Origin of the sequence: Virgibacillus sp. LDC1 (assembly GCF_025792345.1) — a bacterium.
Classification (GTDB): Bacteria; Bacillota; Bacilli; order Paenibacillales; family Paenibacillaceae; genus Paenibacillus_AQ; species Paenibacillus_AQ lautus.
Genome location: NZ_JAOXLZ010000002.1, coordinates 634,384 through 679,000, shown reverse-complemented (window position 1 = coordinate 679,000; position 44,617 = coordinate 634,384). Strand labels below are relative to the sequence as shown.

The window sequence follows — 44,617 nt, the reverse complement described above, 5'->3', positions numbered from 1 at the left end:
TACGCAGATTGCCGACGGCACTATTGGTAGCAAGCACCTCGGACCGGACGCCTTCGATAACTTCACGTTAGCCGAGGGATCGGTTACAGGCAGCAAGATTGCCGAAGCTTCTATCACCGGCGCGCATGTAGCTGAGGGTTCACTTACTGGTACGCAGATTGCCGACGGCACTATTGGTAGCAAGCACCTCGGACCGGACGCCTTCGATAACTTCACGTTAGCCGAGGGATCGGTTACAGGCAGCAAGATTGCCGAAGCTTCTATCACCGGTGCGCATGTAGCTGAGGGTTCACTTACTGGTGCGCAGATTGCCGACGAAGCCATCGGCAGTAGACACCTCGGACCGGACGCCTTCGATAACTTCACGTTAGCCGAGGGGTCGGTTACAGGCAGCAAGATTGCTGAGGCTTCCATCACCGGTGCGCATGTAGCTGAGGGTTCACTTACTGGTGCGCAGATTGCCGACGAAGCCATCGGCAGTAGACACCTCGGACCGGACGCCTTCGATAACTTCACGTTAGCCGAGGGATCGGTTACAGGCAGCAAGATTGCCGAAGCTTCTATCACCGGTGCACATGTAGCTGAGGGTTCACTTACTGGTGCGCAGATTGCCGACGGCACTATTGGCAGCAAACATCTTGGACCGGATGCCTTCAATAACTTCACGTTAGCCGAAGGATCGGTTACAGGCAGCAAGATTGCTGAGGCTTCCATCACCGGCGCGCATGTAGCTGAGGGTTCACTTACTGGTGCGCAGATTGCCGACGGCGCAATCGGCAGCAAGCATCTCGGGCCGGATGCCTTCAATAACTTCACGTTAGCCGACGGATCAGTTACAGGCAGCAAGATTGCTGAGGCCACCGTTACAGGATCGCACGTTGCTGAGGGGTCACTTACTGGTGCGCAGATTGCCGACGGCGCAATCGGCAGCCGGCATCTCGGACCGGATGCCTTCGATAACTTCACGTTAGCCGAGGGATCGGTTACAGGCAGCAAGATTGCTGAGGCTTCCATCACCGGCGCTCACGTTGCTGAAGGCTCCCTCACTGGTAACCAGATTGCCGACGAAGCCATCGGCAGTAGACACCTCGGACCGGATGCCTTCAATAACTTCACGTTAGCCGACGGCTCCATAGACAGCAGCAAGATTGCTGAGGCTTCCATCACTGGCGCTCACGTTGCGGATGGTTCGCTTACAGGCGCGCAAATTGCCGACGGAGCCATCGGCAGCAAGCATCTCGGACCGGATGCCTTCAATAACTTCACGTTAGCCGACGGATCAGTTACAGCCAGCAAGATTGCTGAGGCTTCCATCACTGGCGCTCACGTTGCGGATGGTTCGCTTACAGGCGCGCAGATTGCCGACGGCGCAATCGGCAGCAAGCATCTCGGACCGGACGCCTTCAATAACTTTACGTTAGCCGAAGGCTCCATAGACAGCAGCAAGATTGCTGAGGCTTCCATCACCGGCGCTCACGTTGCGGATGGTTCGCTTACAGGCGCACAGATTGCCGACGGAGCCATCAGTAGCAAGCATCTCGGACCGGATGCCTTCAATAACTTCACGTTAGCCGCCGGATCAGTTACAGCCAGCAAGATTGCTGAGGCTTCCATCACCGGCGCTCACGTTGCGGATGGTTCGCTTACAGGCGCACAGATTGCCGACGGAGCCATCAGCAGCAAGCACCTCGGACCGGATGCCTTCGATAACTTCACGTTAGCCGAAGGCTCCATAGACAGCAGCAAGATTGCTAAGGCTTCCATCACCGGCGCTCACGTTGCTGAAGGCTCCCTCACTGGTAACCAGATTGCCGACGAAGCCATCGGCAGTAGACACCTCGGACCGGATGCCTTCAATAACTTCACGTTAGCCGACGGCTCCATAGACAGCAGCAAGATTGCTGAGGCTTCCATCACTGGCGCTCACGTTGCGGATGGTTCGCTTACAGGCGCGCAAATTGCCGACGGAGCCATCAGCAGCAAGCATCTCGGACCGGATGCCTTCAATAACTTCACGTTAGCCGACGGATCAGTTACAGCCAGCAAGATTGCTGAGGCTTCCATCACCGGCGCTCACGTTGCAAACGGCTCCCTAACGGGCGCACAGATTGCCGACGGAGCCATCGGCAGCAAGCACCTCGGACCGGATGCCTTCGATAACTTCACGTTAGCCGAAGGCTCCATCGATGGCAGCAAGCTTGCCGATGGCACAGTCACCAGCGCCCACCTGGCCGAAGGAGCGGTTACCGGACAACAATTGGCACAGGGCGCGGTAACGGCGGAACATTTGGGCTTTACTCCTATACGGAGCGCAGCCGGCCAGCCGAAGCTGCAGCAATTCGGAATGACTCCATTTGTATTTGGTGCTGAGGTGCTGACTGAGGTTACCGTCCAATTTGAGGAGCCTTTTGGCGGAATAAACTATATCATTGTAGGGATGAGCAACAATCCGGGCTTCCAGATCTCCCTGAAATCCCAGCGCGAGGATGCCGCCGTCCTTGAAGTAAGCCGCCAGCCTAACTGCAATCTCGCCTATGGTTTCATGTCCTGGATTGCAATCGGTCCTTCACGGTAACACCGGTAACAACATAGCAATCCAAAAAGAGGCTCTCCCCTGCGTGACACGGGAGGGCCTCTTTCACGTCAATATCTTCTTTCCTAATCATGATACAGTCCACATTTGATGGGTCTCCATGACTCCGCTGATGGTTGCCCCGGCATTGCAGCCTTCCATATGATAGCCAATACATTCATCGCAGCGGCTGACTGATATTGATATGGTTAAGCCCATCCTGGTGTACTTATCCTAACTGGCGTTTAAATGTTTTACTGGCGAAGAAGTAAGCGATGACCATGATGCCGACGCACCAGGCAAGCGCGATCCAGATTGCGTTGCCGACAGACCCTTCATACAAGAGGGCTCGAACCGCATTCACGATTGAAGTCACAGGCTGGTTCTCAGCGAACGCACGAACAATTTTTGGCATGGTTTCGGTGGGAACAAAGGCTGAACTGATAAACGGCAGGAAAATCAGCGGATACGAGTAGGCTGTCGCCCCTTCCATAGACTTTGCTGTCAATCCGGGAATGACCGCCAGCCAGGTCAGCGCCAGCGTAAACAGCCCGAGTATCCCAGCGACCGCGAGCCAATCCAGGATATTAGCGCTGGAACGGAAGCCCATCAAGAGCGCGACAAGAATAACGACCACGACAGTAAGCGCATTGGAAAAAAGCGAGGTCAACACGTGAGCCCACAATACCGACGAGCGCTTGATGGGCATCGTAATGAAACGCGCCATCAGCCCACTCTTTACATCCGTAAACAGCCGCAAGGAAGTGTAAGCGACGCCGGATGCGATAGCCATTAGCAAGATTCCCGGCAATAAATAATTGACGTAGTTGTTCGTGCCTGTCTCTATGGCGCCGCCAAATACGTAGACAAACAGCAGCATCATCATAATCGGTGTAATCGCCACCGTGATAATCGTATCCGGACTGCGCATGATGTTGCGCATTAAACGCCCCAGTAATACCCCTGTTTTGCTTTTCATTTACATCTCCTCCTTTTTGCCGATGATCGCGAGGAAAATTTCCTCCAATGTCGGCTGCTTCTCGATATACTCCACTTTCGCTGGCGGGAACATCTCTTTGAGTTCGGTAAGGGTACCGGTCGTGATGATTTTTCCGCCGTGCAGGATGGCGATACGGTCCGCCAGTTGTTCTGCTTCCTCCAGGTACTGGGTCGTCAGCAAGATGGTCGTGCCGCCGCCGGCGAGCTCCTTGACGGTATTCCAGACTTCAATCCGCGCTTCAGGGTCAAGCCCCGTCGTCGGTTCGTCGAGAAAAATGACTGCCGGTGTCCCGATCAGACTCATGGCAATGTCAAGCCGGCGCTTCATCCCGCCCGAATATTTGTCTGCCCGGCGGCCCCCCGCATCGGTCAGGCTGAATCTTGCAAGCAGATTATCGGCGACTTGTGCTGGATTGGAAACTCCCCGCATCTTGGCAATCATCATCAGGTTTTCCCGCCCGGTGAGCATACCGTCTAAAGCTGCGAACTGCCCTGTCAGGCTGATGCTCTGGCGAACATGATCCGGTTGACGCTGGACGTCAAAGCCGCAAATACCTGCTTCGCCGCCATCGGGCTTCATCAGCGTCGAGAGGATGTTGACTGTCGTCGTCTTGCCCGCTCCATTTGAGCCCAGCAGCGCGAAAATTTCGCCACGCCGCACCTCAAAATCCACCCCCTTTAAAACTTCCTTGTCTTTAAAGGATTTTTTTAACCCTTTTACAGAAATCGCTTCATTCCTCATATTTTTTCCTCCTTATAATAAGTGCCTTGGAAGCTAGAGTGCCTACACTTCACTATTTAGTCTGACTGATAATCTGTATAACTTACTACCGGGCTAAAAATGAACTGAATAGCGAAGGCGGCAATTCACATTTGTAACCAGCTAATCAGTCGGTATGATCTATAGAATTTATTTTTTCCCCAATCGGTTCATGATACTCTGATTCAAATCTTCCCGATACTTGGCTACATAGGTTTTAGCGTTTGCCACAAGTTCGTCGGCAAAGGACGCCACGTCGTCCCCGGTGATTTCCAGCACTTGTCTGCCTTCCGCCGCACCGGCTTCGAACAAATCAATTAATTCATACTGCATGTGCAGCATATCCATTCCGTTGCCCGCTGAGAAATTCCACATGTAGTTTTGAATTTTCTTAAATACAAACTGGTAGTCCTCTGGCAGGGCTTCGACCCGTGCCATCATCATCTTGTACTCTTTTTTATCACCAATCATTTTTTTGAACATTTCCAACATATTATGTTTCCTCCTTTTATTTAAAGCTGAACAAGACACCCCAAAATATCGGACGGAATATCTTATGAAGCTAGTTTGACTTCAAGACGTTAATTTTCGACGATAAAAAATCCCACTTTTCCCAAAACAATTCAAGTTCCTGGCGGCCAGCCTCATTAAGTGAGTAAAACTTGCGCGGCGGTCCCATATCTGACGGTTTCTTTTCAATGTTCACCAGTTTTTTCTTTTCTAGCCGCACGAGTATGGTGTAGACCGTTCCTTCCACGACTTCGGTAAACCCCAGCTCGTTCAGGCGGCGGGTAATCTCGTAGCCATAGGTTTCACGGCGGCTGATGATTTCCAGCACGCAGCCTTCCAGCGAACCCTTCAGCATTTCAGTTAAATTTTCCATATTCAGTACCTCCTCTATTTCGTCCCTCCCCTAATTAGTATAACTCATATTCAGTATAACTTAGTACTAAGGGAAATTTTCACTTAACAGCATTTAAAAAAATGCTATTAAGTATTACTTACTACGTGTACATTGTATCACCGAGTAGCAGGGAGTGTCAATCATTTCTCCTGAAAATATTTTCGCAACCTCACTTTTCCGTGGTCGTGGTAATAAGTGTGACCTACTACGGGTATATCGTAATACATAGTAGATGGATTGTCAACTGGATTTTTAAGTCGACATGAACCGTCTTGCGATGCTTGCAGTTACTTGCGTCCGGATCAATTATGCATGTAAAAAAGACGAGCGTTAAGCTCGCCTTTTGTTCATTCATTATTTTATTCGATGCCGATCCGTACTTGTTGTTCGGGCCCCTCCCCTAACGCCGGCAATCTCGTTCGTATCCGTAATGCGTAACATCCTGAGATAAACAACACTATGGCTGCGATGAAATACGTGGCCCGGACGCCGAATTCATCGGTAATGTACCCGAACAGCAGTGTGGACAGTCCAAATACCAGCGAAACCAGCGCGCTCTGAGCCGCGTACACTTTCGGCAATAGATGAATCGATACGCTACGCTGCAAGGTGGTCTGTAGAGAAACCGACTTGAGCTGTTCAAAAATACCGAAACCCGCGGAGAAAACAAGGGCCAGCCAAGGTACCGAGGTCAATCCAAAACCAAACGTCATAAGACTGATGCCGAAGGAAGAGCAGATGACGAATTTACGGATGTTGCGGTCGATCAGCCCCGCGCCCCTCATTCCAAACAGTCCGCCCAGCATAAGTCCCAGGAAAAAGCTTGCGTTGATATACCCCCACCAAGCCTCTTCCTTATTCAGCGCATCAGCTACGTAGACGTAGATGATCGCTGCAATCCAGATCACGCCCGCAATGGTCTCCAGTACATACATGATATGTATCGCCCGGAGTGAGGGCTGTCTCCAAATGAGTGTCCACCCTTCTTGAATGGAGTTCCAATTTGAAATGTCCGCTTTCCCTTTCTGTTCCCGGGCAGCTTCATGCCGATCCTCAATCATCTTCATGAAGACAGCAGCTGCCAGGGCCAGGGAAAAGGTTAGCCATATCACGTTGCTGCCACCCATAGCTACAACCAGCAGTCCCCCAACGGCCCATCCTCCCAGCTGGATTAACTGATCGACGAGAGCTACGAAGCTGTTGGCTTTCGTTAACTCCGCGGCATCCACCAGCCGAGGCAGCATGGCATGGCTTGCGGGCGCGGCCCAACCATCGAGCAAAGAGATGAGGAATACGAATCCGAGAATCGCATAGACCGTCACCTCCTGCTCTCCCAGCACATAGTAGGTCACTAACAACAGGAACAACACGGCTGTTTTCCCGATTTGCGACGAAGCAAGCAGCGATTTGAGGCTGTATTTATCCATCAACACGGGCGCAAAGCTCCCGCTTATAAACCGTGCCATCGTCGTGACAAATGGTATCATGGCCATCAACATGGCGGAGCCCGTCATCCCATGGATTATTGCCATCAAGCCGACAATGTAAAACAAATCGCCGCTATTGGCGAGCGCCTGACCTATCCAGAGATACCGAAAAGAATTCCTCTTCATCTTTCTACCCCAATTCTGTATTTAGTTGTATTGGTTAGGGTAGAAAAACCTACATGTTCTGGCCTCCGTACATTTTATATGGTTAATATAGTAACACCGTTAAGGACTTCTGTTAAGATTATGGATTATTTTCAAGTGATTCAGATGGTATATCTCACCAATTTGTTACTTTTTTATCCCTGGCTAAAACTATTTGGCCCGCTCCACGGTCTAATGATCAGTCAAGCGCACTCAAGTACTTGAGCATGATCCAACCCATTAAACCAGGAATAGATCAAAACGAATTCGTGCCATGACATAAAATACTAGCGCTAGTAGTTAGGGGTGAGTGAACTGAGAGCGAAAGACTCGAAGCAAACACAGTTCAGCGAAAATATGGAGAAATGCAAAAACAAGTTATACCGGGTAGCCTATTGCTATGTCAAGAATGAGCAGGAGGCACTGGATATCGTTTCCGAGGCAACCTATAAGGGATATCTTGCTTACGAGCGGATGAACACGCCGCAGTATTTTGAGTCCTGGATGACCCGGATTGTCATTAACGCGGCTATCGACCATCTCGGTCGCAAGAAGCGGGTAACTTATATGGAAGACCAAACGCAAGACTATGCGGCCGCAGAGCATGCCGTACCGCTGGAAGAGAAAATGGATTTATATGATGCTTTGGACAGACTGATGCCAGAAGAGAAAACCTACATTATTTTGAAGTTTTTTGAGGACCTGCGCTTTAGAGAAATGGCGGATATGCTGGCATTGTCCGAAAACACGGTCAAGACCAGGTTCTATCGTATTATCGGAAAATTAAAATCATATTTAATCGAGGGAGAGGTCGATCGTCTATGACAGGAAAAGAACGCTATGAACACATTGAGATCCCTGCCCAGCTAACCGGCGTTATGGACGCAGCAATGAAAAAGGCGGCTGCCCGTAAACGATCCATGCGCTTGATGAGATACTCCTCCATTGTTGTGGCGGCCGTTGCCCTGTTATTCGTGGTCAATATCCCGACGGTGGCAAACGCCTTATCCAAAGTCCCCGTGGTGGGCAGCATCGTTCAGGTTCTGCAGTTCGGGGGCGGAGGCGAACGGACCGACGGCGTTACCGTAGGCACGGAAGCTTCCGAGGACGTATTTAAGATTCAATTTGATCAGGAAGGCCATTCCGTTTCCAGCGTTCCGGCCTACACCGTGGATCATCGGGATGCGCCAAACCGTCTGATCTTCACGTTTAACGGCGTACGAAACTTTGATTATGAAACCCTCAAGAAAGACATGCTGGCTCTCCCGCTGGTAAAGGATGTCTATGAAAATGTGATTCTGGACGACTCGGCCATGCGTTTTGTCGTTGAACTGAAGGACGGCGTGAAGCATACCGTATCCGAATATAGAGATCCCGGCTATATTGAGCTGAAGCTCACCTCGACCGGTGAGTCGGCAACCCCGCGCGAGGTCTTCTATATCCGCAGTGAAGCCATGCCGCAAGGGGAATCCCTTGCCATTCTGGAAGAGATTTATATGGAAGACGACGTGACTTTCATTAAGACGGCCAGCGGCGACTTCATCGCGGTCATCGGCGGGTTCGATACCCGCGAGGCTGCCGAGCAGAAGCTCAGCGAAATTTCGTCGCGCGAGACCTACGGCGATGATCTTCGCATCGACAGCTGGATGAGCAATGAGCGCCCGGACTAACCCGTAACACAAAGAAAGCACCGCTCCGACAAGTGTTGGAGCGGTGCTTTTTTATGAAGATCCATGACGTTGTTTTGGTGCGATTGTACCGCAAGCTTTCGGAAGCGACTCTCCCGGCAGCGAAGAATGTTATGCGTTTTGATGAGGATAGATCATGACTTTTACACTGGTGTCCCTTTGCGTGCGGGCAAGCTCTATGGCTTCCTCGATCTGATCCAAGGAAAACTGGTGGGTGATGATATCGCGTATGCGGCTGCCCTTGTTTTGCAGCATCTGAATAGCCGCCGGGTACGTGTTCGCGTAGCGGAACACGCCGTATATATCCAGCTCGGCGTCAACCAAAGCGCCTTCCTCAAAGGACATTTCATCCGGCAGCCGGAACAGGAAGTCGCTTCGCACCGCGACGTATTCGGCCCAAGCTCCGTCAACCGGCGGGGTCGCCATAAATACAACATCCGGACACAGGTTGTAACGTCCGCTTTTACAATAAGAGCAGCGCCCGCACGTAACACCCGGTTCCACGGCCACGCGGTCACGGGCGGAGACATTTCTTACCTTCTCCCCCGTCCTTACGACAACGCCGGCAAGCTCATGCACCAGAATCAACGGTTCCTTCACCTCATACCTGCCAATACGTCCATGCTCATAGTAGTGCACATCCGAACCGCACCTCTCATCTCAAGAAATCGCTTACCAACTTAGTTTACACGATAAACTATCGCTTCATAAGGGTGTAGAGCGAATTCGCCGAAACTTCGGTCCGAGCGTTCGTAATTCGAGAGTATAACTTCAGGATGATGCTCACGCCATTCTGCCGGGAATTGAAAATCCGGCGTTCCGCCATAGAAGTTGAGTACGACCAAGTACGTCTCATTCTCTAATGACCTGGAATAAGCGAAAATTTCCGGATGCTCCTGAAGCACGGCTTCATATTTTCCGTAGATCAGAGCCTCACTGGATTTGCGCAGTCGGATCAAGGCTTTATAGTAATTCAGAATGGAATCGGGATCGGTTAGCTGCTGCTCTACGTTGATTTCATGGTAATTCGGATTGCAGCGGATCCACGGCACAACCGTTGAGAAGCCGCCATAGAGCGTGTCATCCCACTGCATCGGCGTTCTTGCATTGTCCCTAGCCCGGTACGCGATTCTGCGCATCGTCTCCGACACGTCTTTCCCATCCAGAAGCCGCTCGCGGTAATAATTGTAGATCTCCACATCCCGATAATCACTCAGCTCCGCGAACTCGACATTCGTCATTCCGATTTCCTGCCCCTGGTAAATAAACGGCGTCCCCTGCATCAGCATAAAAAAAGTAGCCAGCATCTTGGACGATTCCTTATGATAGTGGACCGGATCGCCAAAACGGGATACGGAGCGCGGCTGATCGTGATTCTCCATGTAAAGGGCATTCCAGCCCACGCCTTCAAGACCCGTCTGCCATTTATGCATAATCTGCTTCAATTCGGCCAAGTCCCAGATCGCATAATCCCAGCGTCCCTCGAGTCCGAAATCAAGATTGACGTGCTCAAATTGAAAAATCATGTTCAAGGCCCCGTTCTCTTCCCCGATCCATCGGTCTGCTTCGCTGATCGGAATGCCGCTCGCTTCGCCAACCGTCATAATGTCATAATGAGCGAACGCTTCACGTTTGAATTGTTGAAGAAAATCATGGATTCCCGCTATATTCCGATGTCCTGGATTCGAGTCAACATATCGAAGGTGATTCGGATTCGGCATATCCGGCAAACCCGGCAGCTTCTTTATATGGGTAATCGCATCCACGCGAAAACCGTCGATTCCTTTATCCAGCCACCAACGGATCATCCTGACCAGATCATCTCTGACCGCCGGATTCTCCATATTTAAGTCAGGCTGCTTCTTGGAATAGAGGTGGAGATAATATTGATCCGTTAACTCGTCATATTCCCAAGCGGAGCCGGTGAAGACGGATTCCCAATTGTTCGGCTCAGCCCCATCCCTCGCATCCCGCCAGATGTAGTAATCCCGCTTCGGATTGGTTCGGGAGGAACGGGATTCCATAAACCACGGATGTTCATCCGAGGTATGATTGAGCACCAGGTCCATAATAAGCCGCATGCCGCGGTTATGGATTTCGGCCAGCAGCTGATCGAAGTCGGCCATGGAACCGAACTCCGTCATAATATCCTGATAATCGCTGATATCGTAACCGTTATCGTTATTGGATGATCGATAGACGGGACATACCCATATAACATCAATCCCAAGATCCTTCAAATAATCCAGACGGGATATAACCCCTTGCAGATCCCCGATGCCGTCTTCATTCGAATCCATAAAACTGCGCGGATAGATCTCGTAAGCAACGGCTTCTTTCCACCATACTTTCTGCATTGTCGTATCCCCCGTTTACAATAAGAATGCTGCTTATTAAGAATGCAGACCGAGTCATTACACGTACTTCATTAACCAACTTCGTCTGTCGCAGCATACAGTATTGCCGTTAAAGCGATCTTATAAGCCTAACAACCATAGAATGGCCGTACCGCGGGGATGCGGCACGGCCATTGCAAGTCTACCATGAAACTACGAAAACGAATTCGTCCCAGCTCCCATGCAGCATACTGCATGGGTTTGGTCGCGCTCCGGTAAGGATCGGCCGCTCACTCCCGTAATTCCCCCATTACCCCCGTACATACTTCCCGGTCAAGGAGTGTTCTGCCATGATCAGTTCAGCAGGTGTTCCTTCGAACATGACCCGGCCTCCCCTGCTGCCGCCCTCGGGTCCGAGGTCAATGATCCAATCCGCCTGACGAATCACGTCCAGATTGTGCTCGATGACAATCACCGAGCTGCCGTTATCGACGAGCCGATTCATCATGTTCAGTAAATGCCCGACATCTGACATATGCAGCCCGGTCGTCGGCTCGTCCATGGCATAAATCTTCCCCTGCTTGTGCAGCTCGCTGGCCAGCTTGATGCGCTGGCTTTCGCCTCCGGACAGGGTGCTTAGCGGCTGTCCGAGCGTTAGATAGTGCAAGCCCACATCGTGCAGGGCTTCCAGCCGCCGCCTGATTTCTTTTTTCTCGAAAAAATCAAGCGCCTGCAGCACGGTCATATCCAGCACATCGGTAATCATTTTTCCATGGAGCTTATACTGCAGCACATCATCCTTAAAGCGCCTGCCGTCGCAGGTGTCGCACAGAGACTTAACGCCTTCCATAAACGCCAGGTCCGTATAGATGAACCCGAGACCGTGGCAGTCGGGACAAGCCCCTTTGGAATTGAAGCTGAACAGGGATGGACTCTGATCATTAGCTTTGGCAAACATGCTCCGGATGTCATCCATAATCCCCGTGTAGGTAGCAGGATTGGAACGGATCGAGGTGCTGACGGCGGACTGGTCGATGACAACAGCCTCGGGATGCTGGGACAGGAAGGCATGGTGAATGAGCGAGCTCTTCCCTGACCCCGCTACGCCCGTGACCACAGTCAATACGCCTTCCGGGATATCCACCGTCACATTGTTCAGGTTATGATGATTGGCATTGGCAATGCGCATTAGCCCTGTGGGTACGCGGAACTGTTCTTTCATCGGCATGCAGCGCTTCATATACTGCCCGGTTAACGTAGATGTTTGGCTGCACAGCTGCTCAACCGTGCCCTCGAAGACAATTTTTCCTCCCCGGGTACCGGCATTCGGCCCCACATCCACCACATGGTCGGCAATTTCAATCACGTCCCGGTCATGCTCTACGACCAGCACCGTGTTGCCCTTGTCCCGAAGCTTCCTGAGCATGTCGTTCAGGCGGTGAACATCCCGTGGATGCAAACCAACGCTAGGCTCATCAAAAACATACATCATGTCCGTCAGACTGCTGCCCAAATGCCTCACCATCTTCACCCGCTGCGATTCACCCCCGGAGAGCGTGGTCGTCTCCCGATTCAGCGTTAAGTAATCCAGCCCCATATCCATCAAGTGCTGCAGCCGCTCCGCCAAGCTGGCCACCATACTGGCAGCCACCGGCTGCTTGATATTCAGGATGACCTCTCTTAACTCCCCAATCTCCATAGCCGCGCACTCGGCGATATTATATCCGTTGATCCTGCAGCTTAATGCCGCTTGACTGAGCCGTGTTCCCTCGCATAACGGGCATGTGCCATGCGTAATAAAATTTTTGACGTGATTTAAAGTGCGTTCGGACAATTCACTGCTGTCTCTCTGAATATACAGCCGGTTGAACTTCAGCGCGAGGCCCTCGAAGTCGGACTGTACCGGCCCCCCCTTGGACGGGAACGTCACTTTTCCCTCCTTGCCGTAAAGAAAGAGATCCCATTCGGCTTCCGAATAGTCGGCCAGCTTCTTGTCATTATCAAAGAACCCGGACATGGTGTAATTTTTCATATACCAGCTATCTACGGAGAAAATAGGAAATCGGACCGCTCCCTCATTCAATGATTTGCTCGTATCCAGCAGTTTATTTAGATCCAGCTCGACCTTCCTGCCGATTCCCTGACATTCCGGACACATGCCTTGAGGATCGTTAAAAGAAAAGACGTTGGAGTATCCCACAAATGGCTGTCCCACCCTGGAAAACAACAGACGGAGTATGGCGTACAGATCGGTGATCGTGCCTAGCGTGGACCGCGAATGGCCCCCCAGACGCTTCTGGTCGATGACGATAGCCGTCGACAAGTTCTCGATCGAATCGACGTCCGGTTGGCTATGCCGTGGAAGTCGGTTACGAACAAATGCGGTAAACGTCTCATTCAGTAATCGCTGGGCTTCGGAACTGATGGTATCGAACACGATGGACGATTTACCCGAGCCGGATACGCCGGTAAAGACCGTGATTTTTCGTTTTGGAATTTGCAGCGAAACATTCTTCAGATTATTCTCCCTGGCTCCACGGATGTTGATATATTCTTGAACCATGGCCTTTCCTCCCTTATGCCCTGTAGTGTTCTTATTATAAAAGGGCAATCATGACATGTACTGTCATAATGGATGAAGGCATCTGTCTTTTAGGATATTCCCGTAAGTGGGAAATATCAGGAAGGTTGTTAGCCCTATTAATGCTATACTTAGTTTATAATGAGTCAGGGGAAAGAAAATGTTACATCCTCCCATTTTTGATTTCAGTTTGCCAATAAGCATCCTGTCCCTTACAATTACGGAACATCATCGTTTCTTAGAATTCATGATTACAGGAGAGTAATGACGATATGAGCAAAAAAATAGTCGCCATCGATATGGATGATACCATCTGCCATCTCATACCCAAGGCCATTCACTATCACAATCTGCAGTACAAAGATCCTCAGCTGACGCTGGATCAGATTACCGATTATAACCTGCATCAAATCTGGCATCCTGAATGCTCGGAAGAGTTTTTCTTCGGAAAGCCGGGCTTATATGAAGAACTTGAACTATTTGATGAATATACGATTGACGAAGTCCACAGAATGACGCATGATTATGACGTCATTGTTGTTACCGCAGCCCGTCCCTCCTCGGTGCCCGAGAAGTGGAGATGGCTGCAGCGGCATATGCCTTTTATTCCGTTCGAGAATTTTTTCGTGGCCAAGCGCAAGGATTTAGTGGAATTTGATCTTCTGATTGACGATGGTCCCCATAATGCGATTGCCGCCAGAAAAGCCGGAAAACAAACCATTCTGATTCCGCGTCCGTGGAACGCGCATATTCAGCATGAATTTATTCTGAAGGATTCCTGGAAGGGAATGAACGAGTTAGTAGACCGCATTTTATCCGATTCTAACCATCAAGGGGATATGAAATAAATGAATACAGACCGCAATAGCCGGTACCTATCGCAAGATATCCATTTTTTCGCGGCCGCATTATCGGAAACGGTGGTTTCCGTATGGGAAGAGGATCCCGCAAGCGTATACGTGGAGATCGAGCGAGGTTACATTGAATGCTACACACCGGATGTCGTCCGCATCCGCAACGAAGAGACAGGTTACCTGACACACTACAGCCGTGACACCGCTATGTTTCAACGGATGTAATCCGATAAAGGCCGCTTCCCTTGCTGGGAGGCGGCTCTTTTATTGCTCAAATTACCTTTTAGCTGACAGGACAAGAAACAGGGTTGCGAGCGGACCTAGCAACAGAGATAACAGAAACCAGTTTAATCCCGTTCTGTTTTTTCCTTGAGCCAATCCGGCATTAATTAACGCCAGCGTTCCCCATCCCACGTAGAATTCATTATTCATTCCTATCTCCTCCGATACCGTACTCTTTATCTGCTTATTACGTTTTGACAAGCTGAATCGTTGCAGGATATACAAAAAAGAGCAAGGAATGCTCCCTGCCCCGGGCAATTATAACGCTTATAGCAGTGGCCTCAAAGGGCTCCGGCTTTAGCTGCAGAGGCCCAAGTCTCTTCTGAGTGGACCATCGATCCTTAAACTTGCTCCAATTCTCTTAACAGCTGAAATATCTGTCCCCGATGATGGGACTCATGCTCAATCAGATGATAGATGACCCATTCCGGCGTCACATCGTACGGTTCCAGTTGTCTGACTCTCCTCCAGTCCGAGAGGTCCATGCCTTTGAAATGGGCAAGCAATTCATGACGTACCCTCTGCATGCGGTGAAGATGTTCATCCAGTGACTGATCCGGCACTTCAGAAAGATGGTTATCCTCGGTACGGTGATCCCAGGGAAAACAAGCCTTTATTTTCGGGTCCCAATCGGATTCAAGCACCTCGACGTACAGCCAGTCCGCTTCAATGAGAGCAATATGGTACAACAGCGAGCCGATGGACTGTCGGCCGTCTGCCCTATGATTCAAATGTTCATGGCGGACCCCTTCCAGCCGTTTCAATATCGTTCGGCGTACGTCCTCAAGCCCCCATATCCAGCGGCCGATCTCCGGCTCAAACCCAGGCAGTGCCTCAACCGTCAACGTTTTCCTCTGCAAATCTTCACGCTCCCTTAAATTATCTCATGAATCTAAGAGTAACAGGCTCAAGCGTAAGTGTGCCAGGTAAAGTTCGGTTTAAACAAAAATGATCCTGGGCCCTTCAGTCATTCTTACTTCTTTCTAGTCGCAATCGCCTCTGCCGTTTGTTTAACGGCCTGATGCCCGAATACCGCGAACGCCCCTGCGAGTATGCCTTGAATGATATTTTCCACACTCCACCCGATCAAGCCGGTTGTGAGCAGAATCGATACGACCATAACCAGATATACAATGCTCCAATTCGGAACCTTGGGCGTTTGCTTCAGCACATATCCGATTACCCAACAGGCAGCAACGACCATGAAGAGCCGCGGGTCAATCAATTGAAAAATGACGCTCCATTCCATGGTAAACCCACCTTTCCATTCATCTTCTACATCCTATTCCTCGAGCCTATCGATCGGCTTGTATTTATATCCTTATTCTCGCAAGCAAAATAATAGAATCTGCGAAATGGAATTTGCGATAGGTTTGACGATGAGCAGACGCAGCACAAATCTGCGTATTCCCGGGTGGAGGAAATACGCAGTGAGTATCCAATATGAATGGCGGTGGCTCTTAAGGCTGCTGCTTCCCCGCTTCTATTATCCCTTTGAACCAATCGGTCAACCGCCGATCCTTCTCTTCTTGACTGCAGTCTGAGGGAAAGGTTAGGTAATGCTGATGCTCGGGAATGCGGGGTATCCCCTTCTTCATGTTCGCATCCGCCCTGACATCGTTATCGTATTCTAAAAAACGGAGATCCCTTCCATCCAATGTCTGATAGGCATAACAGCTGTACTCGATATCGTCGATCACGGTCCAGTGATGTCCCTGCTTCGTGGGATTGCACAACACATGCGTGCCCTTCAGCTTGTTTAGCGAGTAAAGAAAGCCTTGCAGTTGGGCTTCCGTGACGTGGAAATCATCCAAGTAATACCGCTGCGAGACTCTGGCAACATTCGTGTCGATGATCTGGTAGTTTAGAATAAACGCAGCCCCTTGGTGCAGCACCGGATCGAAGTAATCCTTCTGAATCCAGCCCTTATGGCGGGACAGGCGATCTGACACCAGGTGATCGATATTGCTATGGTCCAGGTTATAACCGTAGGTTACCAAGAACTTGCGATTCTTCACATAGAACTCCCCCTGGTACATCAGAATGATTGACCCATTATTTTCCATGTATATTATACAAAAAAAAGACAGCCTCCACACCAACGGAAGCTGCCTTGCTCGAAACCTGTTCTAACATCCCCAATTCCAAACCAAACTTGATGTTATACCTTGCTAACCTCAGCTCCGTCCTCTACGACGGCCTGAGCCTCGACAGCAGACTGCTCGCCCTGCCATAACAGCTGCATCTCTTCGCTCGTGGCGAGCAGCTCAGACAAGCTGCCCTCCGCTTCGATCCGGCCATCCTTCATGACGATGATATGATCGGCCTTCGAAAGGGCTGCCCTGCGATGCGATACCGCGATGCAAGTGACGTCCCGCTCCTTGAACAACCCATCCCATACCAGCTGCTCCGTCTCCACGTCCAGCGCGCTGGACAGATCATCAAAAATGAATAAATCCGCGCCCGTGATCAGCATGCGTGCCGTAGCCGCCCGCTGGATTTGTCCGCCCGACAGCATGACGCCCCTCGGACCGACAAACGTCTCCAGTCCCTGATCCAGATGCTCGATATCCTTCTCCATGACGGCCAGACGAACAGCCCGGTCCAGTGCTTCCTCGGTCCGCTCTTTCTTCCCTTGCACGATGTTCTCTCTCAATGGATCACTAAACAGTCGCGGAACCTGCGGGGTATATGCCGCCCTTGGAGGCATAAGGAAGGTTGCCGGATCCACCTCTTCCCCGTTCCAGCGGATCGTCCCTCCCTGTTTCGGCAGCAGTCCCAGCAACGTCCGGACAAGCGTTGATTTCCCCGCCCCGATTCGTCCGGTCACCACCAGAAACTTGCCGCGTTCCAAGCGGAAGTTAATATCCGATATGCCATTATCCGAATTCGGATAATGGTACGATAAATGCTTGACCTCCAGCTCCTTCAGCTTCTCCCCCGGTTCTCTGTGCATGACGGGCAGTTCCGGCGGCTCTTCGTTCAGATACGTTTCCCGTGCCTCAATAATCCGGTCTTCCTCGCCAGGGCGAAACAGCGAGCGCATCCGGTCAAAGGAAACCTTCAGCCGCTTGTGCTGGAATACCATATAACCGAATAAGGAAATGCTGAAGCCGATATTGGCCAGATAAGACGTAAACAAAGCGAAATCGCCGACGGTAAAATGCCCGGCCTGCATTTCAGCAGCGCACATCAACAGAATCAGTCCCGTACAGATGCTGAGCACATGCTGATTCAAGGATCGCATCCATTGTTTGAACAGATTATCCTTCAGCGCCGCCTGCCGACGGTCTTCGTTCAGCTTCATGAAGCGCTCATGAACATGATCCTCGGCCTGCCCGAGCTTCAAGGCTTGAACCGCACCGAAGGTTTCCGCGATAAAGCTGGTAATGCGCCCCGTAGCTTCCCGGTTCTTTAGCCCGTAACGACGCGCGCGGTTGCCGGACAAATTGTTCAGAAACGTGACCACCACGAGCGGCAGCACGGCCACCAGCATGATCTTCCAGTTAATGCTCGCCATAATGGCAACGGACACAAGCGCAAAGACGAGGCGTCCCCAGAAATCCACCCAGGATTCCACGTATTCCACAACTTCATCCACGTCATCGCGGAAGCGGCTCATCGCCTCCCCTGGAGAAGCCGGCAAATTCCGCCCCGGCCAGCGCATGATCCCGGCCAGCATGTTCGTGCGCAGAATCGCCTGAATGTGGTAAATATACGTTACCCATTGATAGAAGGCCGCAAAGAATGTCCCTACCCGCGCAACCCTTACAACGGCAATAAAAATCAAGGGTACAGCCAGCCACACATAATCCGTGGAGCTTGCTGTGGCCCGGTCAAAAAACCACTGCATCCCAAGCCCGATCAATAGCGGCAAGGAATGAAATATGCACCACAACAGACCGTTGATTAAAAATAATGAAGGCCTGAATCGAAAGAGGCGCCCTATAAAACCCGTGATGGTCATGCCAGTTCCTCCTCTCTGCCCGTGCTCAGCAGCCTGGCATAATGAGATGCCGGATCTTGTGCAAGTGCTTCCCGTGCGCCGAATTCCAACATTCGCCCGTCACCCAGCACCATAATTTTATCCACCTGCTCCAGCGTAGCCAGCCGGTGCGCGATGATGATGCCTGTACAGCGGCTCATCAGCTGATCCACGGCTAACTGCAGCATCGCTTCCGTTGCGGCGTCTAGGCGTGAAGACGGTTCATCCAGAATTACCAGGCTCGGCTGCGTCAAAAATACCCGGGTTAAAGCGAATAGCTGCGCTTCCCCCGCGGATAGCGATGCTCCGCCTGTGGTCAAATGCGTATCCAGACCTTCCGGCTGCGCATCGATCCATTGCCGAAGCCCCAAGCGCTCCGTCGTTTCCAGAATGAACGCATCCGACACGCCATGATCGAACAGCGTCAGGTTGTCACGCAGCGAGCCATCAAACAGCTGCACATCCTGCGTGACCATCCCCACCCGGCGGTAAAGCGCAGGCAGCTTCAGCTTCGTAATATCCGTCCCCCCAACGCGAATCACACCGCTGTCGATGTTATACAATCGAAGCAGAATACGGCTGAGACTCGACTTTCCGCTGCCGGTACGTCCGATAATGCCCAGGCGTTCGCCTGGTTTGACTTCAAAGTTGATGTCTTTTAGCACCGGTTTATCCTCGTTATAACTGAAGTTGACGCCCTCAAATTCCAAACCGAGCGCTCCCTCCGGAAGCTCTTCTTGTTCTCCGTCTACAATCTCGCTCTTATTGGACAGCAGCTCTCTGGAACGCAGCATGCCGGATTTTGCCTTTTGGAACTCCTGCACCTGGTCACCAAGCATTTCGATCGGGTCATTCAGCATCTGCGTATATTGATAGATTAGGAAGAGAGTCCCCAGCGTAATTTCACCGATCAAATAATAGCGAACTCCTAGTAACAGGACAGCCGTAACCGCAAGGGCAAACAGAATCACCGTGGTATTCCAAGGGACGACGCGAAGCATCCAGGCTTTTCTTCCTTTCAGGAACACGCTGCGCATCATGCGATGAAACCGATTCATCACATACGGCACATTGCCGTTCGCCTGTACATCCTCAATGCCGGCGATGCGTTCCTCAATTAATCCGAACAGCGAAGCGCTGGCTTCACGTTCATTCTTCGAAGAATTGACGCCCATATTCCGGATGAACACCATGAACAAAATGGACAGCAGTGTAAACACCGTCATGACGATCGCAATCGGCAGATTCACCGTGAACATAAATCCTAGTATGCCGGCAAGCAGCACAAAACTTCCGATGACCTGCACGATGAACATCGCGAAAAAATTCGAAATATTCGTCACGTCGCCGTCAACCCGTTCAATCATCTCGCCTGGCGTTTTCACATTATGAAATCGCATATCCAGCCGCAAGCAATGCTTCAAAAGATCGCCGCGAAGCCGGTTGGTCGCGCGCCATGAAATATCGTTCCCCATATAGCTGACAGCTACGGTAATCAGCTGGTTAAAGACAGCCACGACCAGAAACAAACCCGCCAGCTGAATCAGCGTGGCTATAACGCCGCCTTCGGCTGCCGTGTCAATAAACCGTTTGACAATCTGCGGATTCAGAAGCTGCAAGCCTGTCGACGTCAGCAGCATCACGAGTAGCAGTATCAGCCGCCCTTTAACCGGTTTCAAATACCGCAGCAGCCATGACATTGAAACCTTTTCTTGTTTGGGCACAGTGCCCACCCCCATATGCAAGCAAGTATATACGGACCTCCATTCCCCATTTAGCAAGGCGTGGCGGCAGTAAATCATTACCAGTCTACATGAAATCCACAGTCATTCCTAGGTAAAGAATAATTATAATATGCAAGTAAAAAAAGCAAACGAACGCCTAACTTCTGCATCTATGCAGAGCTGGCGTTCGTTTATTGTGCTAGAATATAGCGTTGGTCATTCTCTCGTTGTTATCGTAATGTGATTTGTGCCTTGTCCTGATCTTCAAGCTTGATTACCAAGCTTTCTTTAGAATCAGCTACGCTATCGGGTACTTCTATGACAACAAATCCGGATTTCTTAGCCAAAGGCTTGATGCTGCCTGTTCCCAGATCCCCATCGATCATGGTTACCGTATAGTTATACTCATATTCCTCTTTGAATATGGCTTTCATACTTACGCCACCAATTATGGATGTGAAATCCTTTGCCTCTTTACCATTATTGGTGACCGTGTAATTTAGAATAAGGAACTTGTTGCCTTCATCAGCACTTGACGAAAACATATCTGCGCTTACTTTTTGATCAAACTCAAACGAATCTAGCACAACTTCCCAATCACCTAAGGTGAATTTTTCTCCAGGTTTGTTAGAAACCTCTTTTGGTTCCTCTTTTGGTTCCTCTTTTGGTTCCTCTTTTGGTTCCTCTTTTGGCTCCTCTTTGGCTGGCTCTGTTGTTGCTTCTTTGCTCGGCTCATCCTTAACAGTCTCCCCAGCTGCATTTGCACTTTCGTTCTGCTTGGCCGAGTCGCTGCTACTAGGATTATTTCCGCATGCCGAAATAACTAAAAATGCACAAATCATCAAAATAAAACCAAACTTTGTTCTCATTTACTGACCTCCGTGTAGGTAATATATACCACATTACCATACCATATATGATTTTTCTATTATTTTCTTAACATTTCGACATTTTGTCTTATGCAAGATTTAAAGCATTTTTTAGGGAATTTCCATCTTTTCTTCCTATATAAATCTAGCAAGTCAATACCTGCTTCAAAAAAAAGCGAATCCGATAATTCAGCATACTCGTATATGTATAATAGAGTGACGTGCAACTTTTTGGAGGTGGGCATAATGAATACTGGGATCAGTGGATTAGACGGACTGGATGAAGAGAAGCTATCAGAAATTCGCGAAAATGCCGCAAGGCTCTCGGACATGAAACAAGAAGTGCCCGTGGAAGAACTGTTCTCGGAATCATTTATTCAAAGACATACCAAGTTTTCTTCGATCGGTCACTTGCTGAAAGCTGCAGGTTATGAGGGAAGCACAGATGAAGAGTTTGACGAATTCATACAAGGACACACGATTAACCCATTTATCGTTGAACATACCCCATTTCGCAGCTGGCAGGATTTTCAGGAGCTAGCCGTATCCGCTTATATCACGAAATGGCTGGGACTCTAAATATTCAATCCAACATCCGCCTTTGCACAGGCGAGGGAAGATAACCAAAGAAGCCCCTCTAACCGAATGTTAGAGGGGCTTCTGATATATTTTTTAAGGGGTGCTTTTATCATAAACTCCGAATATTAATGGGAGCTTAAATTATGATTAAAGGGACATAAATTGTTCGATGGGGCACAAAATATACTCCCCCCCACCAAATGGTGGTTTGCATGTGCATGGAGGAGTACTGTTCCTTCCTATTTCAAAATTATCAGGTGTATTTTATTCGGTTGTAACTGTTGCCGTCTTGGTCTTGTTATCCCAGACCACCTTGGCACCTAATGCCTCACCGATGGCCCGAAGCGGCACATAGGTCACGCCATTCTCAAGCTTGCCATCCGCGATCTGCTTCCCGTTTACGATGACATTTACTTTATCCTCCACCGTAACAGCCCCCTCTTTCTTCTGAAGCCCCAAATACTTAGCAATGCCATTCACATGTCCGAGCACAATAGAATCCATAACATCCTGCCGTTTAAGCTTGGCTGCATCAGCCGCCACATCGATAAACAAGTTTTCGGTTAAGACAGCAGGCATCTTAGATTCACGGACCATATGCAAGTTAGCGGCCTTCTCCCCCCGATCGATGACTCCAAAGGGTTTAATGGCACTCATGACCTCCGTATGAATAACATTCTGCAATTTTACCGAACCAGAGTTTGCCGAGGTATATCGATATGACTCAAAGCCCCCGGCACCGCCACCCGCGTTACAATGGATGCTAACTAGGATATCGGCACCAGCGGCGTTTGCCTTACGAGTCCGCTCGGCTAATTCAAGGAACACATCTGAAGACCGGGAGAGTAGTACTTGGACATCGCCATATTCAGCTTCCAATCGTTTCTTCACAGCAAGAGATACGGCTAACACGATTTCCTTCTCCTGTAGGCCGTTTCCGGTTGCTCCGGAATCCTTCCCGCCATGCCCTGCGTCAATCCAAACCTTTTTCACGATCATTCACCGCCTTTGTAGGTTGTTGAATAGCCCGGTGATCCATTGCAGCGAAGGCAACTGCAGCAATTCCTTCCACTAATGCTTCCACGCTTATATTAGGCAAGCAACTGTAAGTCCTACTGCAAGGACGAGTATAATATATAAGATACTCCACTCTGGTGCATTCGGTGTTTGCTTGAGCCTATATTGAAGGGCCTAGATACAGTTTCAAGTCACCTTTTGAGCATAGGCACAAGCCTCTTGTTTTACATTTAATGGAACCCCGAAATTGAAATTTGCGTATTGTCGTGTAAGGGATTGATTCTACGGTTTACCATGTTCGTCGGTGCCATTCATACCTGGCTTGGTCTATTCATATTCAGATATTCCGAAGAAATGGCAATCCGAATGAATCGGGATGAATACCATTTTATTTTCATTGAGCCTTTGGTGAGGGGCGGATTATATGTCTGGTTTTGTACTTATCGTGTTTGCTGTCGTGTTTCTTATACGTGGTTTATTGCGAATACGCAAACCCACATGGGGTTCCTTATATAGAATCTGGAGAATAAAGTACGAGTCTGAACCAGGTTCGGACTACGTTCAATATATCAAATCCAGTGGACTTCCTCTGCTGATTCTGGGATCCATTTTATTCGTGGCTGGAATTCTAGTTATAGTTCTTTGAGCATCTTTTATATGGCGGTTTTGTCCAGGTCCTCGCCGTTTCCCGAGATCGATATACTGCCGATGGGTCCGCACTGGAAGCGACAGATGGCTGACTGCCAATGAAAATTCAATCAGCACAGACCATGATTCACACTTTACACAAAGTGGTTTCTCTCCTAACATCCTGGTAACACACATTCAGTACAATGTCCCTATCGCAACCCATTACATCGATGAAGGGATATGACAAAATGAAGAAGAAATTCAAGAAAATACTCGCGCTGCTGTTGCCGGTCACGATGATTGCGGCACTGCTGTCCGGTTTCGAAGCGTCCGCAAGTCCGGCCGCTTCCCCAGATATCGACAATAGCTTCAAGATGGCCATACTGCCGGATACGCAAAAGTATGCGCGCTACAAAAACGAGCTTTGGCTGTCGCAAACGAATTGGATTGCAAAGAACGCGCAAAAACAAAATATTGTTTTCACCGCACATTTAGGAGATTTGGTCGATCGTGCTGATGAAGATTACGAATGGCGCAACGCCGACGAAGCGATGAAAGTACTTGATAAAGCCAAGCTTTCGTACGGTTTTTTGGCAGGAAACCATGACGTGCTCAACTCGCAGCAATACGACAACGAGCGGGATTTGGCCAAGGAACCGTTTTTGAACTATTTTTCGACAGACCGGATGAAGAACATTCCGGGTTTTACCGGCCATTCTGAGAACGGATTTAATTCCTACTATATTTTTGATGGGGCCGGGAAAAAGTACATGGCACTCTTCCTGGATTGGAGAGCGTCCGAAGAGACGTTGAAGTGGGCTCAAAAAGCAATCGACAAACATCCAACGTACCCGGTCATGGTGTTCACCCACCAACTGCTGAACATTTCCAACGACAAAAAATCAGCCGTCATGACAGATCACGGGCAATTTCTATGGGACAAGCTGATCGCGAAGAACGATCAAATCTTCCTCACCGTAAACGGTCATCATCATGGTTATGCTCACACGATCAAGAAAAATAACAAAGGTCACGACGTCGTTATGATGGTCGTTGATTATCAGAGCGCCTTCCATGGCGGCAACGGAATGTTACGAACATTTGAATTCGATATGGAGAAAAACCGCATTCATACATCCTCCTTCTCCCCATGGGTTATGGGAATGCCGGAGAAACAAAGAACCCCGTTCGATGAGGAGAGATTAGTAGACGATTTTAACGATTTTACAGTCGCGATGGATTTTGAAGAACGGTTCTCCGGATTTCAGCCCATCATTTCTGTCAATAAAGAAGTACCGAAAGTAGAAGGTACAGTCGCTTACTGGCAAATGGACAACCGTTCGGCCGCTGAAGGGCAAGCTGTGGCAGGCAAGGGAGCAGCGGTCAAAGATCTTTCCGGAAAAGGCAACGATTTGTACCGTATCGACGAAGGCGACGCCAAGCCAGGCGATTTGGTCTGGTACAAAGGAAATGCGCAAAATCCGCAAAGCAATTCGGGCATTCGCTTCTTCAACAACAAATCGGAAGAGAAAGGCTCGTATTTGCAAACGTCCGATCAAGCACCTATCAATGCATTGACATTCCCGAACGGATATACGATTGAAGCGGTCGTGAAGATCGGGCCTGATTTTGAAGCCGACAAGCATTCCTGGATGGGCATTCTGGGCCGGTACGGCACCGGACAGGACGTTGGCAAGAAAGAAGGCGACGCCGAGGCTCCGCTAGCAACGTTGGCTGTCTCAAGCTTGCGTGAAATTCAATGGGCGTCCTTCCCGCTCAATTATGGAAGCGAGCAAACGAGTTGGTCCTGGGAAATGGACGACAGCTGGCACCATATCGCGCTGGTCAACGACGGGCAATCAACGAAGATGTATATCGACGGCGTGGAAGTATTGCGCAATCCCGACACGAAGCCGCGGGGCATTGCCACGATCGGCAAACCGTGGATTATCGGCGCGAGCCAGTATGCCAATAAGCTGGACGGCGTATTTAACGGATGGATCAGCGAAATTCGTATCGTCGACCATGCACTGGAGAAAAAAGATTTCTTACCCTAGCTAGACGCATGCGCAAGCGTCGGGATGATTCCCGGCGCTTGCAGTGCTCCTGCTCGCTTTTATTCTGAGTTTTTCTGCCAGAGATTTTTGAGTTGCTACTGCTAAGGTTGATCAATATATAAAAGCTACGGGAAATTCATTCTTGGAGGCGAATTTAAAACTATCTTTAGCAATGATCACAAAAACAGCGCGGCCCCGAAAAAACGGGAAGCCGCGCTGTACTTATGTTTATAAAGATGCTGGTGAAGGGAATTGAACCCCCGACCTACGCATTACGAGTGCGTTGCTCTACCCCTGAGCTACACCAGCAAATGTGGTTCGATGTTATTCCTCACGAAACAACAAAAATTATTATAATACTTCAGCAACAAAATGCAAGTCCTATTCTTACGGAAATATCCTCCGAAAATGGCGGCATTACCCGCCTAACTTCTCCTGCACGGACTGGATCTTCTGTTTGCTCGAGGAAACTTGGTCCCTGCGGTCGTCGATCTTCACGGAAGTCGATACGCGCTGGGCACCGGACAGAAAAGGCGCTTCATGCAAAGCCTCAATCGCCCGCCAGATCATGTTGAGCTCTCCCTCGATGATGGTACTCATCGAAGTCAGCTCATTGGATATTCCATCCTGCTGTTTCAATATACGCTGCATCTCGGCAACATAAGAGCTCAAACTCGTTGTTGCGGTTCCGATCGGAATCACCGTTACCTCCGCTATAGCCATCTTTTAAAACCTCCCTCGTTCCCATCTCATCTGTTATGGAATGCTTTAAACTTCCGGATACAGTTATCATATCAATTCTAGCCCTTCATATCAAAGTCCGTCCGTCTTTAGCTTCACACAAGATATGGTGTTCCTTCCTCGTCTCGTCCATACGAATACATCTTATTTTGTCAAAACGATAATATACGTGGTATCAGCGCAGAAAAGGTCGCATTTGGTCACAATTCAGGAAATGTTATGGCCTTTTGGCAGTTTCTTAACTGGCACAATGACCGCTCGTTTGCTATAATTCTTTTTGCGTTCAATTTTAAGAATATGGTTTACAAACACAATATATTGGGTTAAATTAGATTAACAACAACCAAATATAGTGTATGTAGGTGCCGGATCAACCTATAAGGCAGTCCGGCTTAATAGGGAAGCATGGTGTAAATCCATCACGGTCCCGCCACTGTAAGGGCTCTTAGGCTGTTTATGAACCATCAGCCATCCCCATACGACATATGCCACCGAGGAACCGGAGCAAGGTCCCGGGGAAGGGAATGTCGAGGGAAGAAGCCCAAGTCAGGAGACCTGCCTATATACAGATAGACACCAACCTACGGGGTTTTAGGTAAGTGTTCGTTAAACTTGCGTCTGTACATAACATCTTGCCCGTTCACGGGCTTATGGCAAACGTCATTTTCGAATCACAGCGCACGGACATTTTCAAGCCTGCCCGCGGGTTTTAGAAAATGTTTTTTTGATGTCCTTTTTCATATTTCCCCCGAAGAAAGCGAGGAATTTATTCATGCCCCAGCTCGTAGTTAAACCGAACAACCGTCAGCTCGCCTTTGATGAAATTCGTCTCTCCGTCTATGCCGACCGGACTCTGAAAGGATTGGACATGCTCGATAAGGAGCGTCTGCTTCGCGGCGTCAATGCCAAATTGCGCGGTGAGCAAGTTACCGGCGAAGAAATCAGCAGCGCCTTCACGATGTCCGCCCTTGAGCTTGTAACCAAGGAAGAACCGAATTGGAAGTTTGCAGCTGCGCGTTCGTTTCTGACCTCTTTATATAAAAAAGCGGCCACCAACCGCCGATACAAAGCCTATCCGGAGGAACCGTACGGTGCCTTCTACCCGCTCATTACGGAGCTTGTACAGAAAGGCATCTATCGCGAGGATCTTCTGACCAGCTACACCAAAGAACAAATCGAAGAACTCGGCGAATGCATCGATCCAAGCCGCGATCTGCTGTTTGATTACATCGGTCTGTTGACGCTGGCTGAGCGTTACCTGGCAAACGACTTTGACGGTCGCGTCATGGAACTTCCGCAAGAACGCTATATGGTCATCGCGATGTTCCTCATGCACAACGAGCCTGCCGACAAGCGTCTTGACCTTGTCAAAGAAGCCTACTGGGCCATGAGCAACCTGTACATGACGGCTGCTACGCCGACCATGTCTAATGCAGGCAAAAAAGTAGCCGGTCAGCTTTCCAGCTGCTTCATCGATACCGTGGACGACTCCCTGGAAGGAATCTTCGATTCCAACACGGATATCGCCCGTCTCAGCAAAATGGGCGGCGGCATCGGGGTGTACCTCGGTAAAGTCCGTGCACGCGGCTCTGACATCCGCGGTCACAAGAACACCAGCTCCGGCGTTATCCCTTGGATTCGCCAGTTGAACAACACCGCTGTTAGCGTTGACCAATTGGGAACTCGTAAAGGCGCCATCGCCGTTTACCTGGATGTGTTCCACAAAGACATCCTGTCCTTCCTCGATCTGAAGTTGAACAACGGTGACGAGCGCATGAGAGCACATGACGTGTTCCACGGTGTATGTCTGCCTGACCTGTTCATGGAGGCTGTAGAAGCACGTGAAGAGTGGAGCCTGTTCTGTCCGCATGAAGTGAAGAAAATCATGGGCTGGAAAGACGAGAACGGCCGTCCGCTGGGCTTGGAAGACTTCTATGATCAAGGTCAAGGCGAAGGCGAATTCCGTCAAAAGTATGCTGAAGCCGTGGCGAACCCGCTGCTGCCGCGCATTACGGTACAAGCCATCGACATTATGAAGCGCATCATGAAATCCCAGCTTGAGACGGGCACGCCGTACATGTTCTACCGCGACACGGTCAACCGTGCGAACCCGAACTCTGCGCATGGCATGATCTACTCTTCCAACCTGTGCACCGAGATCATGCAGAACCAATCTCCGACGGTCGTTGAGCAAGAGGAGCTGGTTACGAAAGACGGCCAAACCCGGATCGTGATTTCCAAAATCCCTGGCGATTTCGTTGTCTGCAACCTGAACTCCATCCACTTGGCTCGTGCTGTACCTGCCGGTGTGCTGGAGCGTCTCGTTCCGATCCAGGTTCGCATGCTGGATAACGTCATCGACATTAACAATATTGAAGTTCTGCAAGCTCAATACACCAACAGCCAATATCGTGCGGTCGGTCTCGGTACCTTTGGTCTGCACCACTTGCTGGCGCTGGAAGGCATCCGCTGGGAATCCGACGAAGCCGTTGCCTATAATGACAACCTGTATGAGCACATCAACTACCTGCTCGTTAAATCCAGCATGGAGCTGGCCAAGGAAAAAGGCCACTATCCGAAGTTCAAAGGCTCCGACTGGGAGAGCGGCGAGTACTTCACGTTCCGCGGTTACACCGACGGCGAGCATGAAGGCAAATTCGTAACCACCGAACAATGGCGCGAATTGCAGCAAGAAGTACAAGCGAACGGTGTCCGTAACGCATGGCTGTTTGCCATCGCGCCGAACGGCTCCACTTCGATCATCGCGGGTTCCACGGCGAGCATCGATCCATTGTACGAACTTCTGTCTTATGAAGAAAAAACCACCTATAAAGTGGCTAACCCGGCTCCGGATCTGTCCGAAAAAACGATCTGGTACTATAAAACGGCTTTCTTGATCGACCAGCATTGGTCCATCAAAATGGCTGCCGCCCGTCAGCGTCACGTTGACCAGGCGCAAAGCTTTAACCTGTATGTCCGCCCTGATATCCGGGCTTCGGAATTCCTGGAGCTGCACCTGCATGCCTGGAAAGCCGGCATCAAGTCCACGTACTATGTACGCAGCCGTGCGCTGACGATTGAAGAGTGCGAAAGCTGTGCTAGCTAACCTTTAATTTCGAACCCACCCAAACCCTCCCTTCCAAGGGAGGGCCCCAAGGGCTCTGCCCTCTGGACACCCGCAAGGTGTGCAGGGTGTGAATGAGGCGCTTCTACGTTACTCTGGTGGCTAGGAGCGCTTTCTCCCTTCGGGAACGCTGGAATGTAGTGCGGAGGCTAATGAGTTACTTCGTGCGTTTAATTGAGCTGCTGTCTGCTGGGATCGCTCTCCCCTTGGGAATCGCTTCTCATGCGGTGCAGGGACCATGTGTTACTTCGTGCGTTTAATTGAGCTGCTGTCTGCTGGGATCGCTCTCCCCTTGGGAATCGCTTCTCATGCGGTGCAGGGACCATGTGTTACTTCGTGCGTTTGGTTGAGCTTCTGCCTGCTGGGATCGCTCTCCCCTTGGGAATCGCTTCTCATGCGGTGCAGGGACCATGTGTTACTTCGTGCGTTTGGTTGAGCTGCTGTCTGCTGGGATCGCTCTCCCCTTGGGAATCGCTTCTCATGCGGTGCAGGGACCATGTGTTACTTCATGCGTTTGGTTGAGCTGCTGTCTGCTGGGATCGCTCTCCCCTTGGGAATCGCTTCTCATGCGGTGCGGGACTACTGAGCTACTTCGTGCGTTTTGTTGAGTTACTGCCTGCGTGGATCGCTCTCCCTTCGGGAATCGCTTCTCATGCGGTGCAAACAAGCATCAAACGGCTGCATGCGGGTGTTCCCCGCATAGCAGGAGTGGATAAGCTTTCTAAATAGAAGACTACAAGGGTAAGGGTATCCAATCGGAAGAGTTTACGTCCGCATTTGGGAGTCCTTTGCAACCTTAAAAATACATTCAGGCAAAGGGCGGACAACAAGCGGCTGGAGATGGATACCCGTCCCGTGAATATGCTGGGAATTGTCCCTCAGCTTTGCCTATTCGCCGCCCTATCATGATATACAAGGAGAGAAAATCGGCATGCAAATGCAAAAGATATTTAACACCGAAGCACCCAACCGCTCCACTCGCGTCATTGAAGGTGAATGCTCCGGGATCTTGAACTGGAACGACATTCGGATGCCTCATATGTATAAGCTGTATAAGGTCCTGCTGCTGAACCACTGGATCGCAGACGAGATTCCGATGTCCAAGGATGCCCAGCAGTTCCCCCGCCTGGACCCTGAAGAGCAGCGCACCTTCAAGATCAACATCTCCCTGCTCGCTGTTCTGGATTCCATGCAGACGATGTTTGTAAGCGACGTGAAGCGTTATTTCACCGATTCGTCGCTCGAAGCCATCTCAGCCATCATCGGTCAGCAAGAGGTGGTTCACAACCAATCCTATTCCTATGTGCTTTCCTCCATCGTGTCGGAGCAAGAGCAGAAGGAAATCTTTGAATACTGGAAGCATGATCCGGTACTTCTGGAGCGCAATCAGTTCATCTCGAACATTTACCAGAACTTCCGAGACAATCCGTCGCCGCAATCCTTCTTCGAAGCGATGGTAGCGGACCTGATCCTGGAAGGCATCTTCTTCTACAGCACGTTTGCCTTCTTCTACAACTTGGCTCGTGACCAGAAGATGATGGCAACCAGCCAGATGATCTCCTATATTCAGCGTGATGAGAACCAGCACTGCTACTTCTTCGCCGAAGTGTTCAAGCAGCTGCTCAAGGATTTCCCTGAGCTGAACTCCAAAGAGAACATCGACTACCTGTACCGCACCATCGACCGTGCCGTCGAGCTCGAAACCAACTGGGCCCACTACACGCTCAGCAATGTGCGCGGCATCGATCTGAACGAATTGGGCGATTACATCAAGTACATCGCAAACCGTCGCATCACCATGATGGGTCTGGAAAAAGCCTACGAAGGCGTGGACGTTAACTGCATGCCGTGGATCAAGCCTTTCTCCGATGAAGCCCTCAACGCAACGAAGACCGACTTCTTCGAAGCTAAATCCCGTAACTACGGCAAAGTTGGCGACGACAACGGTTTTGACGATCTATAAGCTCCTCTCCATAAACACAAACCTCCGTGATCCCTTAACAGGAATCCACGGAGGTTTTTTTATTACTACATATGATCGGCCACAGTCCATTTCTCTTACTTACGGTTTATAAGTGCTACCCCTTGGCTGCCCATACCTCGATCTCTACCTGAATGGACGGCATCGCCAGTGCCGGCACGTAGGCCATCGTCATGGCCGGCGCCTTTCCCCCGTGGAATTTCTCCCATACCTGGTGGAAGTGATCCCAGTCGACCTCCTGAGCCGCCCAAATGTTGATTTTGACGATATGATCCGCCGACATCGCTTCCGCAGCCAATAACCTCTCAATGTTCGCCAAGGTATTCTCCACCTGCTGCTTCATATCTTCCGGTAAGTTCCCCTCCCTATCGGTTCCCACCTGACCGGAGAAGACCACCAGCCCGGCCCCTCTCGAAACCTGTGTTACATGGGTATAAGGCCCGATCGGCGGGGCGATAACACGCGGATTATACCGCTGAATTGGAGACCGCTGCTCCTCATCGGCTTCATTCAAAATAGCCAGCGTCTGATGGTCCTCCCACTTTCCGTTAATCTTTACGTTTTTCCTGGCAATGCCCTCCTTATGGAATCCGGCTTTCAAAAGCACTTGGATCGAGCCCAGGTTGTGCGGCATCACGCCGGCCTCAATCCGGTGAAACTTCAATTCCTGAAAGGCAAACTTCACTACCAATTGAACCGCCTCGGTCATATAGCCCTTTCCGTTATGGTCTTGGTCCAGAAAATAACCGATCCAGCAGCTCTGCAGATTCCCCCGCACCACTTCGGTCAGCATAATCTCGCCGATCAACACTCCGGTGTCCCGCAGTCCAATCACATAGAGATACCCCTGATCCGTCTTGCTGGATTCCCGGGCCTTTCGAATCCGTTCGAGTTGTCCTTCACTGGTGTAGAATTCGTCTCCTCTTAGGCCCGTGAACCGTTGGAAAAAATCCCGGTTATCCACCTCAAGCTTCAGCAGTGCCTCTACATCCGATTCCTCTACCGACCTGACATAAATCTGTTTCCCTTGCATGAACATGGTATACCTCTCCTTTGTTCGAATCATTTAGAAACGCAAAAAAACACCACAGCGCACCTGTGGTGTACATGCCGATCTATGCAACCACAAGCAAGCGACCTGTGGTGTTCAATTCCACTGCATCCTCATTCGGTCACCGAATGGAAGGATCCTTGATCGCTGAATATCCGATTTTGGACACACTTCTCCCATAATCGGACGGATCAAAGAAAACAGCGGTGGAGTATCCCATGCCTTTTGCCAAAGACGCCAATGATCTTTTTTTCATGTGAATACCCCCTTCTGCTTCGCGCCGTTCATCTATGCTAAACATCTATGTTCATGCAAAAATCGCTCGCCTTACAGCTCGAGTCGCAACGTTAGCTTTACATAATCTAATGAACCATAGGATACATGATTTGGCATGAATGATCAAATCCAACTGGATTCACATGACCGTTCCCTTCGGATTGTTTTTGGCCGGTCCTCTGCCCTGCTTCAGATGCTTCAGCTGGGCGACAATGATGACACTGATCACCACCAGCAGAAACCACGAGCTGATTTTGCCGATATGCACCAGACTCCATGTCCGCTCCTGACCCGGATAAGTCCAGGCTCCGAGAAACGTGGAAATATTCTCAGCAATCCAGATGAAAAAGCCAATCAGCAGAAACGACAGCACCAGCGGCATCCGCAAGGTTTTTCCGTCCACGTCAAAATACACCATGGTTCTGCCGAAAACCACGAATAACAGTGCCGTGAGAAGCCAGCGTGCATCCCACACGTAGTGATGGGTAAAGAAATTGGCATAGATCGCTGCGCTGATCAGCACGGTCAGCACAGGCTGCGGCCAGCCGGTAATGCGCAAATTCATTCGACGCCAAGCCTGGCATATATAACTGGCTACACTGGCGTACATGAAGCCGCTGTACAGCGGGACCCCGCCAATTTTGCTCCAGCCCTCCTCCGGGTAAGACCACGAGCCCATATGCACTTTATACAGCTCCAGCATCAAACCGATGACGTGAAAGACGCAGATGACCTTCAGCTCATCCCATGTCTCCAGCTTGCTCACCAGCATCCCGATTTGGGCCAAGACGCATATGAGAAGGATGAGGTCATACCGCGGCAAACCCGGAATCTCAACCACCTTGGTCAGTCCCAGCGCGCCGAAGATCATAACCGGAAATATGCAGGACAAGGCCTGATGATAACCGAAAATCCACAGCTTCCGTATAAATTCCATAAGCTCCTCCTACCACCTGCATTCGTATACTTCACCCTACCACAGACCGCGAATGGAATAAAAGAACAGCGTTGTCATAATTAGTCCCAGCCATTGACGGGCGTAAAGCAAAAAAAGTGAGCAGCCCTTCAGCCGCTCTCTCATCAGTTTACGTCCTTTTTGACCATGCTTGGGGTTTTCGCATAACGCCAATGATGAGTTCAACCACCCCCGTCCAATCGCTTGATCCCTTTCGGGTTACCCTGTCTTGCGCTAAGCTTCAACAGCTCGAAGGATCCTCTTCTCCACATGGCCGACGAACGCCGGATTAGAGCGCGACAGGGTGAGCCGATTTTTTCTTTTTGACCCGTAACAAAAATGTAAGAGGTATGGCAATAACCGCCACCATCGTTCCGATCATAAACACGTCATCAATGCCCATCGTTGTCGCGGCACGCTGGGTCGAAGCCCCCGCGCCCATGTAATAGGACGTTCTGGATACCACCAGCGCGCTGAATATGCCGATGGATAACGAAGCGAGCCCTTGGCGGGCCCAGTTCGTGATGGACGATGCGTGACCTGAATATTCGCTGGACACCGCGCTCATCGCTGCGTTCGTTAACGGCATATTGCATAATGCTATGCCAAGGCAGCGAACCAGCTGCAGCAAGGAAATGTACATAACCGACGTGTTGGTGCCGATTCCGCTGAAAGCGAGCGTGGCTGCCACAATGATGAGAACTCCCGTGATCACCAGCCGGAACGGACCGATCCGATCATAAAATTTCCCGATAATCGGCGACGCAGCTGCCATGACAATCGCGCCCGGCAGCATGATCAATCCGGTATCCATCGGAGACAGCTTCAGCACGGTCTGCAAATAGAGCGGCACCAGCAAGGTTCCCGTATACAGGGATATCGTCACGATGCAGTTCAGGATTAAGCTGTACCGAAATCGGGGGAATTTAAACACTTTAAGCTGCAATAACGGGGATGAAATCCGCAGTTCCCAATTAATGAAGAACAGCAGCAGTAAGATGCCGGAGAGGAGCAGGGACAGCGTCTTCCAGGATCCCCAGCCCCAGTCGTTACCATGGCTGAAGGAGAGCAGCAAAAGAGTACTGCCGGCCACCACCGTCAAGAATCCGAGGAAATCGAATGTCTTCTTCCCGGTCAGTCGGTAAAATGGAATGAATTTGCTAACGATGACCATCGAGATCAGGCCGATCGGAATATTTAGAATGAAAATCGATTTCCATCCAAAATATTGCACCAGCCAGCCGCCAAGTGTCGGTCCGATTACCGGTGCCAGCATGGAGGCCAGGCTCCATAGACCCATGGCATAGGCTTGCCGCTCCCGGGGGAATACCTGGTAGATGATGGTCATCGTAATCGGGATAATCATCCCCCCGAACACGCCTTGCGTAATCCGGAACGCAATCAAGGTCTCGATATTCCAAGCAACGACGCATAATAGCGACGAGAGCGTAAAACCCATTAATGCGAGGACAAACAGCCTCTTATAACTGAGCTGGTCCCCCATGTAACCTACGATAGGAGCCACAATCCCCGTTGCCAGCAGATACCCGGCCATCAGCCATTGGGTGGTGCTCAGCGTGGCATCGAACTGCTCCATTACCACCGGAAAGGCCACGTTAATGGTGGTGATGCTGAGCACCGCCAGAAAATTACCGAAAAAGATAGCGCTCATAATAAGCCAAAATGAAGATTTATCTTGTGTATTCACATGAAGCCTCCTAAACAAAGTAATCCCGCCCGGATCTGGTTAACAGAGCTGGAGGCGGGATTCGAAAGAGCATGGTCTTAGGTTATGGAAATAATTTTTTGCCAAGCAATCGCAGTAAAATATATAGGTTATCCGCCTCGTCCTCATCCAACTGCTTGAAGGATTCCATGACGGCATAATCCCCCTCGCTGCGCGCATCGAGCACAAGCTGCCGGCCTTCTGCCGTAAGATTGACATAGTGGCTGCGTCCATCGCTGGGATTTGGCGTTCGAACCACCAGCCTCCGCTGTCCCAGAGCGTCCACCAAATACGTGATCGTTGCAGCTTTAAGCTCCATATGCTCAGCCAACCGATTGGGAAGCAGAGGACCCTGCTGCTCGATCAAACTTAAGATCTTATACTGATTCATCGTTAAATCGTTCTTTCTCAAGTAACTCAAAAAAGATACGACCCGATGGCTCGTCATTTTATCCGATAACTCACGATACATCTCCATGAGTCTCTCGACGCTTGCTTCTCTTCCGTTCTCCAGAGTTTTTCACCTCGCTTTTTATTTTAGTTCAATGATTCTAACTTGTAAACATCATTTTCATGATTATTATTCTATTTTATCCCATTTATTAAGGGATAGCAGACTAATTACTTAAGTTATTCAAAGTTTATTTCAGAATTTCGAACATTCATATTCTTAAAATCAGAAACATCCACGGATGAAAATCTCCCAATCATTCCCCTGACTCGAAACGCTCGGTTTGATAACAGGCTCCTATATAAAAAAGGACTCGCAAGATCTATGCGATCTTACGTGCCCTTATCTTTCCCGTTTATTCCTCATCGTCTGCAAACAATTCATGCAGCATCGCTTCCCGGCGATTCACGAATTCCTTCGTAATCATATAATGATCCGTTTCCTCCAAGCTCGACTTTTCCACTCCTTCGGAAGTCAGCTTGTAGATGACGGAATCAGGATAGGCCATAACAATTGGCGAATGCGTGGAAATAATAAACTGCGAGTCTTCCTGGACCAGGTCATGGATGCGTCTAAGCAGCGCCATTTGGCGAAACGGGGACAAGGCCGCTTCCGGCTCGTCCATAATATACAGTCCGTTGCCGTCGAAGCGGTGCAGAAACGTCGCAAAGAAGGATTCACCATGGGATTGATGATGCAGCGACTTTCCGCCATAGGAGTGCCAAAGCGCCAGTGAATCGACCTCGGAGGCCACATTATAATAGCTTTCCGCCCTGAAAAAGAAACCGTCCCGCGGCTTCCGGACTCCTCGAACCGTACGAATATATTGATACAGCACAGAATGAGTCTCCGCCGTGGAAAAAGAGAAATTGATGGTGCCCCCCTCCGGATTGAAACCCAGCGCTACAGCGATCGCCTCCAGCAGCGTGGATTTGCCCATGCCGTTCTCGCCCACGATATATGTGACCTTCGGGTGAAAATGAAGGCCGTCCATAGCTGCTACGGCCGGCAAATTAAAGGGGTATTCCTGAAATGAAGGGATACGATCCCTCATTAACACAACGCTTCGTAGATAGGCAAGCATAGCAGCGTTATCCAAGCGCTTTCCCTCCTTGATTGTGAAGCCTATAATTACTTACTCTACTATATATCATTCAAGCAATGGTTCCAATTCAAGACCATCGCTCGATTTTTCTGAGCATAAGCATGGACATTTCCCTGAAGGGTGAATACGAACATCCTTTTTTACGCCATAACAGGAGGGCATTGCCTTGAGCTGTTGATGCCTCGTCGATACTCAATAAAAATGCGCCATCCCAGGGCTCGCCGGCACCTGGTATGACGCACTTTTTTATACGATATCGAATGCTGTTATTCTGCTATGCTATTCGCTTACGATAAACTGATAGAGCTCCTCAACCTTCTCTTCCGTCAAATCGCCGCTGTTATCGAATACCTTAATGGACGTCTGCGGAATGTCCCAGTTCACTTCCGGCACGAAATCGACGCGCTTCTTGAAGTCGTCCCAATGATCCAGCTTCCACTGATCCCGCTCGGTCTGTCTGTCAATGATGCGCTCCTTCTGCAAATCCATGTCTTTGAGCGCAACCACGATGACCTTCACGTCAACGTCGCTCTTCGTTAGCCCTGCAGATGCAATGACTTCTTCAATCCATTCGCGATTCTTGAGCTCTGCGGTAAACGGAGAAATCATAAAAACATTTTGTCCCGCACCCAGGTTCTCGATGCAAATATCCTTGGTCGTATCATATTCCAGATCGCGCAGGTTCTCTTTATAAAAGGAAGAGTCGCGGTCATTCGGATCCAGTCCGTTACTTTCCAGGAACTTCTCAACAAAGCGTCCCCCCACCGTATCACGGTCGAGAAATGCAGCCGGTATACGGACTGCAAGCTTCTTGGCTACGGTTGTCTTGCCTGTACCGGCCACGCCGACAAAAAACACTAGCTTTTGCAAATGGTATCCCTCCATATGATCTCTATCGCTTTCATATCCCTGCCGTCCACTCATGCCATCCTTATGCGCGTTCTGTCCGGTAACGGGTTTCTTCAATTAATTCCTCCATCGCGGAGGTCAAGCGTTCCTGAAGCACTTCCGCTACATCAAATCCGCCATCCTCGGTACGTGCCACCTGAGCATCCACCGCGTACACGCCGCCAAGAATATGACGAGCCCCGATCGAAGAAAGCACGGGCTTGAGCGAATAATCAATCGCCAGCAGATGTGCGAGACTGCCGCCGATAAACATCGGAAGCACGATTTTGCCGGCCAAGCCTTTTTGCGGAATCAGGTCTAAAAAGGTCTTCAGAACACCGGTAAACGAAGCTTTATAAACCGGACTCGCCACAATCACGGCATCGGCCTCGGCCACAAGTCCGTTCGCTTTGACAATATGCTCACTCTCAAACTTGGTATGAATCAAATCCTCAGGCGGCAGCCCGGCCACGTCGATCCGGCTAACCTCGAAATTCGCAGCAGTCAATGCCTGCTCCGCATATTCCATAACCGCATTCAATCGGGATCCGGCTGTAGGACTCCCGTTAATAATAACAGCTTTCGCCATAATCAATCACCTCGGCTTATCTTATAGTGTCGCCATCTCATCCATTCATAAGATCGCTATGTAAGGTCCTCTCGAACGTCAACCAATATAAATCAGAGCAAACTTGTCAGAATTAGTATCATCGTATCAATGTGTCCGCGCTTTTGTCAATGCAGCAACTCCGGCAATTGAACCTTGGCGATTCGCGAACCATTACACTTCGCTCCAATAGCCCGAGAGACATCGTAAAAAAATCTGTAACCCGCGTTTTTGCGCACGACCTTTCTCCTATTCTGCTCATAAACGGCACCCCCGACTGGGCGAATGCATAGAGATAAAGCATCGGCGTTTAACGAAAACACCCTGTACACCAAAGGAGGAATGAAATGAATCCCCAGCAGCCCATTCCATACGTAGGCTCCAAAACCGAATGCAAGGAACAGCCCATCGCTTTCCCTCCCCAGCATCAAAACTGCCAGCCCGGTCTTGAAAGCCTGATGTCGCCGCGTCCGATCAGCGAGGACCCCGCCTACCGGGGCAGCGGTAAACTGGATGGCAAAATCGCCATTGTCACCGGAGGGGACAGCGGCATCGGCAAAGCGGCGGCCATTGCTTTTGCCAAGGAAGGTGCCGATCTGGTCATCCCATACTTATATGAGACTTCGGATGCGGAAGTGACGAAGCAACGGATTGAGTCGCTCGGCAGACGCTGCCTCTTAATGAAGATCGACCTGCGATACAAAAAGAACTGCGAAGCCGTGGTGAACGAGACGATCGCCCGCTTCGGCAAGCTGGATGTTCTCGTGAACAACCATGCCGTCCAATATGTACAGCGCAGCATCTTGGACATCACGGAGGAACAGCTGCATCACACCTATCAAACGAATATCTTCCCTTCTTCTTCATGATCCAGGCTGCGCTGCCCCACATGAAATCCGGGGCGTCGATCATTAACACGGCCTCCATTACCGCCTATGAGGGATTTAAGGAGCTCATCGACTATTCTTCAACCAAAGGCGCCATCGTTTCCCTTACCCGATCCCTGGCCCTTTCGCTCGTCGATCAAGGCATCCGCGTCAACTCCGTCGCTCCCGGCTCAGTCTGGACGCCGCTCATCCCATCCAGCTTCCCTGCCGAAGAGGTAGCCGTATTCGGAACCGATTCACCCATGAAACGGGCCGCACAACCCTATGAGCTGGCACCCGCCTATGTTTACTTGGCGTCGTCCATCTGTTCCTCTTTTGTCACGGGTCAGGCTATTCACGTCAACGGGGGACAGATGGTAACCAGTTAAGAGCGGTGCCACAAGCGTTCTTAAAAGCTACGAATAACAAGCAGAGGATGTGTACCATGAACACGGGATTTCCCAAACGGTCCGGCCGGATGGACATGGGATTTTATGCATTAAACAAGCTGGCCAGCGCCGGCGTCGTTGTGCTGCTGCTGAGCCTGCTCGATTGGGTGTGGCCTCCCGGCGCTGATCGAGCTTCGGAATGGTTAGGCCTCTATCTGCCGCAAGAGCATTGGGTATACGGTTACGCGCTGACCGCGTCTCTTGCGGCAGATGCCATTCTCTCGTTTTTGCCTTCCCTGCATAAGGGTAAACAAGCCGCCGTGTACGGAGCGGTCGGTTTTCTGTTCTTTGCCTTATTTACAGGCGGGAATCCGGAGCAGCTCTGGCTTCGCGCAGCAGCGGGAGCCTTAACACTGCTGATCTTCTTGTGGGGGAAGCATACGTTCTCCAGCAATTCTCTGGCCACCCCGTTCTTTGCCTTGGCCGTTCCCCTGTTGTGCTGGGTGATCTGATGCAAGAGCCTATAGCTTCCTTCCATGAAAAAAGGGCCCTCCGATGAGGGCCCTTGCTCTTTGCTTCAAAGCGCTTCGATGACATCCCCGGCGATGACCGAGGCGGGATGTCCCCGGTGCCGCGCGGCCCGCTCGCCGGCACGGCCGTGCAGCCACACGCCAAGCGCGGCTGCAGACGGACCGGCATATCCTTGCGCCAGCAGGCTGGCAATGATGCCGGTCAGCACGTCCCCGGTGCCTCCGGACGCCATGCCGGAGGTACCGGTGGTGTTGATGTAGGCTTGTCCGTCCGGCGAAGCCACGACGGTATGCGCCCCCTTGAGCACGAGGGTAACTCCGTGCTCGGTCGCGAATCCTGCAGCGGCACCGATCCGGTCCCGCTGCAGCTCGGCGGTCGGAATACCCAACAGCCGGGACATCTCCCCCGGATGCGGGGTCAGGACCGTTGCCGCACCGCGCGGCTTCCAGGTGCCGAAATCACCGGCGGCGGACAGCATATTCAGCGCATCGGCATCCACCACCAGCGGTCCTTCCCATTCTTCCCACAACCGGCGGAGCCATCTGGCATCTCCTTCAAAACGGCCTAGTCCCGGACCTACGGCCAGCACATCGCGGGTTTTGGCGAGTTCCAGCACCTGCTCCGCAGAGGCCTCATCCCAGTAGCCGCCGCTCTCTTCGCCTGTGGCGGGGGCGAGCATCACCTCGGGTGCGGCTCCGCTCAGCGGCAGCACCAGGCTCGCAGGGAGCGCCCAGGTCACCAAGCCGCAGCCGGCGCGAAGCGCTGCCCGGGAAGCGAGCAGGCCTGCGCCGCTCATCGTGCGGCTGCCCCCTACGGTCAGCACGTGACCGTAGGTGCCCTTATGTCCGTCCGGCGAGCGGTGGCGCGATACGTCCGCACCCAGCTCGGTCCGAAGGACATGCGGGGTGAGCAGATGCGTGCGGACGCCCTGCTCCCGGCACAGCGATGCCGGGATGCCGATGGAGCGGACCACGACCCGGCCAGCCGCCTCGGCGCCGGGGTACTGCACCAGGCCTCGCTTCAGGAAGGCGAGGCATACCGTCACCGCGGCCAAGATGCACGGCTCATGCCGCGCGCCGGTATCGGCGTCCAGTCCGCTCGGAATATCCGCGGACACAATCGGCAGGCCGCTGCCATTGGCGGCCTGGATCAGCGCGGCGTAAGCGCCGCGGGGCGCGCCCGTCGCGCCCGTGCCGAGCAGCGCGTCCACGATGCCGGTGTACGCGCCGTAGTCCACGGCATCACAGCCGTGGACCAGAGCCGGGATGCCGAGCGCTGCCGCGGCATCCCGCTGCACCGCCGCCTCGCCGGCTAACGCCGACGGCTCAGCGGCATAGAGCAGCGTGACGCGTATACCGGCGTCACGCAAATGCCGGGCGGCGACCACCCCGTCGCCGCCGTTATTGCCCTTGCCCACCAGAATGAGCCAGTGCTCACGCGCCGCCAGCGTGGTGGGCAGCCGAACCTCTCCGTCGATGACAGGCGACGGGCGGCTCATCTCCAGAGCACGGTCATTCCCGAAGGTAGGAGCCTCCGCCGCGGCCGAATCCTCCGGTAAGGATAGCCGCTGTTCCCCTCGCTCGTCCTCCGGCATGAAGGACGGAGCCTTTCCTGCTGTACCAGCAGCTGCTGCGCAAAGGGAACGGCTCGTTCTATCACGCTCAAGGCATAACTTCAGGACTTCCTCGGCAATCGCTTTACCCGCATTTTCCATCAGCGCAATCGCCGGGATGCCGATTTGATGAATCGTATGGTTGTCGAGTGCCCTCATCTGTTCAGACGTCACAACATACATCCAAGCTCTCCCCTTTGCTTCGATATATCCTACGCAAACACTCTGGCGACTCAGGATGCCTGTCGATTAATAAGCAACGGTAAAACGGGACTGAATAAACTGCGGATCATCCAGCTCATCAATCACAGCTACCGCGAAATCCTCAACCGAAATTCGGCTGCTTCCGCTCTCGTCGGTCACCAGTCGATCCATGCCGATCCGGAACTGTCCGGTACGTTTCCCTGGCTCGATGATGGCCGCCGGACTGACATACGTCCAATCCAGATCGCTTTCCTTGTACAGATCGTAAGCATCCGCATGCGCACGGGCAAGCGGCCTGATCTCCTCCGGAAATTCCGGGGTATCCATAAGCGGTACGCCGCTGTCGGCGATCAAGCTGCCAGCGCCGCCAACGATCAACAGACGGGTTACGCCGCCGCGTCTCGTTCCCTCCACAATCGTCCGTGCGGCTGCAACGAGTTCCTCTTCCCGGCCGAACTTTGGACCGAAAGCGCTTATGACGGCATCATGCCCTTGAATCGCCTCTTCTAATGATGAAGGATCCATGACATCCGCTTTGACTTTGTTTAAACGCTCATGCTCTGAATCCAATCGATCCGGATTTCGCAATACCGCCGTGACTTCGTGGCCCCGGCGCAGCGCTTCCTCCGTCATTCGTCTCCCGATCGTTCCGCTTGCTCCAATTAATGCTACCTTCATGTTCATCGCTCCTTCGCTTAAAAATTATACTACATCACCCCTGGTGATGAATGGCTCTTCTTGAATCTTAAGTAGTATTATAAACACCTGGTGCCGTCTATAGCCGTTCGGGCTGTCGCACCTCCTATTTACTTATCCCCATGCAGACCTCTTCAAACTCCACTCGTTCATTTTTCCTCAAAATAATAGATCTTTAGACCTATGTATCACCAAATTATTTTCACCGATAGAATACATAGATGCATTTTTACGAATATATATCTTGCATAATGACTTAATTCGCATTACTAAGGTTGTGTGTTTGCTGGAATTTGTCGTTTTTCTATGACGTAATCGTAATGTAAAGGAGATTATCCATACAATGAAAAAAAAATACGTCCGCTGGCTGGCCCTTTGTCTCGCAGGCAGTCTGCTGCTGCTAAGCAGCCTCTCCCTTCAGCCTGATGCGGCTACAGCCGAATCCCGCCAGAAAGCAACCTGGTTCTGGGATACGCCGCAGATTCAAGATTCGGCTGACGACATTCTTGATTTTGCCGCCAATCAAGGCGTCAATGTACTCTATCTGCAGATGAACCGCGATGTTCGGCCCGAATATTACCGCAGCTTTATCCGCCAAGCAGGCAAACAGGGGATTGAGGTTCATATCCTTGGCGGCGCGCCTAACTGGGCGCTGGAAACGGAGCGTCACCGATTGGAGACTTTCATTCAATGGACCGCTGAATATCAGGCTTCCGCTGCACCGAATGAGCGCTTCACCGGCATTCATGTCGATATCGAGCCGCATGTGCTGAGCGAGTGGAAAACAAACCAGGCCTCCTTGGTCAAGCAATGGCAGGCGAGCGTCCGCTATCTGGTCCATGAAGCGCACACACTGAATCTGCCCATCGGTTCCGACATGACATTCTGGCTGCACGGCTACCAGCTGCCGGACCAGTCGATGTCAATCAGCCGGTGGATGATCCAGCAGTTCGACCAGGTCGTCATTATGGCCTATCGCGATCAAGCAGATAACATTTATAACATTGCTGCTGCCGAGCTTAAGGAAGCCGATGAACTTGGCAAGGAAGCTCTGATTGCCGTAGAGACCAAATCGAGCAATGAGGGAGCTTACATTACCTTTTTTGAGGAAGGCACGTCCTATATGGAAGAACAACTGTCCAAGGTATGTACTAAAGCAGAGAAGCACCCTTCGTTCTCCGGGTTTGCCATTCATGACTACAGATACTGGAAGGCATTATATGACTCTAAGCGTTGAGTCAACTTTTGAACCTCGTTTCCTTACCAACCAAGGCTGCCTGGGGCAGCCTTGGTTTTTTTGTATCTGCTTTCCTATAGAAAGGTGCCAACCTTAATCCCTGCCTCCCTTCACGATTTTATGTTTACCGGGGGAATAGTTTCTTTTTACGCTCATGTTTCCTGTATACTCGGTACATTCACGACCAAGAGCACCTTGGTTGTCCGTCGTCCATCATGTGTATATGATCAAGCCGTTAAGACGAGGAGCAGTACATATCCGAGTGTAATTTTTACCCGCCGGAATGGCGCCTTGCTTATCTGTACTTCCGTCATGCGGCTTCTCCCCTTTCATCTGGAATGCATGATCTTGTTTGTATAGGATATGTACTTCCCTTCAAAATGTTATCCAAACACAAAAATGTTTCCGTTATGCAAATGAAAGATTGAAACTTGATCAATTCTCTCTCCCTTGTCATTCATTCCCTTGAAATCCCTCCCTTGTTGTGCAATAGTGAAAGGTAGAATATTGAAGGAGGGATCCGCTTGTCCCTTACGGAATGGATGGTTGATATCTTTGGCTCACTGGACACGCTCGTGGCCGTGCTTCTTGCCACCGCGGTATTTTCGGGCCTGTACATATACAGTGCATCCCGGCTATTGGGTGCACGCAAGGATTCACTTGCTCGCATTCGTCAGTCCTTGACGATTTACACCAGACTGGCTGGGCC

39 protein-coding genes, 1 tRNA gene, 2 pseudogenes and 1 riboswitch (1 of these 43 cut by a window edge) are annotated in these 44,617 nt (G+C 50.9%); of the genes and pseudogenes, 13 read left to right on the top strand and 29 right to left on the bottom strand.

What is annotated here, in order from left to right; all coding sequences use genetic code 11:
- Positions 1 to 2,575 (top strand): WIAG-tail domain (locus OHJ21_RS23665; protein WP_486021299.1); only part of this gene is annotated, 2,575 nt, incomplete at its 5' end.
- Positions 2,576 to 2,801: 226 nt separating this feature from the next.
- On the opposite strand, the gene OHJ21_RS23660 is transcribed toward OHJ21_RS23665, so the two are convergent.
- The 5 genes from OHJ21_RS23660 to OHJ21_RS23640 form a co-directional block, all read right to left on the bottom strand.
- Positions 2,802 to 3,551, bottom strand: coding sequence for an ABC transporter permease (locus OHJ21_RS23660; protein ID WP_100540050.1), 750 nt, complete (start codon positions 3,549 to 3,551; stop codon positions 2,802 to 2,804).
- Positions 3,552 to 4,313, bottom strand: a complete 762-nt coding sequence (locus OHJ21_RS23655) for an ABC transporter ATP-binding protein (protein WP_100540049.1) — start codon at positions 4,311 to 4,313, stop codon at positions 3,552 to 3,554.
- Between the two features lie 168 nt (positions 4,314 to 4,481).
- Entirely contained in the window at positions 4,482 to 4,823 is a 342-nt protein-coding gene (locus OHJ21_RS23650; RefSeq protein WP_100540048.1) for a DUF1048 domain-containing protein, read from the bottom strand.
- A 70-nt stretch (positions 4,824 to 4,893) separates the two neighbouring features.
- A complete protein-coding gene (locus tag OHJ21_RS23645) occupies positions 4,894 to 5,214 on the bottom strand; it encodes a PadR family transcriptional regulator (RefSeq protein ID WP_071222099.1) in 321 nt (106 codons plus the stop codon).
- Between the two features lie 380 nt (positions 5,215 to 5,594).
- Entirely contained in the window at positions 5,595 to 6,848 is a 1,254-nt protein-coding gene (locus tag OHJ21_RS23640; protein ID WP_100540047.1) for an MFS transporter, read from the bottom strand.
- A 324-nt stretch (positions 6,849 to 7,172) separates the two neighbouring features.
- On the opposite strand from OHJ21_RS23640, the gene OHJ21_RS23635 reads away from it, so the two are divergent.
- Both OHJ21_RS23635 and OHJ21_RS23630 read left to right on the top strand, forming a co-directional pair.
- On the top strand, positions 7,173 to 7,691 hold the full coding sequence (locus tag OHJ21_RS23635) for a sigma-70 family RNA polymerase sigma factor (protein ID WP_100540046.1): 519 nt from the start codon (positions 7,173 to 7,175) through the stop codon (positions 7,689 to 7,691).
- Complete coding sequence (locus OHJ21_RS23630) at positions 7,688 to 8,536, top strand: hypothetical protein (protein WP_486021297.1); 849 nt, start codon at positions 7,688 to 7,690, stop codon at positions 8,534 to 8,536. The genes OHJ21_RS23635 and OHJ21_RS23630 overlap by 4 nt, the downstream gene beginning before the upstream one ends.
- Positions 8,537 to 8,665: 129 nt before the next feature.
- Here OHJ21_RS23630 and OHJ21_RS23625 read toward each other — a convergent pair.
- From OHJ21_RS23625 to OHJ21_RS23615, 3 genes and pseudogenes are all read right to left on the bottom strand, one after another.
- Positions 8,666 to 9,205 (bottom strand): annotated as a pseudogene (locus OHJ21_RS23625) (alcohol dehydrogenase catalytic domain-containing protein); the annotation flags it as partial.
- A gap of 29 nt (positions 9,206 to 9,234) precedes the next feature.
- A complete protein-coding gene (locus tag OHJ21_RS23620; protein WP_100540043.1) occupies positions 9,235 to 10,911 on the bottom strand; it encodes a glycoside hydrolase family 13 protein in 1,677 nt (558 codons plus the stop codon).
- A 289-nt stretch (positions 10,912 to 11,200) separates the two neighbouring features.
- Entirely contained in the window at positions 11,201 to 13,453 is a 2,253-nt protein-coding gene (locus OHJ21_RS23615; RefSeq protein ID WP_486021296.1) for an ATP-binding cassette domain-containing protein, read from the bottom strand.
- A gap of 290 nt (positions 13,454 to 13,743) precedes the next feature.
- Between OHJ21_RS23615 and OHJ21_RS23610 the strand changes: the two genes are divergently transcribed.
- The gene (locus tag OHJ21_RS23610) at positions 13,744 to 14,319 is read left to right on the top strand and encodes a 5' nucleotidase, NT5C type (RefSeq protein WP_071222106.1); all 576 of its coding nucleotides are present in this window, start codon (positions 13,744 to 13,746) and stop codon (positions 14,317 to 14,319) included.
- Positions 14,320 to 14,550, top strand: a complete 231-nt coding sequence (locus OHJ21_RS23605) for a hypothetical protein (protein ID WP_071222107.1) — start codon at positions 14,320 to 14,322, stop codon at positions 14,548 to 14,550.
- A 51-nt stretch (positions 14,551 to 14,601) separates the two neighbouring features.
- Here the strand turns inward: OHJ21_RS23605 and OHJ21_RS23600 are convergent, their stop codons facing one another.
- The 7 genes from OHJ21_RS23600 to OHJ21_RS23570 form a co-directional block, all read right to left on the bottom strand.
- Positions 14,602 to 14,757, bottom strand: a complete 156-nt coding sequence (locus tag OHJ21_RS23600) for a hypothetical protein (protein ID WP_006208027.1) — start codon at positions 14,755 to 14,757, stop codon at positions 14,602 to 14,604.
- 191 nt (positions 14,758 to 14,948) lie between these two features.
- A complete protein-coding gene (locus tag OHJ21_RS23595) occupies positions 14,949 to 15,467 on the bottom strand; it encodes a DinB family protein (RefSeq protein WP_394058109.1) in 519 nt (172 codons plus the stop codon).
- 113 nt (positions 15,468 to 15,580) lie between these two features.
- Positions 15,581 to 15,856, bottom strand: coding sequence for a phage holin family protein (locus tag OHJ21_RS23590; protein WP_127595602.1), 276 nt, complete (start codon positions 15,854 to 15,856; stop codon positions 15,581 to 15,583).
- 211 nt (positions 15,857 to 16,067) lie between these two features.
- Positions 16,068 to 16,625 carry a hypothetical protein gene (locus OHJ21_RS23585; protein WP_326119860.1) on the bottom strand — a complete coding sequence of 186 codons (558 nt, stop codon included), beginning with the start codon at positions 16,623 to 16,625 and terminating at the stop codon, positions 16,068 to 16,070.
- Positions 16,626 to 16,768: 143 nt separating this feature from the next.
- The gene (locus OHJ21_RS23580; RefSeq protein WP_326119859.1) at positions 16,769 to 18,574 is read right to left on the bottom strand and encodes an ABC transporter ATP-binding protein; all 1,806 of its coding nucleotides are present in this window, start codon (positions 18,572 to 18,574) and stop codon (positions 16,769 to 16,771) included.
- Complete coding sequence (locus OHJ21_RS23575; RefSeq protein ID WP_100540037.1) at positions 18,571 to 20,316, bottom strand: ABC transporter ATP-binding protein; 1,746 nt, start codon at positions 20,314 to 20,316, stop codon at positions 18,571 to 18,573. Before OHJ21_RS23575 ends, OHJ21_RS23580 begins: the two co-directional genes overlap by 4 nt.
- Before the next feature lie 230 nt (positions 20,317 to 20,546).
- Positions 20,547 to 21,185, bottom strand: coding sequence for a DUF4352 domain-containing protein (locus OHJ21_RS23570; RefSeq protein WP_486021294.1), 639 nt, complete (start codon positions 21,183 to 21,185; stop codon positions 20,547 to 20,549).
- A 246-nt stretch (positions 21,186 to 21,431) separates the two neighbouring features.
- Here OHJ21_RS23570 and OHJ21_RS23565 point away from each other — a divergent pair, with 246 nt between their 5' ends.
- The gene (locus OHJ21_RS23565) at positions 21,432 to 21,764 is read left to right on the top strand and encodes a hypothetical protein (protein ID WP_071222114.1); all 333 of its coding nucleotides are present in this window, start codon (positions 21,432 to 21,434) and stop codon (positions 21,762 to 21,764) included.
- A gap of 264 nt (positions 21,765 to 22,028) precedes the next feature.
- Here the strand turns inward: OHJ21_RS23565 and OHJ21_RS23560 are convergent, their stop codons facing one another.
- Positions 22,029 to 22,757 carry an N-acetylmuramoyl-L-alanine amidase gene (locus OHJ21_RS23560; protein ID WP_486021292.1) on the bottom strand — a complete coding sequence of 243 codons (729 nt, stop codon included), beginning with the start codon at positions 22,755 to 22,757 and terminating at the stop codon, positions 22,029 to 22,031.
- A 902-nt stretch (positions 22,758 to 23,659) separates the two neighbouring features.
- On the opposite strand from OHJ21_RS23560, the gene OHJ21_RS23555 reads away from it, so the two are divergent.
- A complete protein-coding gene (locus OHJ21_RS23555) occupies positions 23,660 to 25,468 on the top strand; it encodes a laminin G domain-containing metallophosphoesterase family protein (RefSeq protein WP_486021291.1) in 1,809 nt (602 codons plus the stop codon).
- A gap of 237 nt (positions 25,469 to 25,705) precedes the next feature.
- On the opposite strand, the gene OHJ21_RS23550 is transcribed toward OHJ21_RS23555, so the two are convergent.
- Both OHJ21_RS23550 and OHJ21_RS23545 read right to left on the bottom strand, forming a co-directional pair.
- A tRNA-Thr gene (locus OHJ21_RS23550) sits at positions 25,706 to 25,777 on the bottom strand.
- 108 nt (positions 25,778 to 25,885) lie between these two features.
- Positions 25,886 to 26,191 carry an MTH1187 family thiamine-binding protein gene (locus OHJ21_RS23545; RefSeq protein ID WP_486021290.1) on the bottom strand — a complete coding sequence of 102 codons (306 nt, stop codon included), beginning with the start codon at positions 26,189 to 26,191 and terminating at the stop codon, positions 25,886 to 25,888.
- A 361-nt stretch (positions 26,192 to 26,552) separates the two neighbouring features.
- Positions 26,553 to 26,786: riboswitch (cobalamin riboswitch) on the top strand.
- A gap of 195 nt (positions 26,787 to 26,981) precedes the next feature.
- Here OHJ21_RS23545 and OHJ21_RS23540 point away from each other — a divergent pair.
- Together OHJ21_RS23540 and OHJ21_RS23535 are read left to right on the top strand one after the other, a co-directional pair.
- The gene (locus OHJ21_RS23540; protein WP_127595569.1) at positions 26,982 to 29,315 is read left to right on the top strand and encodes a ribonucleoside-diphosphate reductase subunit alpha; all 2,334 of its coding nucleotides are present in this window, start codon (positions 26,982 to 26,984) and stop codon (positions 29,313 to 29,315) included.
- Between the two features lie 949 nt (positions 29,316 to 30,264).
- On the top strand, positions 30,265 to 31,296 hold the full coding sequence (locus OHJ21_RS23535) for a ribonucleotide-diphosphate reductase subunit beta (protein ID WP_100540032.1): 1,032 nt from the start codon (positions 30,265 to 30,267) through the stop codon (positions 31,294 to 31,296).
- 115 nt (positions 31,297 to 31,411) lie between these two features.
- Here the strand turns inward: OHJ21_RS23535 and OHJ21_RS23530 are convergent, their stop codons facing one another.
- The 9 genes from OHJ21_RS23530 to ssuE form a co-directional block, all read right to left on the bottom strand.
- Positions 31,412 to 32,353 carry a GNAT family N-acetyltransferase gene (locus OHJ21_RS23530; RefSeq protein ID WP_486021289.1) on the bottom strand — a complete coding sequence of 314 codons (942 nt, stop codon included), beginning with the start codon at positions 32,351 to 32,353 and terminating at the stop codon, positions 31,412 to 31,414.
- 133 nt (positions 32,354 to 32,486) lie between these two features.
- A complete protein-coding gene (locus OHJ21_RS23525; protein WP_256720505.1) occupies positions 32,487 to 32,621 on the bottom strand; it encodes a hypothetical protein in 135 nt (44 codons plus the stop codon).
- Positions 32,622 to 32,780: 159 nt separating this feature from the next.
- Entirely contained in the window at positions 32,781 to 33,578 is a 798-nt protein-coding gene (locus OHJ21_RS23520) for a DUF817 domain-containing protein (RefSeq protein ID WP_486021288.1), read from the bottom strand.
- A gap of 36 nt (positions 33,579 to 33,614) precedes the next feature.
- Entirely contained in the window at positions 33,615 to 33,782 is a 168-nt protein-coding gene (locus tag OHJ21_RS23515) for a hypothetical protein (protein WP_486021287.1), read from the bottom strand.
- Positions 33,783 to 33,885: 103 nt separating this feature from the next.
- Positions 33,886 to 35,304 carry an MDR family MFS transporter gene (locus OHJ21_RS23510; RefSeq protein ID WP_100540029.1) on the bottom strand — a complete coding sequence of 473 codons (1,419 nt, stop codon included), beginning with the start codon at positions 35,302 to 35,304 and terminating at the stop codon, positions 33,886 to 33,888.
- Positions 35,305 to 35,386: 82 nt separating this feature from the next.
- Positions 35,387 to 35,800 (bottom strand): MarR family winged helix-turn-helix transcriptional regulator, encoded by a 414-nt coding sequence (locus tag OHJ21_RS23505; RefSeq protein WP_486021285.1) that lies wholly within the window; start codon positions 35,798 to 35,800, stop codon positions 35,387 to 35,389.
- 328 nt (positions 35,801 to 36,128) lie between these two features.
- Positions 36,129 to 36,872: an AAA family ATPase gene (locus OHJ21_RS23500; RefSeq protein ID WP_486021284.1), complete on the bottom strand. Its 744-nt coding sequence runs from the start codon at positions 36,870 to 36,872 to the stop codon at positions 36,129 to 36,131.
- Between the two features lie 285 nt (positions 36,873 to 37,157).
- Complete coding sequence (locus tag OHJ21_RS23495) at positions 37,158 to 37,748, bottom strand: P-loop nucleotide/nucleoside kinase family protein (RefSeq protein ID WP_071222319.1); 591 nt, start codon at positions 37,746 to 37,748, stop codon at positions 37,158 to 37,160.
- A 61-nt stretch (positions 37,749 to 37,809) separates the two neighbouring features.
- Entirely contained in the window at positions 37,810 to 38,355 is a 546-nt protein-coding gene (gene ssuE, locus OHJ21_RS23490; RefSeq protein ID WP_427492153.1) for an NADPH-dependent FMN reductase, read from the bottom strand.
- A gap of 365 nt (positions 38,356 to 38,720) precedes the next feature.
- Here ssuE and OHJ21_RS23485 point away from each other — a divergent pair.
- Positions 38,721 to 39,628: pseudogene (locus OHJ21_RS23485) on the top strand (SDR family oxidoreductase).
- 56 nt (positions 39,629 to 39,684) lie between these two features.
- Entirely contained in the window at positions 39,685 to 40,140 is a 456-nt protein-coding gene (locus tag OHJ21_RS23480) for a hypothetical protein (protein ID WP_100540021.1), read from the top strand.
- 65 nt (positions 40,141 to 40,205) lie between these two features.
- Here the strand turns inward: OHJ21_RS23480 and OHJ21_RS23475 are convergent, their stop codons facing one another.
- Positions 40,206 to 41,954, bottom strand: a complete 1,749-nt coding sequence (locus OHJ21_RS23475) for an NAD(P)H-hydrate dehydratase (RefSeq protein WP_486021283.1) — start codon at positions 41,952 to 41,954, stop codon at positions 40,206 to 40,208.
- Positions 41,955 to 42,020: 66 nt separating this feature from the next.
- A complete protein-coding gene (locus OHJ21_RS23470) occupies positions 42,021 to 42,653 on the bottom strand; it encodes an NAD(P)-dependent oxidoreductase (RefSeq protein WP_100540019.1) in 633 nt (210 codons plus the stop codon).
- Positions 42,654 to 43,014: 361 nt separating this feature from the next.
- Between OHJ21_RS23470 and OHJ21_RS23465 the strand changes: the two genes are divergently transcribed.
- Complete coding sequence (locus OHJ21_RS23465) at positions 43,015 to 43,908, top strand: hypothetical protein (protein ID WP_486021282.1); 894 nt, start codon at positions 43,015 to 43,017, stop codon at positions 43,906 to 43,908.
- Between the two features lie 524 nt (positions 43,909 to 44,432).
- Positions 44,433 to 44,617, top strand: partial view of a hypothetical protein gene (locus OHJ21_RS23460; protein ID WP_486021281.1) — the start only. The gene runs 727 nt beyond the window's last position; 185 of the gene's 912 nt are visible here — the first part of the coding sequence; its start codon is at positions 44,433 to 44,435; the stop codon falls past the right edge of the window.

What these genes read in the sequence shown, in the direction of transcription:
- OHJ21_RS23475 (WP_486021283.1), bottom strand. Translation starts at nt 41,954, where the DNA reads ATGTATGTTGTGACGTCTGAACAGATGAGGGCACTCGACAACCATACG.
- OHJ21_RS23480 (WP_100540021.1), top strand. Translation starts at nt 39,685, where the DNA reads ATGAACACGGGATTTCCCAAACGGTCCGGCCGGATGGACATGGGATTT.
- OHJ21_RS23640 (WP_100540047.1), bottom strand. Translation starts at nt 6,848, where the DNA reads ATGAAGAGGAATTCTTTTCGGTATCTCTGGATAGGTCAGGCGCTCGCC.
- OHJ21_RS23545 (WP_486021290.1), bottom strand. Translation starts at nt 26,191, where the DNA reads ATGGCTATAGCGGAGGTAACGGTGATTCCGATCGGAACCGCAACAACG.
- OHJ21_RS23520 (WP_486021288.1), bottom strand. Translation starts at nt 33,578, where the DNA reads ATGGAATTTATACGGAAGCTGTGGATTTTCGGTTATCATCAGGCCTTG.
- ssuE (WP_427492153.1), bottom strand. Translation starts at nt 38,355, where the DNA reads ATGGCGAAAGCTGTTATTATTAACGGGAGTCCTACAGCCGGATCCCGA.
- OHJ21_RS23535 (WP_100540032.1), top strand. Translation starts at nt 30,265, where the DNA reads ATGCAAATGCAAAAGATATTTAACACCGAAGCACCCAACCGCTCCACT.
- OHJ21_RS23615 (WP_486021296.1), bottom strand. Translation starts at nt 13,453, where the DNA reads ATGGTTCAAGAATATATCAACATCCGTGGAGCCAGGGAGAATAATCTG.
- OHJ21_RS23465 (WP_486021282.1), top strand. Translation starts at nt 43,015, where the DNA reads ATGAAAAAAAAATACGTCCGCTGGCTGGCCCTTTGTCTCGCAGGCAGT.
- OHJ21_RS23580 (WP_326119859.1), bottom strand. Translation starts at nt 18,574, where the DNA reads ATGACCATCACGGGTTTTATAGGGCGCCTCTTTCGATTCAGGCCTTCA.
- OHJ21_RS23655 (WP_100540049.1), bottom strand. Translation starts at nt 4,313, where the DNA reads ATGAGGAATGAAGCGATTTCTGTAAAAGGGTTAAAAAAATCCTTTAAA.
- OHJ21_RS23650 (WP_100540048.1), bottom strand. Translation starts at nt 4,823, where the DNA reads ATGTTGGAAATGTTCAAAAAAATGATTGGTGATAAAAAAGAGTACAAG.
- OHJ21_RS23610 (WP_071222106.1), top strand. Translation starts at nt 13,744, where the DNA reads ATGAGCAAAAAAATAGTCGCCATCGATATGGATGATACCATCTGCCAT.
- OHJ21_RS23505 (WP_486021285.1), bottom strand. Translation starts at nt 35,800, where the DNA reads ATGGAGATGTATCGTGAGTTATCGGATAAAATGACGAGCCATCGGGTC.
- OHJ21_RS23565 (WP_071222114.1), top strand. Translation starts at nt 21,432, where the DNA reads ATGAATACTGGGATCAGTGGATTAGACGGACTGGATGAAGAGAAGCTA.
- OHJ21_RS23660 (WP_100540050.1), bottom strand. Translation starts at nt 3,551, where the DNA reads ATGAAAAGCAAAACAGGGGTATTACTGGGGCGTTTAATGCGCAACATC.
- OHJ21_RS23605 (WP_071222107.1), top strand. Translation starts at nt 14,320, where the DNA reads ATGAATACAGACCGCAATAGCCGGTACCTATCGCAAGATATCCATTTT.
- OHJ21_RS23470 (WP_100540019.1), bottom strand. Translation starts at nt 42,653, where the DNA reads ATGAAGGTAGCATTAATTGGAGCAAGCGGAACGATCGGGAGACGAATG.
- OHJ21_RS23590 (WP_127595602.1), bottom strand. Translation starts at nt 15,856, where the DNA reads ATGGAATGGAGCGTCATTTTTCAATTGATTGACCCGCGGCTCTTCATG.
- OHJ21_RS23600 (WP_006208027.1), bottom strand. Translation starts at nt 14,757, where the DNA reads ATGAATAATGAATTCTACGTGGGATGGGGAACGCTGGCGTTAATTAAT.
- OHJ21_RS23620 (WP_100540043.1), bottom strand. Translation starts at nt 10,911, where the DNA reads ATGCAGAAAGTATGGTGGAAAGAAGCCGTTGCTTACGAGATCTATCCG.
- OHJ21_RS23570 (WP_486021294.1), bottom strand. Translation starts at nt 21,185, where the DNA reads ATGAGAACAAAGTTTGGTTTTATTTTGATGATTTGTGCATTTTTAGTT.
- OHJ21_RS23540 (WP_127595569.1), top strand. Translation starts at nt 26,982, where the DNA reads ATGCCCCAGCTCGTAGTTAAACCGAACAACCGTCAGCTCGCCTTTGAT.
- OHJ21_RS23530 (WP_486021289.1), bottom strand. Translation starts at nt 32,353, where the DNA reads ATGTTCATGCAAGGGAAACAGATTTATGTCAGGTCGGTAGAGGAATCG.
- OHJ21_RS23555 (WP_486021291.1), top strand. Translation starts at nt 23,660, where the DNA reads ATGAAGAAGAAATTCAAGAAAATACTCGCGCTGCTGTTGCCGGTCACG.
- OHJ21_RS23525 (WP_256720505.1), bottom strand. Translation starts at nt 32,621, where the DNA reads ATGAAAAAAAGATCATTGGCGTCTTTGGCAAAAGGCATGGGATACTCC.
- OHJ21_RS23645 (WP_071222099.1), bottom strand. Translation starts at nt 5,214, where the DNA reads ATGGAAAATTTAACTGAAATGCTGAAGGGTTCGCTGGAAGGCTGCGTG.
- OHJ21_RS23630 (WP_486021297.1), top strand. Translation starts at nt 7,688, where the DNA reads ATGACAGGAAAAGAACGCTATGAACACATTGAGATCCCTGCCCAGCTA.